The following is a 45,094-nucleotide window of genomic DNA, read 5'->3' as shown; positions in this document are numbered from 1 at the left end:
ACGCTGTACTCGCGGCGGTACCGCGCTTCGAACTCGGTCAGGGCGGTCTTCTCGTCCAGATCCCCGGCGAGGACGCTGTTGATCGACCGCGCCGCGAGCAGCCCGCTGTAGGTCGCCAGGTGCACGCCGGAAGAGAACACCGGGTCGACGAAGCAGGCGGCGTCGCCGACCAGGATCATCCCCGGCCGCCAGAACTCGGTCTGGTTGTAGGAATAGTCCTTGCGGACGCGGATCTCCCCGTACTTGCCGGTCGTCACCCGTTTGGCGTCCTTGAGGTACTCCGCGATCAACGGAGCCTCGGCGATCAAAGAACTGAGCGCCTTTTCCCGGTCGCCCTGGACCTTGTCCGCGTCCTCCCGGCGCACCACCGCGCCGACGCTGGTCAGCGTGTCGCTCAGCGGGATGTACCAGAACCAGCCGTTGTCGAACGCGACGCTCAGGATGTTGCCCGAGTACGGCTCGGACAGCCGCTTGCCGCCTTCGAAGTAGCCGAACAGCGCGAGGCTGCGGAAGAACTCGGAGTAGTTCCGCGAGCCGCCGACCTTGGAGTACAGCCGGCTCTTGTTGCCGGACGCGTCGATCACGAAGGTCGCCTTGACCTCGCGCTCGTTGCCGTCGCGGTCGGTGTACCGGACGCCGGTGACCCGCTCGCCCTCTTCGAGCACGTCGGTGACCGAGCACTCCTCCCGGACGTCGACGCCCTTGCGCTTGGCGTTGTTCAGCAGGATCTGGTCGAACTTCGCCCGCTCGACCTGGTAGGCGAACGACGACGGGCCGGTGATCCGCGGTGAGACGGAGAAGGAGAACGTCCACGGCTCCGGGCGGGCGCCCCACCGGAACGTGCCGCCGCGTTTGATCGGGAAACCGGCCGCCGCCAGTTCGTCGGTGACGCCGAGCATCTGGCACACGCCGTGGATCGTGGACGGAAGCAGCGACTCGCCGATCTGGTACCGGGGGAAGAGTTCCTTCTCCAGCAACAGCACTCGGTGGCCCTGCATGGCCACGAAGGTGGCCAAGGTCGACCCGGACGGGCCGCCACCCGCGACCACCACGTCGAATTCTTCGACCGACATTTCTCACCATTCCTCTGTCGACGTCATTGCACTACCAGGCGACCGGCAATTGGTCCGGGCAATCGATGAAGGCGTTCCGGAGCTTGATCTCCTCGTGCGGCACCGCGAGGCGCAGATCGGGGAACCGTGCCCAAAGGGCTTGATAGGCCATCCTCAGCAGCGACCTCGCCACCGCCGCGCCGATGCAGTAATGGATACCGTGCCCGAACCCGACATGAGAACCCGAAGCACGATTCGCGTCGAGGACGTTGGCGTTCGGCGTCAGCGCTTCGTCGCGGTTGGCCATCAGGATCGAGCACATCACGTACTCCCCCGCTTTGATCAGCTGACCGCCGACGACCACGTCCTTGATGGCCAGCCGCGGATTCGGCTGCTGCACGGGCGACAGATACCGCAGCAATTCGGCGACGACACGATCCGCTTCGTCCTTGCCGGCGAGCATCAAGTCCTTCTGTTCGGGATGATCCAGCAGGGCGAGCACCCCGAAGCCGATCATTCCCGCGACGGTCTCGACGCCGCCGAGGATGAGCGCGGTGAACACACCCCGCAGCTCTGCGTTCGTGACGTCGTCCCCGTGCTCGCGCACGATGGAACCGATGAACTCCTCGTCGGGATCCGCGCGCTGGCGGGCGATGAGACCGTCCAGATAGCGGTTGAACGCCGCACTGTCGTGGGCCCTCGCCTTGAATCCGCGGCTGAGCGCGACATTCTGCCGGACGCGCCGGATGAATTCGGTGCGATCGTCGCGCGGGATGCCGAGCAATTCGCACAAGGCCAATCCGCCGACCGGATCCGCGAACAATCCCTGGACGTCCGCGGGCGACCCTTCGGCCTCCATCACGTCGATGCGGTCCTCGATCAATTCCAGCATCGCGGGTTCCAGCCTGCGGATCCGCCGCGCGGTGAATTCCGGCGTCAGCATTCCGCGCAGGCGGGTGTGCTCGGGCGGGTCGTAGACCGACAACTGCCCGATGAGATCCGGCGGAATGGGTTCGTCGGCGGGTGATTCCGCCGAACTCCAGCGCGGCCGCGTCGTGAAATGCTCGTGGTCGCCGAGGATCTGCCGCACGACGTCGTATCCCATGGCCTGCCAGACGTATTCGGTCCGCAGTTGGGTGGACGCGCTTCCGACTATCCGGACCAGCGGGCCGTGCGCCCGGAGGTCGAACATGTCCTCGTGGGGATCGCAATGCGTCCTGAGCATGTAGTTCGCCGTCGGCTGCACGAGTGGCGCGACCTCATCGATATCCTGATCCATATCGAGTGGAAACTCCTTCACCGACCGCGTTTGGTGTTCCGGATTCCTCTTCGGACACTCGGGTTCCTCAATCTTCGCCCGTGCTCAGGAAATAAGTCCAGGGTGCCGCCGTGGACGAAGACCCAGCCCGCTCCGGTGGGCTCAGGATCGCCGGGCACACTCCCTGCCCGAAACAGCGTTGCGAAAGCCACTTTCGCAACCTTCAGCGTTGCGAAAGTGGCTTTCGCAACGCCACGTGGCCAAAGCGCGGGCGGTATCGGCCGGATCCGCGATCACGACCCAAGACGGGACTCGCGTGATCAGACGGCGAACATGCGTGCTTGGAGGCGGAACTCACGTGATCAGAGGCGGAACTCGCGTGTTTGGAGACGGAACTCGGGTGTGCGTCGTCCAAGCACGCGAGATCCGCCTCCAAGCACGCGAGATCGCTGTCCAAGCACGCGAGTTCCGCCTTTGATCACGCGTGATCGCCGCTCACCACTCGACCATCAGGCTCGTCAGCCCGTACGCCGGCGTCGTCAGCCGGTACGCGGTCTCACCCTCGGGGTCCGCCAGTCTCAGCTTCGGAAAGCGTTGCCACAGCGCGGAATACACGACCCGCAGTTCGAGGCGTGCGAGCGCCGCGCCCAGGCAGTGATGGACTCCGTGCCCGAACGCGACGTGCGGGACCGGATCCCGCGTGACGTCGAGACGGTCCGGGTCCGGCAGCAGGGCGGGGTCACGGTTGGCCATGGGGAGCGAGCAGGTGACCGTCTCGCCCTCCTTGATCGTCTGGCCCGCGATGGTCACGTCCTGCATGGCTGTCCGCGGTGTCGGGGCGTAAGGGACGGTCAGGTACCGGATCATCTCGTCGACAGCCCGGTCCGCCGCCTGATCCTCGCCCTGGAAAGCGGCGATCTGCTCGGGATGTCGCAGCAGTGCCAGCACGCCGAGCCCGATCATGCCGGAGATGTTGTCGTCCCCGGCCAGCATCACCTGCACGCAGAAACCGCGAAGTTCCTCGTCCGTCGCCGCGTCGCCGTGTTCGGCGACGACGGCGCCGATCAGCCCCTCGCCCGGTTCTTTGCGCTGCCTGGCGATCATGGTCAGCAGGTAGCGGGAGAACGCCTCGCCGGCGGCCGCCCGTTTCCGTTGGCTCAGCGAAGGATCGAGGTGCCGGTGGCACAGCTGGGTGAACGTGGCGCGATCATCGCGGGGCACCCCGATCAGCTCGCACAGCACGGCCCCGGGCACCTCGTCGGCGACGACCTCGATCAGATCCGCGGGTGAACCCTCGTCCTCCAGCGCGTCGAGACGCTCCTCGACGATCTGCTCGATGTACGGCCGCAGCCGCCGGATCCGGCGCAAAGTGAAGCCCGGCAACAGCTTCTGCCGCATCCGGGGGTGCTCGGGCAGGTCGTAGTCCATCAGGTTGCCGACCAGTTCCCGCGGCCGGAAGATGCCCTTCCCGCCGACCTCGTCCTGATCGTGCCAGCGCCGCCGGTTGCTGAACCGCTGGTGGTCGCCGAGGACCTGCCGGACGACGGCGTGGTTCGCGGCCAGCCAGCTGGTCTCGGCGCCCGCTCCCTCGCCGATGGTGATCTTCGTCAGCGGACCGGCGGAACGCAGGTCCTCCGCGGGGCCGAAACCGTCCCGCCGGATGTGCAGCGGCCGCGAGTCGTCACCACTCAACGGGAAGCTCCTCTACGGCGAAGGGAGCGGGCCTGCCCGGCTTGAACCGCAGCTCCTCCTCGGGGACGGCCAGCCGCAGCGTCGGGAAGCGGCGGACCAGCGCGGGCAGCGCCACCCGCAGCTGGAGCCTGGTCAGCGGCGCCCCGATGCAGTGGTGGATGCCGTGCCCGAACGCGATGTGCTCGGTGTTCTCCCTGGTGATGTCGAATCCTTCGCCCCGGGCGCGGTTCACCGCCAGCAGCGAACAGGTCAGGACGTCACCGGCGCGGATGGTGCGCCCACCGATCGACACGTCGACAAGGGCGGTCCGAGGCGAGGGAGTCTCCACGATGGACGCGTACCGGAGCACTTCCTCGGCCGCGGAGTTCGCGAGCTCCGGACGCTCGCGCAGCAGCGCCATCTGGGCGGGGTGGGTCACCAGGAGCAGCGCCGCGATCGCCAGCTGGGAGGCCAGCTGCTCGACCGCCCCGATCATGATCCCCTCGGCGAGACCCGCGAGTTCGTCGTCGGTGACGTCGTCCCCGTGGTCGCGCACGATGCCGCCGATCATCCCGTCGCCGGGTTCGACGCGGTTGCGGGCGGTCAGTTTCCGGGCGTAGTTGACGATGCCCAGTCCCGACAGGTTGCGCTGCCGGGGGATCCGGCTCTCCCGGCTTTCCCGGAACATCCGCGACAACTCGTACTGGTCGTCACGCGGGACGCCGAGGAGGTCGCAGGCGATCAGCGCGGGGATGGGCCAGGCGGCGTTGCGGACGAAGTCGACCGGCGACCCCATGTCCTCCAGATCGTCCAGGCATTCCTCGACGATCTCCTCGGCGACCGGCCGCAGGACCTCGATCCGCCGGACGGTGTTCGCCCTCGTCACGGTCCCCCGCAACCGGGTGTGGTCCGGCGGGTCGTAGGACTGGAGGATCCCCGGCAGCCAGGCCCGTTCCGACTCGTCGTCGACCGGGCGCATCGAACTGAACCGGGTGACGTCGGAAAGGATCTCCCGGATTTCGTCGTAGCCGGTGACCAGCCATTGCTTGCGGCCGTCCAGTCCCGGCTCGGTGTCGTATTCGTGCAGCGGCCCGTTCTTCTGCAGATCGCTGAGCTCCGGCACCGGATCGAGCCCGAACCGCTGATGTGGCAGCGGAACTACCATGATTCTCCTCAAAGCTTTCGCGGTGTCACCAGTCGAGCGGCAGGGCTTTCACGTCGAACGGCGGCGGCCCCAGTTTGATCTCGCGGTCCGGCTCGGCCAGCCGGAGTTTCGGGAAGCGGGTCGCCAGTGCCGGGATCGCCACCCGGAAGATCAGATCGGCCAGCGGCCTGCCGAGGCAGTGATGGATGCCGTGCCCCCACGCGACATGCGGCGTCTTCGGCCGGGTGATGTCGAACCGATCCTCCGGTGCGGGGAAGTCCCGGCGGTTCACACCGATCAAGGAGCAGGTGACGGTATCCCCTGCCTTGACGAGGGAATCGCCGATGCGAACGTCTTCGGTCGCGATGCGCGGGGTGAGTTTCTCGGAGGTGCTGAGATACCGGACCATCTCTTCGAGCCAGTCCGGGATGACGTCCGGCTTCTCCCGGAGCAGATCGAACTGCTCGGGCGCCTCGACCATCAGCCACGCGCCCGCCGCGAGGAACCGGGCCACCTGATCCCCGCCCGCGCCCATGACGAACGCGGCCAGCCCGGTCAGTTCCGAGTCGGTGATCTCGTCCCCGTGCTCGCGCACGACGACGCCGAGCATGTCGTCGCCGGGGTCGCGACGCGTGCGAGCCGTGTTCTGGCTCATGTACGTCATGTACCGGTTCCCGGCCGCCACGCGCCTGGTGCCCGACCGCTCGGCCCGGCTGGCGTGCAGGCTGCGGGACAACTCCGTCTGGTCGTCCCGGGGGATGCCGAGGAAGTCGCAGGTCGCCGTGGTCGCGATGGCCCAGCCGAAATGCGGGACGAAGTCCAGCGGGCCGCCGATGGAGTCGATGGCGTCCAGGGTGTCCTCGACGACCTGCTCGACCTGAGACCGGAACCGTTCCATCCGCCGGACGGAGAACGCGGGCGACAGCACCCGGCGCAGTCGCGTGTGCTCCGGCGGGTCGTACTGGGTGATGAAGCCGGGGAAGGTGATGCCGGACGCCGTCCCGCCGTAGAGGAGCCGGGAACTGAACTTGTCCGAGCCGAGCACGTGGCGGACCTCGTCGAAACCGGTGGCCAGCCAGGCTGTCCGGCCCTCACCGTCCTCCTCGGTGCCCAATTCGGTCATCGGGCCCTTGGCCATGAAATCCAGCAGCAGCTGAACCGGGTCGAACCGGTCCCGCCAGTGCATCTCCGTCGGCAGGACGACGTTGAGCTCCTCGAACGCTTCCACTGCACAGGTCCTTTCCCGGGGTCAGTCGGACGAGCGCGGGGCTCGTCCAACTGACCGCATCGAACGGCTGGACAGCGCCGCTCAGCTACCGACTTCCTGGATGAGGCTCTTCGGGCGGAGGTCCGTCCAGTTCTCCTCGACGTAGGCGAGGCATTCCTGCCGGGGCGCCTCGCCGTGCACGCGGGTCCAACCGGCGGGCACCTCGGCGAAGGTCGGCCACAGCGAGTGCTGGCCCTCGTCGTTGACGAGCACGAAGAAGGAGCCGTCTTCGTTGTCGAAGGGATTGCTCATCGTTGCGTCCTTTCGCGCTCCGGCCGGGGCCGGAGCTTCTCGGCGACGACGGCCCCGATCTGGGCCAGCGCCGCGGGTTGCAGCATTTCCATGTGACCGGTCGCGATCTCGTGTGGTTCGACGGTCCCGCTGGTGAGGGGCTTCCAGCTGGCGATCGCGACCTCGGTGGGCAGATGCGAGGGCCGGTTCTCCGTCGCGACGAACAGCAGGATGTCGCTGGTGAAGCTCCGGGCGGTGTGCTCCGGCCCGATCCGGCGGAGGTGCCCCATGACCTCCTCCAGGTTCGTCCGGGCGCCGGCGTCGCGGGCGACTCCGGCGGCGAGCGCCAGTTGCTGGTCCTGTTGCTTGTCGAAGGCGTCGGCCTCCTCGTCGGCTTCGGTGCCGCGCTGCGCGCGCGGCAGCCTTCCGACGTCGGTGGGGTAGGCGTCGAGGAGGGCGACCAGGCCGACTTCTTCCCCTTGCGCTTCAAGCAAAGTGGCCATCGCCTGCGAGATCCGGCCGCCGAGCGACCAGCCGAGCAGGTGGTACGGCCCGGACGGCTGCACGGTGCGGATCTGCTCGACGTAATCGGCCGCCATCTCCTCCACAGTGGACGGCAGCGGTTCGGTACGGGCCAGGCCGCGCGCCTGGAGGCCGTACACCGGCTGGTTCTGCGGAAGGCTCCGCAGCAGCGGCGCGTAGTTCCAGCTCAGCCCGCCACTCGCGTGGACGCAGAACAGCGGCGGCCGGTTTCCGCCTTCCCGCAACGGAAGCAGCACCTCGAAGTCACCCGTGCCGGTCGCCGCCGCGGCACCCGGCAGCCGCCGCTCGCCCACCACGGCCAGTGCGTCGGAGGCGTTCCAGCGGGCGAGCAGATCCGTGCGCACCATCCGCCTCCCCTCTGTACCGAACGGGCAGACGACAGTCTTCTCGGCGGGACTCGCGTCCACCACTGCCCCGGTGAGGTACAGATCGCCGACGGCGCCCGCGACGACGGGCCGCAGCTCGTCGTCGAGCACGAGCGCGCCGAGCGGGCCGCCCTCGGCCAGTTCGGCGGCCACCGCGGGCACGGCGCCTGCCCACTTCGCCGGTGCCTCGGCCGGACGGTCCCGTTCGGTGTCGTCGAGAGCGAGGTCGACTTCGCTGATGCGCAGCCGCGGGTCTTCCGCGACCTGTTCGAGGACGCGGACCAGCCGCCGTGCCAGCGATTCGGCCGTGGCCTCGTCGAAGAGATCGGTGGCGTAGTGCAGGGTGCCGTCGATGCCGTCCTGTTCGTCCTCCTCGTCGAGGCGCTCGGTGAGCTTGAACGACAGGTCGAGTTCGAACGCGTCCGGCCCGACCGGCTCGGCTTCGGTGCGCAGGGCGGGCAGTTCCGTCGCGTCCCACGCGCCGAGGTCCTCCTCGCCCACCTCCAGTGCCACCTGGAACACGGGATGGCGGGCGAGCGAACCCGGCAGGTCCAGCAGCTCGACGATCTTTTCGAACGGCAGGTCCAGGTACAGGCGCGCGGTCCGGGCCGCCTCCTGCGCCCGGGTGACGACCTCCAGGAAGGAGGGGTCGCCCGAGAGGTTCGTCCGCAGGGCGAGCGGCCGGGCGAACGGCCCGACCATCGGCTCGAGGTCGATGAGGTCGTCGTCCTTCGGCAGCGACGTGCCGATCACGACGTCGTCACTCGCGCCGGATTTGACCAGCAGGACCGCGAGCGCGGCCTGCACCACCTGGAGGACGTGCGCGCCGACCGGGGCGACCGCCTTGGTCAGCCGGGCGTGCGGCCCGGCCTCCAGCCGCACCGCGACCGTGCCGGCCCGCCGCGACGGGACGACCGGCCGGGGACGGTCGAGCGGGAGCACCGTCTCGCCGTCGATCCCGGCCAGATTGGCCTTCCAGAAGGTGATCTGCTCGTTGATGAGGCTGTCCTGCCCGCGCTCGTCGTCGAGCAGCCGCCGCTCCCAGATCGCGTAGTCCGCGAACTGCAGCGCCAGCGGCGCGCGCTCCGGGACGCGGCCCGAACGCCGCGCGCCGTACGCGGCGGCCAGGTCGCGGAAGAGCACGTCGAGCGACTCGTCGTCGGCCAGGATCCGGTGCACCTTGAGGTGCAGCACGTGCGCCTTTTCCGAGAGCTCGAAGAGGTCGCAGCGCCACGGCACTTCTTCGGTCAGGTCGAAGTGCCGCTCGCGAAGCTCCGCGAGAAGCCCGGGAAGCTCCTCCTCGGTCGCCGGGACCGGGGCCAGCTCGACCGCCAAGGCGTCGTGGATGTGCTGGTGAACGCTCTGCGCGTCACCGGGGAAGGTGGTCCGGAGGATCTCGTGCCGGGCCGCGACGTCGCCGAAAGCCTCCGCCAGCGCGGGCACGTTCAGCCTGCCGCGCAAGCGAAGCGCGACCGAGATGTGCAGTCCGGCGGCCTCGTCTCCCGGGCTGGCCAGCAGCCAGGCGCGGAGCTGACGCGCGGTCAGCGGCACGCGGTCCGGCCGCTCGACGGCTTCCAGCGGGGGACGGGACTTCGCGGCGAGCGCACGGGCGACACCGGCGGGCGTCGGCGACGAGAACAGCTGCCGGATGGGCAGATCCGCGCCGAGTTCCTCGCGGATGCGCGCGATGAGCCGCATGGCCAGCGCCGAACTGCCGCCCAGGTCGTGGAAAGCGTCGTCGACGCTCACCTGCGGGACACCGAGGATCTCGGAGAACAGCGCGCACAGGACCTTCTCGGTCTCGTTCTCCGGTGCCTTCTCCGCCGCCTGCCCCGCGAGATCCGGGGCGGGCAGGGCCCGGCGGTCCACCTTGCCGTTGGGCGTGACGGGCAGGCCGGGCAGGGCGATGACCGCGAGCGGGACCATGTACGCGGGCAGGACGAGCCCCATCTGCCGCCGGATCTCCTCCGGCCCCGCGTCCTTGCCGTCGGAGACGAAGTAGCCCACCAGGCGCTTTTCGCCCGGCTGGTCTTCCCGCGCCATGACGACCGCTTCGACCACGCCCGGCTGGGCAGCCAGCACGGCCTCCACCTCGCCCAGCTCGACCCGGTAGCCGCGGATCTTCACCTGCTCGTCGCCGCGGCCGAGGAACACGACCTCGCCGTCGCGGGTCCAGCGCGCCCGGTCCCCGGTGCGGTACATGCGCTCACCGGGGAGGAACGGGCAAGCCACGAACCGGTCGGACGTCAGGCCCGGGCTGTCGAGGTATCCGCGTGCCAGGCCGGTGCCCGCGATGTACAGCTCACCGGCCACTCCCGGCGCGACCGGGCGCAGGAAGGCGTCGAGGAGGTAGATCTTCCGGTTGGTCATCGGGTGACCGATCGGCAGTTCCCGGTCGATCACGTCACCGGGTTCGATCGGCAGCCACGTCGCGCACAGCGTGGTCTCGGTCGGCCCGTAGGTGTTCCGCACCCGCAGACCGGGCTGAGCGCGCCGCAGGTTCTCGACGGACTGCGCGGGGACGACGTCGCCGCCGGTGCCGATCTCGGTCAGGCCCGCGAAGCACTCCGGCGAGGTCTCCGCCAGGGCGCGGAAACTGCCGGCGGTGAGGTGGACGGCGGTCGCGCCGCGTGCCACCGCCTGGCGCACCCCGGCCGCGTCCAGTACGCCCGGTTCGGTGAGCAGGACCCGGCCGCCGGTGACGAGCGGGACCCACATCGCGTAGAGCGAAGGGTCGAAGACGTGCGTCGCGTGCATCAGCACGCCGTCGTCGGGACCGAGCTGCCAGCCCGCGTCGCCCGCCAGACCGGCGACGGCGCCGTGCGGGATCGCCACGCCCTTGGGCAGGCCGGTGGATCCCGAGGTGTACATGACGTACGCGAGATCGCTCGCGCTCGGCCGGAATTCCGGTGCCGTGGCGGGAAGAGCGTCGACGGCCGTCCGCGTTTCCGGGGCGTCGAGGACGATCGCGTCCTCCGGTGCGACCCCGCTGGTGGCCTGGGTGCACAGCACGGTCGAGACGCCGGAGTCGCCGAGGATGAACGCGATCCGCTCGGCCGGGTACTCCACGTCGACCGGGACGTACGCGGCGCCCGCCTTCCAGATCGCCAGGAACGCGATCAACAGTTCCGGCGACCGTTCCATGGCCACCCCGACCCGGTCGCCGCGACCGACGCCACGCTCGGCGAGGTACCGGGCCAGCCGGTTCGACGCCTGGTCGACCTCGGCGTAGGTCAGGTTCGTGCCCGCCGCGTCGGTGATCGCCACCGCGTCCGCCGCCGTGGCCACCCGCCGCGCGAACAGTTCGACCACGGACTCCCCCGGCACCGGGCCGTCGGTCGCATTGAAGGTGTCCACCACCAGGGCGCGCTCGGCCTCGCTCGCCAGCGTCAGACGGCCGACGAGGACCTCGGGTTCGGCGACGAGCCGCTCCAACACCCGCGACAGCGCGCCGACGACCGATGCGGCGGCCGCCTCGTCGAAGAGACCCTGGTCGTAGTCGAGGATCAGCGGCATCCGCTCGCCGGGACCGGTGATCAGCGTGAACGGGTAGTGCGACGAGTTCCGTCCGCGCTTCACCGGGATCAGGCTCAGGCCGCCGTCCGCCGACCGCCCGAGTCCCTTGCGGGGGAAGTTCTCGTAGATGACGAGCGTGTCGAAGACCGCGCCCGCCCCGACGACGGCCTGCACGTCCTGCAGGCCGAGGTGCTGGTGGGTCATGAGTGCCGCCTGGTCGCGCTGCAGGTCGCCGAACAGCTCGACGGCCGGTCGCGCACCGTCGAGCCGGACCCGCACCGGCAGGGTGTTGAGCAGCTGGCCGACCATCGACTCCACGCCGGCCAGATCGGCGGGCCGCCCCGAGGCTGTCGCGCCGAACACGACGTCGTCACGACCGGAGAGCTGCGAGAGCACGACGGCCCAGGCACCCTGCACGACGGTGTTCAACGTGAGGTCGTGGCCGCGCGCCAGCCGCGCGAGACCGTCCGTCAATTCCTCGGACAGCTCGACCACCGTCGTGTGGATGTCCGGCACGCGACCCGGATCGGCCGGGGCGACCGTGGTGGGCGTGTCCAGTCCGGAGAGCTCTTTCCGCCAGGCCGCCCGGGCGATTTCCTTGTCCTGCTTGCCGAGCCAGGCGAGATAGTCCCGATAGGACACAGTGGCGGGCAGGCCGGACGCGTCGCCCCCCGCGGCGTAGATAGCCGCGAGTTCGCGGTGCAGGATCGGCATCGACCAGCCGTCGACCAGGACGTGATGCAGCGTGTGCACGAGCCGGTGACGCTCCGGGCCGAGCCGGATCAGGTGCAGCTTCATCAGCGGCGCCGCGTCGATGCTCAGCCTTTCGGCCAGCTCGTCCGCGGCCAGCCTGTCCACCTCGCTGTCGAGGATGTCCTCGGGCAGTCCGGTGAGATCCGTTTCGCGCCAAGGGATCTCGGCGTCCCGCTTGATCACCTGGACCATCTGAGCGCCGCTGACGTAACGGAAACAGGCCCGCAGCGCGGCGTGGCGGTCGACAAGGGCCTGCCACGACGCCTTCAGCAGCCCGGCGTCCAGCGGTCCGTCGATGCCGTAGACGGTCTGCACGGTGTAGGTGTCGGGCCCGTCGTCGTCCAAGACGGTGTGGTAGAGCATTCCTTCCTGTAGCGGCGAAAGAGGCCAGACGTCCTCCACGCTCGAACGCGGCTTCGCGCGGGTGTCGTCAACGGTCACGATCTGCTCCTTAAAGCGTTAGTCGCCGGACAGTCCAGCCTCGAGTTGTTCCAACTGATCAAGGGAAAGCGCGACGAGCGTGCCCCCGTCCGGTTCCGGCTCCGGGGCGGTCTCGTCTTCGACAGGCAGCGGTTTGACCAGCGCCGCCAGCCGTTCCGGCGTCTTCTCGGCGAACACCTGGCCCGGGGTCAGCGCCAGCCCTTCCCGTCGGGCCATCGCGGACACCTGCATCGAGGTGATCGAGTCCCCGCCGAGTTCGAAGAAGCTGTCGTCGGCCCCCACCCGGTCCAGGCCGAGCACCTCCGCGAACAGCCCGCACACCAGGGCCTCCATCGGTGTGCTCGGCTCCCGTTTCGAAGCCATCGCGGCGAAATCGGGGGCTTGCAACGCCTTGTGGTCGAGCTTGCCGTTCGGGGTGAGCGGCATCTTGTCCAGCGTCACGAACGCGGCGGGCATCATGTACTCCGGCAGCCGTTCGGCCGCCAGTGCCCGCAGCGCGGCCGTCAGACCGTCCACATCGGACTCGGCGGGGACGACGTAGGCCACCAGACGTTTCTCACCCCGCCCGTCGGTGCGGACGGAGACCGCGACCTGACCGGCCCCCGGATGTTCCGAGAGCACGGCCTCGATCTCGGCGGGCTCGACCCGGTAGCCGCGCACCTTGACCTGCGCGTCGACCCGGCCGACGAACTTCAGCTGGCCGTCGGGGTCCCAGCGGAACAGGTCGCCGGAGCGGTACATGCGCTCGCCGGGCGCGAACGGACTGGCGACGAACCGTTCCGCCGTCAGGCCCGGACGCCCGAGGTAGCCGCGGGCGAGCCCGACGCCGGTGATGTAGAGCTCCCCCGTCACCCCGGGCGGCACCGGCTGCAGGAAAGCGTCGAGCAGGTAGTGCCGCACGTTGTGGATCGGGCCGCCGAGCGGGACGACGTCGTGCCCCGGGGACAACGGGGCGCTCATCGTCGAGCAGATGGTCGTCTCCGTCGGCCCGTAGGCCTGGATCACCCGGCGCCCCGGCGACCAGCGGTCCACCAGCGCGGCCGTCAGCGCCTCGCCGCCGGTCAGCACGGTCCGCAGGGTGTCGGGCAGGTCGTCCTCGCTCGCCAGCACACTCGGCGACACGGTCAGGTGCGTGATGCCCGCCCGGCGGATCGCGTCGCCCAGTGTCACCTTGGGCGGCATGTTCGCGGCGTCGGGCAGCACCAGGGTCGCGCCGGCCAGCAGCGCCATGTAGAGCTCGGAAACCATGGCGTCGAAACCGATCGCGGACAACTGCAGGATCCGCGAGGACGCCGTCACGGCCATCCGCTCGATATGCGCGTACCCCAGGTTGACGAGGCCGGAGTGGGTGACCTGGACGCCCTTCGGCACCCCCGTCGACCCCGACGTGTAGATCACGTACGCCGCGTCTTCCGGGGCCACCGGCGGCAGCACCACGTTCGGATCGGCGTCGGGCAGCTCGTCGAGCAGCAGCACCGTTCCCGCGAAGGCGGCGGGCACGAACGCCCGCGTCGTCTTCGTGCACACCAGCACCTCGGGTGCCGAGTTCGCGAGCATGAACTCGACGCGGTCACGCGGATAGTCCGGGTCGACCGGGACGAACGCCCCACCGGCGAACGTGACCCCGAGCAGGGTCACCGCCAGCTCGGCCGAACGCTCGACCAGCACGCCCACCCGGACCTCGCGCCGCACTCCCGCGCCGACGAGCAGCCGGGCCAGCGCCTCGACCTCGTCCACCAGCCCGCTGTAGGTCAGGCTCCGCGCCGAATCCTCGACCGCCACCGCGTCCGGCGTCCGGTCCGTCTGGGCGCGGACCAGCGACGGCAGCGTGTCCGTCACGAGTGGCGCGTCGGTCCGGTTCCATCCGTCCACGACCAGACGGCGGTGCTCCGGCCCGATCAGGCCGACCCGCCCGACCGGGACCAGCGGATCGGCGACCACCTGCTCCAGCGCCCGGACGATCGACGCGAGGAACTCCTCGGCGCGTGTCCGGTCGAACACGTCCGGCCGGTAGATGACCTCACCGTGGACGCCACCGCCTTCGGACGCGCGCAGGGACAGCGGATAGTGCCCGTTGTCGTCCGGGATCCCCGCCGGGCGCATGGCGAGGACACCGGGATCGTCCGACGGCTCTGGCGGCGGCGGGTAGTTCTCGAAGACGACGATCGTGTCGAACGCCGCGCCGGGCCCCGCGACCTGGGTGAGCTCGGTCAGCCCGAGATGCTGATGCGGCATCAGCGCGACCTGGCGTTCTTGCAGGTCCGCCAGCATGTCGGCGAACTTCTCGGCGCCGGTGAGGCGGGCCCGGACCGGCAGCATGTTCATGAACAGGCCGACCGCGGACTCGACGCCGGGGATCTCCAGGGGCCGCCCGGCCACCGTGGTGCCGAAGACGACGTCCTCACGCCCGGTCAGCCGCGCCAGCAACAGCGCCCAGACCCCTTGGAACAGCGTGTTCATCGTGACGCCGTGCCGCCGGGTGAACTCGGTCAGCCGCCCGCTCAGCTCGTCGTCGAGCGCGAACCGCACGCGGTCGGGCTCGATGGGGGTGGCGATCGACTCCGGCGGTACGACCCGGGTCGCCTCGTCGAGTCCCGCGAGCGCGGTCCGCCACGCCTCCCTCGCGGCCGCGTTGTCCTGGCGGGCGATCCACGCGAGGTACTCACGGTACGACGTCGGGACCGGCAGGGTCCGGCCGTCACCGCCGGACTCGTACGCCGCCATGACCTCGACCAGGAAGACCGGAAGCGACCAGCCGTCGGCCGAGATGTGGTGCGACGAAAGGATCAGCCGGTGCCGGCGTTCCGCGAAACGCACCAGGTGCAGGCGCAGCTGCGGAGCCTTGGTCAGGTCGAACCGGTCGGCGTGCGCCTCCGCCGCGAGGAGCTCGAACTCCGCCAGCGCCTCGGCCTCGGGCAGCTGGGACAGGTCGGTCTCCCGCCACGGCAGCGTCACCCGGCGGGCGACCGCCTGCACACCGGTGCCGGACCCGAGCTGATGGAAGCTCGCCCGCAAGGCGTCGTGCCTGTCGACCAGGGTCTGCCAGGACGAGCGGAAGCGGGCGGCGTCCAGCGGGCCGTCGAGGGTGAGGACCCGCATGCCCGCGTAGACGTCCGGGCCGCGCTCGTCGATGGAGTGGAACAGCAGGCCTTCCTGGAGCGGGGAGAACGGCCAGATGTCGAGCAGCTCCGGTACGGCGGCCTCGATCTCCTCGACTTCGTTCTGTGCCAGCGAAACGAGCGGGAAGTCGGACGGCGTGTGCCCGCCCGGGCCACCCGCGCCGACGTGCGTGGCCAGGCCGGTCAGCATGTCCAGCCACGTCTTCCCGAGTGACTCCGCCTCGGCCTCGGTGAGGATCCGCCCGGCCCACGTCACGGTCAGCGTGAGCTCGGGTCCGCCGTCGCCGTCCAGCACCGCCGCGTCGATCTCGACGACGTGCCGCAGCGGCAGGTCCTGCCCCGCCGCGCCGCCGATGGTCCCGACCATCTGCCAGGGCTCCGCGTCGCCCTCGGGCCGGGACGAGAAACGGCCGAGGTAGTTGAAGCCGATCTCCGCCTTCGGCAGCACCGACAGGGCCTTCCCCGTCTCCTCGTTGAGGTGACGCAGCATCCCGTAGCCGAGCCCGCCGTCCGGCACGGATCGCACGTTCTCCTTGACTCCCTTGAGAAGCCGTCCGGCCGCGGCGCCTCCCGCGATCGCTTCCGCCGGGTCGATCCCCGCGGTGTCCAACCGGAGCGGATGGACACCGGTGAACCAGCCGATCGTCCGCGACAGGTCGAGGTCTTCGAGGGCCTGGCGGCCGTGACCTTCGACGTCCACCACGACGGCGGTGCCGCCACGCCAACCGGCCACCGCGCCCGCCAGGGTCGCCAGCAGGACTTCGTGGACACCGCAATGGAACGCCGAGGTGGCCTTCTCCACGAGCACGCTCGCGCGTTCCCCCGGCAGGGTCCAGGTCTTGCGGCCCGACGTGGAAATGGTGTCGCGCTTCGGATCCAGCTCGCCCAGCCGCGTCTCCGCGCCGTCGAGGATCTCCGTCCAGGTCGCCAGTTCGGCGTCGCGGGCGGCCGCCTGCTCGGTCAAGGTCCGCGCCCAGCGCCGGAACGAGACGTCCACCGGGTCGAGTCCCGGTTCCCGGCCCGCCGCCACGGCTTCGGTGGCCGTCTGCAGGTCCGGCAGCAGGATCCGCCACGACACCACGTCGGCCACCAGGTGATGCGCCACCACGGCCAGCCGTCCGACGCGGCCCGGTCCCGCGTCGACCCACACCGCCCGGACCATCACCCCGCCGACGGGATCCAGGCGTGCGGCCGCCGCACCGGCGTGACGCTCCGCGACCTCGTCGAGGTCACCGGCACCCGCTTCGACCCGCTCGACCAGACCGGTCACGTCCACGGCCCCACGCTCGGACACCACCAGCCGGGGCTGCTCGCCCTCGGTCTCGACGATCCGGCTCCGCAGCAGGTCGTGCGTGTCGATCACGGCGGCCAGCCCGGCCGTCAGGGCGTCCACGGTCAGGTCACCGGGAGCGCCGACGGTCACCCACTGCGCGAGCGCGCCACCGTTCAGCGCACCGGAATCGTGTTCGATCAGTTCCCGCACCACCGGCGTCCACGGGACCTCGCCGACACCGTCCTCGGCGACGGCCGGGAGCCGTCCGCCGCGCTCGGCCACGGCCGCGATCCCCGCGGGCGTCTTCTGCTCGAAGACCTGCTTGGCACCGAAGACGAGGTCCTCGCGCCGCGCACGGGCGGCCAGCCGCATCGAAAGGATCGAGTCCCCGCCGAGTTCGAAGAAGCCGTCGTCGGCCCCGACCTCGTCCAGCCCGAGGATCTCGGCGAACAGTCCGCACAGCAGGCGCTCGGTCCCGGTGCGGGGCTCGCGGCCGGCGCGTTTGGCGGTGAACTCGGGGGCGGGCAGGGCCGCACGGTCGATCTTCCCGTTGAGCGTCAACGGGAAGGCGTCCATCACCAGCACCACCGCGGGCACCATGTACTCCGGCAGCCGCGCCGCGAGGTGCTCGCGGACCGCGCCGGAATCCAGGCCCTGCCCGTCTTCCGCGGTCACGTACGCGATCAGCCGCTTCTCGCCGGGTCGTTCTTCCCGCGCCACCACGATCGCCTGCGCGACCCGGGGGACGCAGGTCAGCGCGACCTCGATCTCCCCCGGCTCGACGCGGTAGCCGCGGATCTTCACCTGCGAATCGGCCCGGCCGCCGAACACCAGCTCACCCTGATCCGTCCAGCGCGCCAGGTCGCCCGTGCGGTACATCCGTTCCCCCGCGGTGAACGGATTCGCGACGAACCGTTCCGCGGTCAGCGCGTGCGCGCCCGCATAGCCGTGCGCCAGACCGGCCCCCGCGAGGTACAGCTCGCCGGTCACGTTCGGGGCCACCGGCTGGAGGAACGCGTCGAGCACGTAGGCCTGCCTGCCGTCCAACGGCCTGCCGATCGGCAACACGCCACCCGTCGCGACGCCCGGTTCGAGGACGAGCCAGGTGGCGCAGAGGGTGATCTCGGTGGGGCCGTAGAGCTGCCGGAACCGGACGTCCGGGCAGGCCTGGCGCATCCGCACGACGGACGCGAGCGGCACCGCGTCCCCGCCGGTCAGGATCTCGCGCAGCCCGAGGAAGGACTCCGGGGATTCCTCCGCCACGGCACGGAAAGCGCCCGCCGTCAGGTGGACGGTGGTCACGCCGCGGGCGATCGCTTCACGCAGCCTGCCCGCGTCGACCGTGCCCGGCTCCGCGACCACCACGCGGGCACCGCTGACCAGCGGCACCCAGAGCTCGACCAGCGACGCGTCGAAAGCGTGCGACGCGTGCAACAGCACGTGATTGTCCGGGCCTTGTGACCAGCCCGGGTCACTCGCCAGCGCCGCCACACTCGCGTGCGGGACGGCGACGCCCTTGGGCACCCCTGTCGATCCCGACGTGTACATCAGGTAGGCCACGTCCTGCGCCGCCACCGTGACCTCGGGCGCTTTCGCATCCCCGATCCCGGGTGCGCCGACGACCACCGGCTCGATCCCGTCCGGCACTCCGTCGCGGGTCGCTTCGGCGCAGAGCGCCACCGACACGCCGGCGTCGGTGAGCATCCGCTCGATCCGGTCCGCGGGATGGTCCACGTTCACCGGCACCTGCGCGGCTCCCGCCTTCCAGACCGCGAGCAGGGCGACCACCAGGTCCACGCCGCGTTCCAGCACGACACCGACGCGGTCACCGCGCCGCACGCCGATCCCGGCCAGGTACCCGGCGAGCCGATCCGATTCCCGGTCGAGTCCGGTGTAGGACAGGGTCCGCCCGCCCTCCTCGACCGCGACCGCCTCCGGGGAAAGGCTTGCCTGGCGGCGGAAGAGCTCCAGCACGGACGAATCGTCCGCCGGTTCGCCGGTCGCGTTCCAGCGCTCGACCACCGACGCGCGCGCCGGTTCGCTCGTCACGGTCAGGCGGCCGACGGGAAGCGACGGCTCGGCCACCACCTGCTCGATCACCCGGACGACCTGCCTGGCGATCTCGGCGGCGGTCTCCCCGGCGATCCGGTCCGGCCGGTAGGACAGGTGGATCTGAAGGCGTTCGCCGGGCATGACGCTCAGGGACAACGGGAAAGTGGTGCCGGTCCGGGTGCGGATCGAGCTGATCGAGACACCGCCGTCGTCACCGAGACCGGCGGCGTCCAGCGGGAAGTTGACGGTCATCAGGACGGTGTCGAAGACCGCGCCCGTCCCCGCCGCCTTCTGGATCTCCTGAAGCCCCATGTACTGGTGCTCCGTCAGCGCCGACTGACGCCGTTGCAGATCCTGGAGCAGGTCCAGCACCGGCACACCGCCGTCGAGCCGGACGCGGACCGGGACGGTGTTGATGAACATCCCCACCATCCGCTCGACGTCCGGCACCTCGGCCGGCCGCCCGGACACCACGGTCCCGAACACCACGTCCGTCCGGCGCGCCAGCCGGGCCAGCACCAGCGCCCACGCGCCCTGCACGATCGTGCTCAGCGTCAGGCCGTGTCCGCGGGCGAACTCCACGAGGGCCCTGGTCGGTTCCTCGGGCAGCCATTCGGAACACTCGTCCGGCAGCACCATCGTCTTGCCCGCGTCGGCGTCCACCAGGGTCGGTTCGTCCGCGCCCGCGAGTTCGGCCCGCCAAGCCGCACGGGTCGCTTCCTCGTCCTGGCGGCTCAGCCACGTCAGATAGTCCCGATAGGACGGTGCCGGCTTGGCCTGCCCGCCCGCGTAGCCGGTCGCCGTCTCGCCGAGGACGAGCGGCGTGGACCAGCCGTCGAGAAGCAGGTGGTGGGCAGTCAGCACGAGGCGGTGCCTGTCCGCGCCGAGCCGGATCAGCAGGAGCCGCAGCAAGGGAGGTTTGGTGACGTCGAAGCGTGCTGCCGAGTCCTCCGCGAGCAGGCGTTCGACCTCCGCGTTCGCGGCCGTCTCGCCGAGGTGCGACAGATCCTTTTCACGCCAAGGGATTTCGACCTCGTCGACGACGACCTGCACCGTCTCACCGGCACCGAGGTCGTGGAAGCTCGCCCGGAGCGACGCGTGCCGCTCGACCAGGTCGCTCCACGCCGCGCGCAGCCGTCCCGCGTCGAGGGGTCCGTCCAGGTCGAGGATCCGCTGGGTCTGATAGACGTCGACGCCGCCCTCTTCGAAAGCTCGTTCGAAGAGCATTCCTTCCTGCAACGGCGACAGCGACCAGATGTCCGCCAGCCCCGGCGCGGCGGCTTCCAGCTCCGACACGTCCCGCTGCGTCAGCTTCACGAGCCCGAAGTCGGACGGGGTGTGCCCGCCGGGACCGTCCGCCAGGGCCGCGAGCCCGGTCAACGTCTCCAGCCACGCCTCGCCGAGCCGCTCCACGGCGGCGGGTTCGAGATCCCGGCCGTCGATCACGAGCCGCAGGCGGGGACCTTCCGGCGTGTCCTGGACGTCCGCGCCGATCTCCAGCGCGTGGGCCTGGACCGCGTTCCGGCCGCCACCCAGCGCCCCTCCGACCGTCTGCCAGGCGCCGGTCTCGGTGCCGGCGCCCGCCCGACCGAGGTAGTTGAACCCGATCTGCGCGGACGGCAGCGCCGCCAGCCTCGCCCCGGTCTCGGGGTTGAGGTAACGGAGCAGCCCGAAGCCGAGCCCGTCGCCGGGAACGGCGCGGACCTGGTCCTTCACGGCTTTCAGCAGCTCCCCGGACGCCGGGTCGGCACCGGAGACGTCGAGGCGGACCGGATGAACGCCGGTGAACCAGCCGACGGTGCGCAACAGGTCTTCGTCGTCAGCGGCATGGCGGCCGTGGCCTTCCACGTCCACCAGGACAGCGGCGTCGTCACCGCGCCACCGCGCGACGGCCCCCGCGATGCCCGCCAGCAGGACTTCCTGGATCCCGCAATGGAACGCGCCCGGCACCCGGGCCACCAGATCGCGCGCCACGCCGCCGGACACCGTCCCCGACCACGAATGCGCTTGCCCGGTTCCCCGCTCCGGCAACGGTTCCACGCCGTCCAGCACGGCGGCCCAGTACTCGGTCTCGGCGACCGTGCTCGCGCTGAGCGCCTGCTCGGCCAGCCGCCGGGCCCACTGCCGGAACGACGTCGTCGCGGGTTCGAGCGCGGGAGTCTCGCCGGATTTCACGGCGTCGTACGCCGAGCGCAGATCGGGCAGCAGGATCGCCCACGAGACCGCGTCGACGACCAGGTGATGCGCCACCAGCACCAACCGGCCCGGCTCGGCCCCTGCGTCGAGCCAGACGGCCCGCACCATGGTCCCCGTCGAGGGATCCAGCGCGGCGGCCTCGCGTTCCGCGATCTCGTCGACGTCCCCGGCCGCCACGCGGGTCACCAAGGCGGCCGCGGATCCCTTTTCAGGCACGGTCAACCGGCCGACGGACTCCACTCGCGCCCGTAGGAGATCGTGCGTGTCCAGGACCGCGCGCAGGGCGGACACGAACGCGTCCTGATCGAAGCCCGCCGGGGTGACGACGACTCGCGCCTGCGCGAAGCCGGGTCGCAGAGCGTCTTCCCCGAGGGCGAGCATCACCGGCGTCCAAGGGACTTCGCCGATTCCCGTGTCCACTGTGGACTTCCGCGCTTCCGGGGCCAGCGCCGCGAGCCGCTCGGGAGTCCGGTGCTCGAACACGAGCCGCGGGGTGAGCGGGATCCCTTCGCGGCGGGCACGGGCGGCCACCTGCATCGACGAGATCGAGTCCCCGCCGAGCTCGAAGAAGCTGTCCTCCAGGCCGACCTCCTCCAGGCCGAGGACTTCGGCGAACACGCCGCGCAGGATCCGCTCGGCCTCGGTCGCGGGCTCCCGGCCCGCCGATTTCGAGGCGAAGTCCGGCTCCGGCAGCGCTTGACGGTCCACCTTCCCGTTGACCGTCAACGGCAGGACGTCCAGCACCAGCACCGCGGCGGGCACCATGAACTCGGGCAGCGTCTCGGAAAGCTCACCGCGCAGCCGTTCCGGGGCGAGCGTCTTTCCCGCTTCGGCGACCACGTAACCGATCAGGTGCCCGTCCCGCGGGACCACCACGGCCTGGCCGACCCCGGGGAGCTCGGCGAGCGCCACCTCGATCTCGCCGGGCTCCACCCGGTAGCCGCGGATCTTGACCTGGTCGTCGGCCCGTCCGGCGAACGCCAGCGCGCCCTGATCCGTCCAGCAGGCGAGGTCCCCGGTCCGGTACATGCGCTCGCCGGGGGCGAAGGGATCGGCGACGAATCGTTCGGCCGTCAGCACCGGACGGCCCAGATAGTCTTGCGCCACACCGGCTCCGGCGAGGTACAGCTCGCCGGCGATCCCCGGGGGCAGTGGCCGCAAGAACGCGTCGAGGACGTAGACCCGCCGCCCGGACAGGGGACGGCCGATCGGCAGCACGGAACCCGCCGGATCACCGGGTTCGAGCACCCACCACGTCGCGCACAGCGTGGCCTCCGTCGGGCCGTAGAGATGCCGCACCCGCACGTCCGGACAGGTTCGCCGGACCCGGTCCACCGCCGACGGCGGTACCGCGTCGCCACCGGTCAGCACCTCGCGCAGCCCGGCGACCGACTCCGGCGCCTCCTCGGCCAGCACCCGGAAGGCACCGGCGGTGAGGTGGGCGGCCGTGACCCCGTCGGCCACGTAGCCTGCCAGCGCCGCGCCGTCCACCACGCCCGATCCGGCGAGCCGCACCCGGGCGCCCGAGACCAGCGGCACCCACAGCTCGAACAGCGAGATGTCGAAAGCGTGCGAAGCGTGCATCAACACGGTGTCTTCGGGGCCCACGCGCCAGCCCGGCTCGCCGACCAGCGCGGCGACGTCGCCGTGCGAGACCGCGACCCCCTTCGGCGTCCCCGTGGAACCCGACGTGTACATCACGTAGGCGACGTCTGCGGCGGCGACACCGACAGAGAGTCGTGCCTGCTCCGACACCGCCTGCCGGGTCCGCGGATCGAGGACGATCGGGGCGATCCCGCCGTCCAGCACGGCCTCCCGGTACGCCTCCGCGCACACCACCGCCGCCGGTTCGGCGTCCGCCAGCATGAACTTCACGCGTTCCATCGGGTACGCGGGATCCACCGGCACGTACGCCGCGCCCGCCTTCCACACCGCGAGCAACGTCGCGATCAGGCCGGGGGATCGCTCCATCACGACGGCGACCCGGTCGCCGCGCCGGACCCCGCGGTCCCTCAGATACCCGGCGAGCCTTTCCGCGTACTCGGCCAGCTCGCCGTAGGACAACGCCGAGTCGCCGTCGTCGACCGCGATCCCGTCGCGACGGCGTTCCACCTGACCGTCGATCAGCTCCGGCGCGAGGCGGTTCGGCGCCACTTGGGTCGCCGTACCCCAGTCGTTCAGTACCGATCGCCGGTCGGCCGCGCTCGTCAGGTCGAGTTCGGCCACCGTGATCTCGCGCGCCTCGGTGAGTTGACGCAGCACCCCGGTGAACCGGTCGAGGATGGCCAGCGCGTCGTCCCGGCTGAACCGCTCGGTCACGTAGTCGAGGTTGAGCAGCATCGACTCGCCGGGGACGGCGACCAGCGTCAGTGGGTAGTGGGCGGCTTCCTTGCCTTGCGTGATGGTGATGCGGAAGGTCTCCCCGGAGTCCGCTTCGCCGAGCTCACGCGGGAAGTTCTGGACGACGAGCAAGGTGTCGAAGAGCGCGCCGGGACCGGCCGTCTTCTGGATGTCCGCCAGTCCGATGTAATGGTCGGAGATGAGCGCCGACTGCCGCTTTTGCAGCTCCGCCAACAGGCCGAGGACCGGCTTCGAGCCGTCCAGCCGCACGCGTACCGGGACGGTGTTGAGGAACAGTCCCACCATTGCCTCGACGCCGGGCAGATCCGGCGGACGCGCCGAGACCACCGCGCCGAACACGACGTCGGTCCGGCCGGACAGCTGTGCCAGTACGAATCCCCAGGCACCCTGCACCACCGTGTTGAGCGTCAATCCGTTGGCGCGGGCCAGTTCCGCCACCGATCGCGTGAGGTCTTCCGGCAGCTCGATCATGATGTTGTCGGGCAGGCTGGGCGCGCTTCCCTGTCCCGCGGGCGCGACCAGCGTCGGCTCCTCGGCGCCACGCAGCTCCGCGGACCACGCCGACAACGTCTTTTCCTTGTCCTGCCTGTCGAGCCACGCGAGATATTCCCGATAGGACCGCGCCTCGGGCAGGTCCAAGGGACCGCCGTCGGCCGCGTACAGCATCGACAGCTCGTCGAACACGATGGGCATCGACCAGCCGTCCATGATCGCGTGATGGCAGGTCACGACGAGGCGGTGGTCGTCTTCGGCGAGGCGGATCAACGTCAGCCGCAGCAACGGCGCGTTCGCGAGGTCGAATTTCGCCGTCCGATCCTCTTCGGCCAGCTCCCGCACGGCTTCCGCGGGGTCGTCGAGGTGGGAAAGGTCGGCCTCGCGCCACGGCAGTTCCACCTGCCGCGCGATGAGCTGCACCGTCTCGCCCGACTTGCGTTGCCGGAAACAGGCCCGCAGCGCGGCATGCCGGGCCAGCAGTGCCTCCCAGGCCGCGCGCAGCCTGGCGGCCTCCACCGCGCCGTCGAGCTCCAGGATCCAGTGGCCGACGTAAACGCCGGGCCCTTCGTCGTCGTAGACCGTGTGGAAGAGCAGCCCTTCCTGGAGCGGCGACAGCGGCCAGAAGTCCTCGATCCGCGACTGAGCCATCAATTTCCCCTCGATCATCTGCGGGATCCGCGAAAAGAATCATCCGCCGGGCGGGCGGGCCCGGACAATCCGTCCAACCGCATTTCGACCCTGTGGTTTTCCGCAGGTCGGCGAGGAACGGGCATGGGTTGGGATACAAGGAAAAGCGCTGTGCCTCGTGTCGCGAAAGCCACTTTCGCGACACCTGAAGTCCCGAAAGTGGCTTTCGCGACATCCGAAACCCGCGTGGCAGCGGGAGGCGGTGTTGCGAAAGCCACTTTCACAACGTTGAAGGTTGCGAAAGTGGCTTTCGCAACACCCCTGCCCCACCCGACCGCGCCGGGCCGGGTGGAGTGGTCGTGAGCGAAGGCGTGACTCGCGTGATCAGAGCCGTCACTCGCGTGATTGGAGCCGGAACTCACGTGATCAGGAACGGAACTCGCGTGATTGGAGCCGGAACTCACGTGATCAGAGGCGTGACTCGCGTGATCAGGAACGGAACTCACGTGTCAGACGGCGAACTTCGTGAACGTCATCTGATCACGCGAGTTCCGTCTTTAATCACGCGAGTTACGGCTCCAATCACGCGAGATCGCCGCCTGATCACGAATGATCGCCATCTGATCACGCGAGATCGCCGCCTGATCGCGCGAGAAGCCCCGTCAGACCTGCCGCACGTCGTCGAACTCGGCCTCGAATTCGTCGATTTCGTCCTGACCGAGATCGAGGAGTTCCGTGTCCGACGCGGGCTCGGCCGGGGCGACCGCGGGGTCACCCGGGGCGATGACCGCCGCGAGCCCGGCCGGCGTCCGGTGCTCGAACACGTCGGCCACGTCGAAGGTGATCCCGGCTCGCAGCGCACGCGCGGTCAGTTTCACCGAGTAGATCGAATCGCCGCCGATCTCGAAGAAGCTGTCGTCCACACCGACCCGGTCCAGGCCGAGCACCTCGGCGAAGAGTTCGCACAACGCCCGCTCGGGCTCCGTGCGCGGCTCCCGGTAGGTCACGCGTTCGCTGAAATCAGGGTCCGGCAAGGCTTCCCGGTCCACCTTGCCGTTCGCCGTCACCGGGAGGGCAGGCAGCACGATCACTTCCGCGGGCACCATGTACTCCGGGAGCACCTTGGCGATCCGGGTGCGCAGCCTGGTGGGATGCACCTCGCCCTCGGAAACGACGTAGCCGATCAGACGACCGTCGCGCGCCACCACCACGGCCTGGTCGACGCCCGGCTGTTCGGCCAGCACCGCCTCCACCTCGCCCGGCTCCACCCGGTGCCCGCGGATCTTGACCTGGTCGTCGGCCCGGCCGGCGAACACCAGCTCACCCTCGTCGCTCCAGTACGCCAGGTCGCCCGTCCGGTACATCCGCGCACCGGCGGCGAACGGATCGGCGACGAACCGCTCCGCCGTCAACCCCGTCTGCCCCTGGTAGCCGTGCGCCACCCCGGCGCCGGCGATGTACAGATCGCCCACGACGCCCTGCGGCAACGGACGCAGGAAGACGTCCAGCACGTACAGCCGCCGTCCCGGCAGCGGACGGCCGATCGGCAGCGTCGGCCCCACCTGATCACCGGGCTCGATCGCCTTCCACGTCGCGCACAGCGTGGTCTCCGTCGGACCGTAGGTGTGCCAGACCCGCAGCCCCGGGCACGCTTGGCGGACTCGCTCGACCTCTTCGAGCGGGACGACGTCGCCGCCCGCGGACACGTCGCGCAACCCCGCGAAGGATTCCGGCGACTCCTGGACGAGTGCCCGGAAGTGCCCGGCGGTGAAGTTCACCGCGGTGAGCCCGTCCGCGACATGGGCGGCGAGCCTGGCCGCGTCGACGACGCCCGGCTCGGTGATCATCACCCGCGCGCCCGAGGTGAGCGGCGCCCAGATGTCGTACAGCGACGCGTCGAAGGTGTGCGGGGCGTGCATCAGCACCGTCTCGCCTTCGCGCAGTTCCCAGCCCGGTTCCCCGGCCAGCGCCGCCACTCCGCCGTGCGGGATGGCCACGCCCTTCGGGGTCCCGGTCGATCCGGACGTGTACATCACGTACGCGGGATCGTCCGCGCCGACCGGGACGAGCGCGACCTCGCCGTGGTCGGTTTCCTCCATCAGGACCCGCTGGTGACCCGGCGGCACCGCGGCCGCGGTCCCAGCCCGGCACACCACCGCCGCGACCGCGGAATCGGTCAGCATGAACGCCACCCGGTCCTCCGGGTAGTCCGGATCGACAGGCACGAACACCGCTCCGGCCTTCCACACCCCGAGCCAGGCGGCGAGCACCTCGGCCGAGCGCTCCAGCAGCACGCCGACCCGGTCGCCGCGCCGCACACCACGCTCCACCAGCGCTCGCGCCACCCGGCCGGACCACCGGTCGAGTTCCGCGTACGACCACGACCGGCCCCCGGCCGTCACAGCCGGCGCGGAAGGCGCTTTTTCCACCTGCCGAAGGAAAAGCGTCACCGGTGAAGGCGCGGCGATCGCGTCGCCGACGTCGTTCCACCGCTCGACGACCAGCTCTCGTCCGGCGTCGCCCACCATGTCCAGGCTGCCGACCGGCGCCTCAGGGGCGGCGATCATTCCCTCCAGCACCCGGAAAAGCCCGTGCAGGACCTCCCGCGCGGTGTGGTGTTCGACCAGTTCCGGCAGGTACTCCACCTCGGTCCGCAGGCTCTCGCCCGGGATCACGCCCATCAGGATCGCGTACGGCGCCGACTGGTGGAACTCCTTCAGGCTCAGCTTGAGCTCGCGATCGGCGCCGCCTTTGGCCGCGGGGTCGACGTAGTTCTCGAACGAAAGGATCGTTTCGAAGCTCGCCCCCGGCAGCTTCTGGATCTCTTGCAGGCCGAGATGCTGGTGCGAGATGAGCCCGGCCTGCCGCTCCTGCAACTCCGTCAGCGTCCGCAGGACGGACTTCTCGCCGTCCAGCCGCACCCGCACCGGCACGGTGTTGATGAACAGGCCCACCACGTTCTCCACACCGGGGAGATCCGCCGGGCGCCCGGAGACCACCGCGCCGAACACCACGTCACGACGGCGCGCCAGGCGGGCGAGCACCAGCGCCCACGCGCCCTGCACCAGCGTGTTGAGCGTCAATCCGTTGCGGCGCGCGAAATCCACCAAGGCGGAGGTGAACTCCGGCGAATAGGCCAGCGCCTCCCTGGCCTGCTGCCCCGGGGACTTCCGCGCCTTTTCGGGGATGCCGAGCGCCGATCGCTCGGCACCGGCCAGCTCCTCTTTCCAGGCCGCCCGGGCGGATTCCTTGTCCTGCGCGTCGAGCCAGGCCAGGTAGTCCCGGTAGGAACGGGCGGACGGCAGCGAAGTGGCGACACCGCCCGCCGCGTAGATCTTCAGGAGTTCCGATTCGAGCAGCGCCCGCGACCAGCCGTCCATCACCAGGTGATGGCTGGTCGTGATCAGGCAGTGCTTCTCCGGGGCGAGCCGGATCAGCATGAGCCGCAGCAGCGGCGGCTTCGCCACGTCGAACTTCCTGGCGCGCTCCTGCTCCGCCAGCGCGTCGACCTCGGCCAGCGCCTCCCGCTCGTCGAGGTGGGACAGATCGCGCTCCTCCCAGGGGAGTTTCACCTCCCGGTGGATGAGCTGCACCATCTCACCGGACTTCCGCCGGACGAACCCCGCGCGCAGCGACGGGTGCCTGTCGACCAGCGCCTGCCAGGACGTCCGGAATCGTTCCGGGTCGAGGGGGCCGTCGATGATCAGCGTCTGCTGAATGCGGTAGGTGTCCGGAGCCTCGGCGTCGAGCGCGAGGTGATAAAGGATTCCCTCCTGCATCGGTGACGGCGGCCAGATTTCCGCAAGCGCCATTCCGGAGGACGGGGACGGAGTATTCACGAAGATCTAGCCTCCATTGCTTTACACCGCTATTGCCGGAGTTCGGCCGCCAATGCTTCGAATTCCTCGATCTCGTCCTGGTCCAGTTCGAGCAGGGCGAAGTCGGAAGCCGTATGTCCCCCGGCCGAAGGATCTTCCGCCTGCCGGGCCAGTCCTGACAACATGTCCAGCCATTCCTGGCCCAGCCGCGCGATCTCGGCCTCGCCGAAGACGTCGCCCGACCATTCCACCATGAGCGCCAATTCGGGACCATCCGGCAAATCCTGGACGATCGCGTTGACTTCGATCGGATGCGGCAGATTCATGTCCGGATCCATCGAACCGCCGATGTCACCGACGAGCTGCCACGCCTGCACGTCGCTTTGGTCGCCGGAGACGAACCGGCCCATGTAATTGAAGCCGATCCGCGGCGACGGGCTTTCCGCGAGAACCGGCGTCTTCCCGTCGTGGGGATACCGCAGCAAGCCGTATCCGAGGCCGTCGCCGGGTACGGCCCGCGACTGTTCCTTGACCGCCTTGAGCAGCCGTCCGGCCGCCGGGCCACCGGCGAGGACGTCCGCCAGATCGATCCCCGCCACGTCGAGGCGGATCGGATACGCGCTGGTGAACCAGCCCACCGTCCGGGACAGATCCATCCCGTCGACCGGATGACGGCCGTGGCTTTCCACCTCGACCACCACCGCGTCCCCGCCGCGCCATCGCGGCACCGCGCCCGCCAGTCCGGCCAGCAGCACGTCGTTCACCCCGCAGTGGAAGACCACCGGGGCCCGGCCCACCAGCACCGCCGTCTCGGCCTTCGGCACCGTCCACGACCGCGAGCGGATGTTCCCGGTCGACGTGGGTTCCGGCAGCGCCTCTCGCCCGAGGATCGCTTGCCACACCGGCAGTTCCGCGACCCGCGTCTGCTCCGCCAGCAGTCCGGTCCAGCGCCGGAACGACACTCCCACCGGCTCCAGCGCCGGCTCGCGGCCTTCGGACACCGCCTCGCAAGCGGCTCGCAGATCCGACGACAGGATCCGCCACGACACACCGTCCACCACCAAGTGATGCGCGACGACGACCAGGCGTCCCAGCCGATCCGGTCCGGCGTCGATCAGCACCGCCTGGACCATCACCCCCGCGAGCGGGTCGAGCCGTCCCACCGCGTCCCGCGCCGCGTTCTCCACGGCCTCGTCCACGGAACCGTCGACCCGCACGCACTTGACCATCGCGGCGACGTCGAGCGAACCGCGCTCGGCCACCACCAGACGTCCGTCTCCGACCCGCGCCCGCAGCATGTCGTGCGTGTCCACGACGGCCGTCAGCCCGGCGACCACCGTCTTCTCCGTCAGCGCCGGAGGCGTGCCCAGCACCATCCACTGCGCGAAGCCGGGCGCCGCGGCGTCCTCACCGAACATCCGCATCACCGGCGTCAGCTCGACGTCGCCGACGCCGTCGTCCGGCGCCGTCTCCTGCCGCGGCGCGGGGACTTCCGCCACCAGCTGCGCCAGCCGCTCGGGGGTGCGGTGTTCGAACACCTGCCGCGGGGTCAGCGAGATCCCGTCACGCCGCGCGCGGGCGGCCACCTGCATGGACGAGATCGAGTCCCCGCCCAGTTCGAAGAAGCTGTCCTCGACCCCGACCCGCGCCAGTCCGAGGACCTCGGCGAACATCTCGCACAACAGCCGCTCGACCTCGGTCGACGGTTCCCTGCCGACCGCCTTCGACGAGAAGTCCGGTTCGGGCAACGCCTTCCGGTCGATCTTCCCGTGCGGCGTCAGCGGCAGGACGTCCAGCGCCATCACCGCGGCGGGCACCATGTACGCGGGCATCCGCTCCGCGAGTTCCCGTCGCAGCGCCTCCGGATCGACGTCACCCGGCGACACATAGGCCACCAAGCGGCCTTCGCGGACGGTCACGGTGGCCTGAGTGACGTCGGGCCGGTTGGACAGCGCGAACTCGATCTCGCGGGGTTCGACCCGGAACCCGCGGATCTTGACCTGGTCGTCGGCCCGGCCGGCGGACACCAGTTCACCCTGATCCGTCCAGTACGCCAGGTCGCCCGTCCGGTACATCCGCTCACCGGCGACGAACGGATCGGCGACGAACCGCTCGGACGTCAGCGCCGAGCGGCCGAGATACCCGCGCGCCACCCCGATCCCGGCCAGGTACAGCTCACCGGTGACCCCCGGCGGCAGCGGGCGCAGGAACGCGTCCAGCAGATACCCGCGCACCCCGGCGATCGGCCCCCCGAACGGGATCACCGCCCCGTCCGGCGCCAGCGGCATGCTCACCGTCGCGCAGATCGTGGTCTCGGTCGGCCCGTAGGCGTTGATCATCCGGCGGTCGGCCGACAGGCGGTCCACCAGACCCGGCGGGCAGAGTTCCCCCGCCGCGGTCACCGTCTCCACCCGGTCCGGCAGCGCGTCCACGGTGGCCAGCACCGACGGCGGAGCCTTCACATGCGTGACGTCCCACCGCTCCAGCGTGTCGGTCAGCGAAGCATGCGGCGGCAGGTCCTCGTCCGGCGGCATCACCAACGTCGCCCCGGAAAGCAACGCCATCATCACCTCGGACACGATGGTGTCGAAGCCGAGCGCCGCGAACTGCAACACCCGCGAGGACGGCTTCACGGCGAGCCGTTCGATATGCGCCATCGCCAGATTGCCCAGGCCGGAGTACGTGACGACGACGCCCTTCGGCGTTCCGGTCGATCCCGACGTGTAGATCACGTACGCCGCGTCGCGCATCGCGATCCGCGGCAGGACCGCGCCCGGTGCCCGGGGCAGGTCGAGTTCGTCCAGCACCACGATCCGGTCCGCGAACTCCTCCGGCACCGCGTCGCGGGTCTTTCCCTGGCACACCACCAGCATCGGATCCGCGCTGCCGAAGATCAGCTTCACGCGCTCGGCCGGGTACAAGGGATCCACCGGGACGAAGACGCCGCCCGCCAGTGACACCCCCAGCATCCCGACCAGCCACCACGAGGACCGGCCCACCACGAGTCCGACACGGCGCTCGCGGCCGACCCCGCGTTCCCGCAGGACGGCGGCGAACCTGACCGCCCGATCCCACAGTTCCGCGTACGTGAGGTCGCCCTCGCCGTCCGCGACCGCCACCGCGTCCGGCCGCTCCGCCGCCATCCGCCCGATCAGCGACGGCAGCGGCTCGTCCGACACCAGCGCGGACTTCCAGCGGGGCAACGGGATCTCGCCCATGTCGGTGCGGCCGACGAGCCGGGACGGATCGGCGGACACCGCTTCGAGGGCACCGACGAACCACTCCAGCAGCGAGTCCGCGACGGCCCGGCCGATCTGCCCACGCCAGTAGGCGAGCTGGATCCGGAACCGTTCTCCCGGGATGACCCCGACGGTCACCGGGTAGTGGGTTCCCTCGATGGTGCCCAGATACGTGAACCGGTCGGCGAAGTCCCGCGGATAGTTCTCGAACACCAGCAGCGTGTCGAACATCGCGCCGGGCCCGGCCGTCTTCTGGATGTCCGTCAGCCCCAGGTGGTGATGCGGCATCAGGGCGACCTGACGGCGCTGCAACCCGGTCAGCATGTCCACAAGGGACTCGTCACCGTTCAGTGAGACCCGTACGGGGACCGTGTTCATCATGAGCCCCGGCATCGACTCCACCCCGGACAGTTCCGGGGGACGGCAAGCCACCGTGGTGCCGAACACGACGTCGGTCCGCCGCGCGAGCCGCGCCAGCACGATCGCCCACGCGCCCTGGACCACCGTGTTCAGCGTCAGCCCGTGGTCGCGGGCGAAGTCGGTCAACCGTGTGTGGAGCTCGGGGGAAAGATGGGTGACGCGGTAGTCGTATTCGGTCGCGTCGTCCGATTTGGCGACCAGCGCGGGCACGTCGATGTCCGACAGTTCCGCCTGCCAGGCCTCGCACGCCGCTTCCTTGTCCTGCCGCTCCAGCCAGGCAAGGTAGTCCCGGTAGGACGCGGCACCCGTCCGGTCCGGGAACCGGCCGCCGGAGGTGTACGCCTCGGCGACCTCGTTGAGGATGACCGCCACCGACCAGCCGTCGGTCAGGATGTGGTGGTTGACCACCAGCAGGCGATACCGGTCGTCGCCGACCCGGATCAGCACCAGCCGGAACAGCGGCGCCTTGGTGAGGTCGAACCTGTCCCGCTGCTCCGCGGCCGTCACGGCTTCGACGGCCGCTTCGACGTCGCTCGCGCCGGTCAGATCGACCTCGCGCCACGGCAGGTCGACGTGCCCGGCGACGGCCTGCACCGCCTTGCCCGACGAGAGCCGGTGGAAGGTCAGCCGCAGTTCGGCGTGCCGGGCGAAGACCGCTTCCCACACCGCCCGCAGCCGGACCGTGTCCAGCGGTCCGGTCAGCTCCACGATCCACTGGGTCTGGTAGATGTCGGGGCCCTGGTCGTCCAGGGTCGTTTGGAAGAGCAGGCCCGCCTGGAGCGGCGCCAGCGGCCAGACCTCCCGAGCCCCGGGAGCGGCGATCGCCAGCTCCGCCTCGTCTTCCTCGGTCAGGTCGATCAGGGGGCCGTCGGCGGTGGCGTCCGCCGGTACGGCACGCGCCACGGCGGCCAGCCGGCCAGGGGTCCGCTCCCCGAAGATCTCCGACGGCGTCACCAGCAGGCCCGCTTTGGCCGCACGCGCGGCGACGCGTACGGCGAGGATCGAATCCCCGCCCAGGTCGAAGAAACCGTCGTCGACACCGGCGCGTTCGATGCCGAGCACCTCGGCAAACAGTCCACAAAGGACACGTTCGGCCTCGGTGACGGGTTCCCGGCCGTCGGCCTTCGCGGTGAAGTCGGGGGCGGGCAAGGCCGCCCGGTCCACCTTCCCGTTGCCGGTCAGCGGAAGCGCGTCCACCGCGAGCACCGCCGCCGGGACCAGGTAGTCCGGCAGTACCGCGGCGAGCCGCTCGCGAACGAGAACGGGGTCCACCTCGGCCACCACGTACCCGATCAGGCGCCCGTCGATCGGCACCACCACGGCCTCGTGGACGTCCGGTTGCGCGGTCATCGCGGCCTCGACCTCGCCGGGTTCGACCCGGAACCCGCGGATCTTGACCTGGTCGTCGGCCCGGCCGGCGAACAGCAGTTCGCCGTCCGCGTTCCACTGGGCGAGGTCACCGGTCCGGTACATCCGCGCGCCCGGCGAGGACGGATCCGCCACGAACCGCTCGGCCGTCAGCGCCGTCCGGTCCAGGTAGCCGTCCGCCAGACCGGCGCCGGAGAGGTACAGATCGCCGACCACCTCCGGTTCCACCGGCCGCAGCGACGCGTCGAGCACCCGGGCGTGGCGGCCCGCGAGCGGACGGCCGATCGGCAGCACCGAACCCAGCTCGCCGCCCGGTTCGAGCACGTGCCAGGTCGCGCACAACGTCGTTTCCGTCGGGCCGTAGAGATGCCGGATCCGCGCGCCCGGCGCGGCTTTCCGAACACGCTCGACGGCGTGCGCGGGCACCAGGTCACCGCCGGTCAGGATCTCGTCGAGCCCCGCGAACGACTCCGGCGATTCCTCCGCCACCGCACGGAAACTGCCCGCGGTCAGATGCGCCCGCGTCACCCCGGACGCGACCGCTTCCCGCAGCCGCCGGGCGTCGACCTGCCCGGGCCCCGCGATCACCACCCTGGCGCCCGACACCAGCGGAACCCAGATCTCGCACAGGGACGCGTCGAAGGAATGCGGCGCGTGCATGAGGACCGCGTCGTCCGGGCCCATCGCCCAGCCCGGATCCCCCACCAGCTCCGCGACACTGCGATGCGGCACGGCCACGCCCTTCGGCGTACCCGTCGAGCCGGAGGTGTACATGATGTAGGCCAGGTCTTCCGGACGCGCCGTGCTCACCGGCGCCTCGCCCGGCTCGTCGGTGACGACGATCGAATCGATCCCCGACGGCGCCTTGCCGAGTGTCGCGGCCGAGCACAGCGTCAGGGACGCGCCCGAATCGGCCAGCAGGAAAGCGATCCGCGGCGTGGGATACGCGGCGTCCACCGGTACGTACGCCGCCCCCGCCTTCCAGACGGCGAGCAGCGCCACCAGCAGGTCCGCCGAACGGTCCAGCATGACCGCGACGCGACCGCCCCGGCGGACACCCTGTTCGGCCAGCCGTCCGGCCAACCGGCCCGCCAGCGCGTCGAGCTCGGCATAGGTGAGGACCCGGTCCCCGTCGACCACGGCCACCGCGCCGGGTGTCCGGGCCGCTTGACCGGTGAAAAGAGCAAGGCTCGTCTGCGCTGCGGAACTCATCGTCACCCTCCATGACCCATAAAGGTGGCCACCGGCTCAGGTTCTTCGTCGATCTCGGGCTCCGGCTCCGGCTTGGGGCCGAAGCGGTCGGGATTGGCGAACTGCGTCCGGTACAGCTCCGCGTACAGGCCGTCCTGCGCCAGCAGTTCGTCGTGCGTCCCGCGTTCCCGGACCGTTCCCCCGTCGATCACGAGGATCTGGTCAGCCTCGCGGATCGTGGACAACCGGTGGGCGATCACGATCGAGGTCCGGCTGCGCAGCGCGGTCTTGAGCGCCCGCTGGACGGCGGCCTCCGATTCGGAGTCCAGATGCGCGGTGGCTTCGTCGAGGACGACGACGGTGGGCGCCTTCAGCAGCAGCCGGGCGATGGCCAGCCGCTGCTTCTCACCGCCCGACATCCGGTAACCGCGGTCGCCGGTGACGGTGTCGAACCCGCGCGGCAGCGACTCGATGAGCTCCCAGATCTGGGCGCCCTTGCACGCCTCGATCAGTTCTTCTTCGGTGGCCGTGGGCCGCGCGTAGAGCAGGTTCTCCCGGATCGTGTCGTGGAAGAGGTACGCGTCCTGGCTGACCACGCCGATCGTTTCGCGGAGCGAATCGAAGGTGAGGTCCCGCAGATCGCTGCCGCCGACCCGGACGGTCCCGGAATTCGGGTCGTACAGGCGGGAGACGAGATGCGTGATGGTGCTCTTCCCCGCTCCGGACGGGCCGACGAGCGCGGTGAGCGTCCCGGCGGGAGCCTGGAAGCTGATGCCGCGCAGGACGTCCGCCGACAGTTCCTCGTTCTCCCGCTTGGTCCGCAGGTGTTCGAGCGACGCCAGCGAGACCTCGTTCGCGGTCGGATAGCGGAAGGTCACGTCGTCGAACTCGATGTCCGGCGCGACGTCCTTCTCGAGTTCACCCGCGCCGGGGCGTTCCTGGATCAGCGGCTTCAGGTCGAGCAGCTCGAAGATCCGGGAGAAGCTCACCACCACGGTCTGCGCGGTCTCCTGCAACCCGGACAGCTGGGTGATCGGCCCGAGCAGCCGCCCGAGCAGGGTGGCGATGGCGATCAGCGTGCCGAGCTGGAAGGCACCGTCGATGACGAGCCCGCCGCCGATCCCGTAGACGACCGCCGTCGCGATCGAGGCCATCAGCGCCATCATCGCGAAGGACATCCGGCCCCAGATCGAGATGCTCACGCCGATGTCGCGGATCTTCCCGGACCGGTCCCGGTAGTCGGCCATCTCCTCGTCCGGACGGCCGAAGAGCTTGGAGAGCATCGCGCCCTGGACGTTGAACCGCTCGTGGAGCAGCCCGCCGAGACCGGCGTTCGCCTCCATCAGCCGTCCGGTGCGCTTCTGGATCATCCGCCCCACGTAGACCCAGGGCACGACGAACAGCGGGATCAGCACCAGCGTGACGACGGCGACGAGCCACGACAGGTAGAACATCTCGGCCAGCACCAGCAGGACCGTGACCGCGCTGGTGGCCGACATCAGCAGGTGGCCGAACGACTGCTGGGCCATGATCAGTTCCGTGTGCAGCCGCCCGACCAGCACGCCGGTCTGGGTGCGGGTGAAGAACGCGACCGGCAGGCTCCGGACGTGGTCGATCGCCTGGACCCGGAGGTCGTAGGTGACCCCCTCCCCCATGCGCGCGGAGACGTAGGCCGAGAACAACGACAGCAACGCGCCGACGACGGCGAGCGCGGCGGTCAGGACGGCCATCAGGATCACGACGCCGAAGTCGTTCTTGAGGATCCCGCCGTCGATGAGCTCCTTCATCAGCAAGGGGGTCGCGATGACGACGGCCGCCTCCAGCGCGGCGATGGCGATGAAGAGCGCGACCAGGCCGAGGTGCGGGCGGAAGTAGGCGAGCACGCGGCGCACCGTCCCCGGACGGACCCTGTTCCCCCAGGGATCGGGATCGTCGTCGCTCTTGGTCGGTGCCCCGAAGTTCAACACCACGTCCATACGGTCATTCCTCCCACGCGCGAAGTCCGCGATCTCAATCGTGCTGAATCGTGTCGATGTCCACGAGGGGGTTCAAGCGAACTTCGCCGTACTCCCACTGTCCACAAGCGACACCGTTCAGGCTCCCGGTACCGAGATCCTCGCCTGACCGTCCACTCCGCGTCGCAGCAGATCCGTCAAATCGTCGAGCTCACCGGACCGCAGGGCCGTGGCCGCCGCGGCGAGGTCGGCCGCGACACGGTCGAGCACCTCGGCCACCGCCACGGCGTTCCCGGCAAGAATCCGCTGCCACAGCAAGGGACTCCCGGCGGCGATCCGGGTCACGTCACGCAGCCCCTGCCCGGCGAGGCTGATCGCGACGTCGTCGCCGCTCGCCAGGCTCGCGGCCACCGCCGAGGCCGCGACGTGCGGGGCGTGCGACACCAGCGCCACCGCCGAGTCGTGCTCGTCCGCACCGACGGTGACGGCCTTCGCTCCGCACAGCGACACCAGTTCCCTCACCAGCCTCATCGCGTCCGCGCCGGTCCCGGGACCGGGACAGAGCGCCCAGGCACGGCCGTCGAACAGCTCCGCGCGGGCGGCAGACGGGCCGGACCGCTCCCGGCCGGCGAGCGGATGCCCCGGCACGTAGGAGGTCAGGTCGCAGCCGAGCCGCTCCGCGTCGGCGATCGGGCCTGCCTTCACGCTGGCCACATCGGTGTAAACCCGCGCCACTCCTTGTTTCTGGAGTTCGGCCAGCCGCTCCCCGACGAGGTGCGGCGGCACGGCGAGCAACGCCAGATCCACTTCCTCGCCCGACCATTCCCGGCCGGCGCCGAGCTCCCGGGCCAGCGCCACGGCCTGCTCGTCGATGTCGGAGAGGCACACCTCCACGCCCTTCGCGCGCAGAGCCAGCGCCGCCGACGTGCCGACCAGTCCGGTACCCACGACAAGCGCCTTCTCGATGCTCACTCGTCCTTCTTAAGCCGCTCCCCCGGCCGTGTCGAGACGCGGGAATTGGGCACCGCCTGGAAAAACGCCGGGGCGAAGGGGACAGTCCCCTTCGCCCCGGATACCGCCGAACGCTCCTACCCGATGTCGTCCGTGATCATCGTGCGGCCAGATCGGTGGCGCGGTGCTCCAGGTGATCCGCGAATCCCGCCCAGACCCTCGCGTGTTCCCTGGCGAATCCGGCGACCACGCCGTACAGATGCGGCGGGACGCCGTGCAGGATCCGTTCCCACTCCTGTCCGTCCATGGAGTGCATGGCGAGCATGCGCAACAGGATCCTGCCGACTTCGCTCAGCCGCAGCGCGGGGTCGGCCTTGAGGCGTTCCAGTACGACGATCCGTTCCTGGTCCAGCTCGTGACCGAGATCGGGCTCCGTCAGGGTCAGCGGATGCTGTTTGGTCCGCAGTCTCCGGTTGCCGTCCGGGGTCGGGCTCTCGCCGCGCTCCAGCCTGCCCCGCACGTCCCGGACCGTTTCCGGGGAGATGCCGACCTGCTTGGCCACCTGCCGGAGCGAGAGGCCGGGGTCGTTGCGGATGAGGTCGGCCGCGAGTTTCCGCCTTTCCGAACTGTCGACGGGCCGGATCCGCCCGTCCCGCCCGATCCTGGCTTCGTTTCCGCCCTCGCCGCCGCGTCTTCGAAGATCCGCCACCGTGCCCGCGGAGATACCGGTCGCCGAGGCCACCCGCCGGTCGGACCACTGTGGATGGGTCCCGATGATCTGGACGGCCGCCCGTTTGCGATCGGCCAGCGAAAGCGGCAGGCCGTGCCGGATGTTCGCTTCCACGGCCAGGACGAAGGCATCGGATTCGGTGCCGTCGATGAACCTTGCCTGAATTTTCGTGTCGCCTCTGACTCTCGCCGCCTTGAGCCGATGCAGGCCATCGATCACCCGCATCGTCGGTCGGTGAACGAGAATGGGCGGAAGGTCCCATTCTGCCGACAGCAGTGTCTCGACGTGGTCCGGATCCTCGCCCGAAGTGCGCGGCGAGCATACGGACGACAGCCGCGACAGCTCGATTTCGACGACCGGGAGAGCGGACAGGTCAACTCTCGTCGGATCCACCTAGCCCCCACAGAATCTGTTGTTCGTCAACTTTTGGACATGGCACTGAATCCACCGTCCAACTGCTCGGACTCGGTGGTTGGACACCACGATTCCCGTCCAGCGCGGATCTCGGCCGCGCGGAGGGCGTCCTCGACGGTGAGGACTTTTGAACGCCGCCGGCGGGCCGCGTACTCGCGGCCGCCCCTCGGTCTCCCAGATGACCGCTGGCAGCGGGCACTTCGACGAACCACCGCGGCGTAAGGACATTCGTTCCTTCGCCCCGGATCGTGCTCCCTTCAAGACATTCGCTCAGCGGCTTCGGTCCGGCAAGGGCCTACACCCGGTCAGCCCGGAGAAGCCGGACCTGCCGCAGGCGAGGTCTCGGAGATTTCTTCATCGTTCTCGTCACCGGTTCGGATCAGTGGTTCACCGGCCGGAATCTATGACTTCCTCGCGGTCGCGAGACACCGTCGCACCCCCCTCAAAGCCCCAGTAAGTGCGCGCCCTGTCAACCCCAGCAAGAGTCGCGCACCGCTTCAGCATGGCACGGTCAATCGTTGTCGGCAATTGACGAACAGGGTAATTCCGCAGCCGAAGGGCCGTTCAAGATCGATATTCGAAACTTCGACTTCGGTATTGACGCGCTCGCCGAGCGTAAGTACAGAGCGGCCGCCCAAGCAGCTCACGGGCGTAACGGGTTAGCCTGTTTGCACGCATTGCTAGGCCGTTCGTGGACGTCCAATTCCCGTGCGGGATCGCCACGGCTCCCGGCCGCACTGTTCCGCCCTTCGACACTTATTCACACGAACGGTCGAGCGACGTCTCCCACTGGATGGTCGTCACCTTCGCGCGGGACACCCCGGACGGCCGAACGGGCTTCACGGGTTGGACAGCGGGCGAAACCCGGCCGCCGACGCGACGGGAGCAAAGTGAGGGGTGCCAAGGTTGACGGGTCCGCCACCTCCTTCACCCGGGAGGGGGAGCACCCCGTCGATCCCGGAGGAGGTTTCCGTGGGCACCGACAAGCCCGGCTGAGATCGACGATTCCCCCTGCGGGGTGAGCTTTTTTCGCCGCCGGACGGCTAACGTGGTCCGGAGACGGCGATGCCGCGGGGCCCACTCGGGGGCACCCGCGGCATCATCGTCACCGACCGGACGGACACCGGTCTTCTTTTCGTCGCCTAAGCGACGGGAAAGTCGAAATAGGTGTCCGGATACGGTTCGTTCTTCAGGTTGTAGTGCCACCACTCGCATTCGTACGAGCTGAAGCCGCTGTCCTCCATGATCGAACAGAGGTGCGCGCGGTTCTTCTCCTGCTCGTCCGTTATGCCCGCCGCGCCGTGATGCGAGACGACGTCCATCACGTCGTGATCGCCACCCATGTCGGCGAGCTCACCGGTGTCCAAGTGGTAGAGCGTCAGGTCCACCGTGCTGCCCCGGCTGTGGCCGGACTTGGTGGCGACGTAGCCCTGCTCGAACATCTGGGGACGGTCGATGTTCGGGTAGTGCCTTGCCTTCTTCCGGCCGTCTTCGGGCTCTTCCGCCCAGCGCATGAAGCGATCCACGGCGCGCTGTGGACGGTAGACGTCCCAGAGAAGGAGGCCGAAGCCGAGCGACTCGGCCTTGTCCCGTGCCTTCTCCAGCGCCGCGCAGAACGCGCGCGTGCCGACGACGCGGTTCACCAGGTAGCCGTCCACCGGCTTGCCGGTGAAGTTGTCCCAGGTGGCGTACTTGGCGTCCCAGCGGATTCCGGACACAACCTCGTCTACGAAGACGAAATCGTCTTTCATCCGTCGCGACCCGCCAGGGTCAGCGTCACCAGCCGGTCGATCACTTCACCGAGCGGGATACCGGCGGCCGCCATCATCCGCGGGTACCGGCTGTAGGAGGTCAGGCCCGGCAGGGTGTTGACCTCGTTGAGGACGACGCTTCCGTCTTCCTTGAGGAAGAGGTCGACCCGCGCGAGCCCGCTGCAGCCCAGGGCACGGTAGATGACCTTCGCGGTCTCCTTGACGAGCTTGCTCGACTCCTCCGGGATGTCCGCGGGAACGATGAAGCTCGAGTTCTCGGAGCCGGTCTCGGGGCTCTCTTCCTGGTGGATCTTGAAGAACCCGTGGGTCAGCGCGACCCGGTCGACCTCACCGGTCAGCAGGTCGTCGCCGCTGCCGAGGACGGAACAGCCGATCTCGCTGCCGATGACGGCTTCCTCGATGAGGATCTTGCCGTCGTACTGACGCGCCTCCGCCAGGGCGGCGGGCAGCTCTTCCTTCGAGGAGACCTTGCTGACGCCGAAGGACGAACCCGAACGGGCCGGCTTCACGAAGACGGGGTACGTGAGCTTGTCGGCGTCGATCTCGTTGTCCGCCGTGACGATGTGGAAGTTCGGCGTCGCGATGCCCGCCTCGCGGACGACGGCGTAGGTGAGGGACTTGTCGATGCACATGACCGAGCTCGGGAGGTCGCAGCCGACGTAGGGGATGCCGGAGAACTCCAGCAGGCCCTGCACCGTGCCGTCTTCGCCGAACTTGCCGTGCAGGACCGGCAGCACCACGTCGAGGGCGATCGTCTCGTACTTGCCCTCGTCCAGGACCAGCAGGCCGTGCACGCCGCGGTCCGGCGACAGGACGGCGGGGCGGGGGTTCGCGGTCTGCTCCCAGTCGGCGGAGGGGCCGTCGCACAGCATCCAGGAACCACTCAGGGTGATCCCGATGTAGTAAGGCTCGTACTTTTCGAGGTCGAGGTTCTTCGCGACCTCGGTCGCAGACTTGATGGAGATAGGATGCTCTTCGGAAAGCCCGCCGAACAGAATTCCGATTTTCAGCCTACCCATGCTACTTCCCGCTTTCGAATTGGAGACAATTGATGATGCTGTTTTCAACAGTGTCACTCAGCGCGTGGTCGGTGTAATAGGCGGTATGCGGACTGACGATCACGTTCGGCAGATTCTGCAACCGCAGGAGCGGCTTGCCGTCGATGGCCTTGTTCCGGCAGTCGGCGTAGAATATCCCTTCCTCGCCTTCGAGGACGTCCAGCGCCGCGCCACCCAGTTTCCCGCTTTCCAGGGCCGCGATGAGGGCCTCGGTCTCGATGAGCGGACCACGTCCGGTGTTGATGATGTACGCGCCGTGCTTCATCCGCTCGATGGCCTGCTGATCGAGCAGGTGATAGGTATCCGTGGTGAGCGGCACATGGAGCGACACGATATCGCTCTGCTGGAGCAATTCCTCCAGCGGAACGTAATCGGCCGCGGCGGTCAGGATGGTGTCGTAGGCCAGCACCTTGCAGCCGAACCCGCGCAGCCGCTCCAGTACCGCGACCCCGATCCGCCCTGTTCCGACCACCCCGACGGTCAGATCGCGCAGCTCTTTTCCGCGCACCTCGTTCAGCCGGTAGTCGTGCTCGTCGGTGCGGCGGATGATGGATTTGGCGTCACGGACCGCCATCAGCATCAGCATCAGCGTGAAGTCGGCCACGCTGTCGGGCGAGTAGGCGACGTTGCCGACGGTGATACCGACGCTCGCCGCGTAGTCCACATCGATGTGGTTGAAGCCGATGCTCCTGGTGGAGATGTACTCGACACCGATCTTGCTCAGCGCGAGAAGAATCGAGTTCGTGATCGGGGTTTTATGACCGATACTGATGCATCGATTTCCGACGGCCAGTTCGATATTGGTCTCGGATACCGGTTCCTCAGCGATTGTCGGCGTGATACCGAAACGCGGTGCCATCTCGCGGAACAAGGCGGCCTCGTCCTGTCCGCAACCGTAAATGGTGATTCCCCTCGCCAAGACGGCCGAGGAGGACGCGGACGCCAGCGATCCGGTGCTGGGGGCAGCTGATCGCGCTGGTTCGCTGTAGGTCATGCCGGACATTGTAGGCAGCGCGATATCCCCGGCTCGGATGGGGTTTTCGAGGCGCCGACAATATGTTACCGCTTGGTAGCGGCGTGTGCACGGCGTGTCGATCGTCCGTGGTGAGCCCCTGCTCCACGAGGCTCCCCACCTGCTCCCGGGCTCCTGTCACCGATCTTGCCCGCCCGGCCGCCGCGCCGGAACCGGCCCGTGACCGGTGCCACAAACCCTCGCCACCAGGTGATCAACGCCTCAGCCCCGGACCGGGGGATGCGACGGGGCTCACGCTATCCGGATCGCGGCCCGTCCAGAGCGAAAACAAAGGAATTGCCGCTCTTATTCACTCTGCGTATTCAATCCACGGTGCGCTCAAGCCCGATATGGGCCTTGGTGCCCGATATCCGGGCTCACCCGCGGGGCCCGGCCCTCCTGCCCCGGTACCGGGGTGACCGTCGGCTGCTCGGCGACGTCGGGCCGGTCGGGCTCGCGCTCCCGATAGCGGGACTCGACGACGTGGTCCTGACGACGACGGGCGAGCACCGCCAAGGTGAGCACGTGGGCCACCGCCATGAGCAGCAGAAAGACGCCCAGCCTGCCGACGAACGCGGCGGTCGAACCGGACCAGTCCGGCGCGACGACCGCCAGCAGCGCCAGCACCCCGATCGCGGCCAGGTGGAAGACCGTCACCATCATCCAGGCCACCGATCCGCCGCCCTCGCGGCCGTCCGGTCCGTTCAGGTAGCGGCGGGCGCCCCGGTACAGGATCTGGCCGTCGGCCACGACGAAGATCAGGCCGATGATCAGGAACCCTGGGAGCTCGTTGTCGGGCATCGTTGCCTCCTCCGTTTCCCGGGGGATACCCACGGGAGACGGGGTGACGAGCCCAATGCCTCGATCGTGTGACCACACAGCCGGGTGCGGAGGGTTCGAGACGTCGACGTCCCGGATCCTCCGCACCCGGCCGGGCCCGGCCGCGACCGGTCACCGAACGGTCAGCGAATGCCCTGCGAAATGAGCTCCCCCAGGCCTTCGACGTCGCCGAGCGCTGCTCGCAGCTCGGCGGCGTACTCTTCAGCCCCGGCCCGCAGGCCCCGTTCGATGACGCCCGCCGCGTCGAACGCCTCGACGTCCCCGCCGCTCAGCGCGGCGACGGACTCCTTGATCACGGCGCCCAGCAGCAGCTCTTCCGGCACCACGGGCGCCCCTTCCAGCGGCCAGACGAGGTCGTCGAGCACTCCCTGCCCGCAGACCTCGCGGACCAGGCCCGCCGCGGTGATTCCCGGCACCCGGACGCCCTCCGGCAGCACCGCGCGGACGCTCAAGCTGTGCGAAAGCCAGTGCAACAGCTGCGCGTTCACCTCCAGCTTGACCGGCCTCGGCGTCAACCACAGCGTGAGGTTCACGTAGTACTCGGTGAGGCGGTCGAGCACCTCGCCGCCCTTCTGGAAGCCCCACAGGTTGAGGTCGAAGTAGTGGTGCCAGGTGGCGTCGGCCACGATCCGCCCGACCCCGGCGGCCGCGCCGTCGTACACACTGGACACGCCGTAGACCTGGCCGTTGCGTTTGTCGGTGCCCTGCGCGACGATCTCGGGCTTCGGCTGCCCCAGGCGCCCCGCCGGCCACACGTCCGTCGGGAACCGCTCGGGGATGAGCAGCTGCCCCTCGTGCATGTGGTCCGGGAAGACGGTGATCGGACCGCGCCTGCCCTGGAACAACGGATGCGGCCTGCCGAACCGCTTCCGCAGGATCAGCTCCTGCGGATACGGGTCGAGGTCGTTCGGGATCGGCTGGTTGACGTCGTTGCCCCACGGGTCCGGCTGGTGGGTGTTGTGGCTGAACTCGATACTCGCGTCCGGCCGGTCGTTCCACACCCGCAGCTCACCCGCGCGCGGCACCCGGTGCCCCAGCGCCCGCCCCAGGTTCAGATAGTCGGCCAGCGACGGATCCGCTCCCGGCAGACGCGGGTTCGAGTGGTCGCCGGTGATGAGCACGCCGCCACCGGCGTCCATCCAGGACCGCAGCGCCGCGACCTCGGCGTCCACGAGTTCGTTCTCCGGCTCCCCCGGCATGTTGGACTGCAACAGGCCGAAGAACCACACCTGCTCATATCTTCCGAGCACGTCGGACGTGAGTTTCTTGGCGGCGTGCCCGCCGTCGTGCCGATTGATCAAATCGATCTCGAACTCGGCGAAGAACGGTTGGTTCGCCAAGATCACATCACGAAGAATACCCAGCGAGAAACCGCCGTTCCCGGTGAAGCCGAAAGCGTCGGTGTAGAAAAGAATCCTGATCTTGGGTTTGGCGGCCGGACTGACCTGATCCGCGACGATACTTGCGTCGAACATCGATGAATCCCCCTTGCCTGAGGCGCAGTGCCGTCCTCCCCGGCAGCGCTCTCCCTTCCACGTATACCGGAATTCCCGGCGGGCGGTGCGGCATCCGGACTCGGCTGAGAAATTCGGTGGGATCAAGCGCCGGAGCGGACGGAATCCCTTTTTTCAGGTCACGATGCTTTGGCTTCCCCGTTATCGGCCGGTCGGGTTGGGTCGGCGTGCCACTTCCTGCCGCAACGGTGCGGGGCAGGTAGTTGTGATCCGAGCGTGGAGGATTCGGGACGCTCAACTTCCGAAATCTTCCCCGTCACACACGCTCACCCAGCGGACAGACCGAGACGAACCCAAGCCTTGAGAGCGGGGGCGGGCCGGTCGCGGCCCGAGTGTCCACTTGGGACAGCTAGCGGCGATTGAGCATCCGATTCATGCCCGTATGGGCTGTTCCGCGTGGGGTCGTGAGTGATAAAGAGGGTTCTAACCCTCTTTATCACTCACGACC

General features: G+C 69.5%; 16 protein-coding genes and 1 pseudogene. All 17 read right to left on the bottom strand.

Features of this window, described 5'->3' with window-relative positions:
* Positions 1–1,073 (bottom strand): tryptophan 7-halogenase (locus tag CFP71_RS13740; protein ID WP_093934238.1); only part of this gene is annotated, 1,073 nt, incomplete at its 3' end.
* 31 nt (positions 1,074–1,104) lie between these two features.
* A complete protein-coding gene (locus CFP71_RS13735) occupies positions 1,105–2,331 on the bottom strand; it encodes a cytochrome P450 (protein ID WP_093934237.1) in 1,227 nt (408 codons plus the stop codon).
* Between the two features lie 474 nt (positions 2,332–2,805).
* Positions 2,806–4,002 carry a cytochrome P450 gene (locus CFP71_RS13730; RefSeq protein ID WP_093934236.1) on the bottom strand — a complete coding sequence of 399 codons (1,197 nt, stop codon included), beginning with the start codon at positions 4,000–4,002 and terminating at the stop codon, positions 2,806–2,808.
* Positions 3,992–5,146, bottom strand: a complete 1,155-nt coding sequence (locus tag CFP71_RS13725) for a cytochrome P450 (RefSeq protein ID WP_093934235.1) — start codon at positions 5,144–5,146, stop codon at positions 3,992–3,994. The genes CFP71_RS13730 and CFP71_RS13725 overlap by 11 nt, the downstream gene beginning before the upstream one ends.
* Positions 5,147–5,171: 25 nt before the next feature.
* Complete coding sequence (locus CFP71_RS13720) at positions 5,172–6,311, bottom strand: cytochrome P450 (protein WP_093934240.1); 1,140 nt, start codon at positions 6,309–6,311, stop codon at positions 5,172–5,174.
* A gap of 123 nt (positions 6,312–6,434) precedes the next feature.
* Entirely contained in the window at positions 6,435–6,644 is a 210-nt protein-coding gene (locus CFP71_RS13715; RefSeq protein ID WP_093934234.1) for an MbtH family protein, read from the bottom strand.
* On the bottom strand, positions 6,641–12,241 hold the full coding sequence (locus CFP71_RS13710) for a non-ribosomal peptide synthetase (protein WP_093934233.1): 5,601 nt from the start codon (positions 12,239–12,241) through the stop codon (positions 6,641–6,643). The genes CFP71_RS13715 and CFP71_RS13710 overlap by 4 nt, the downstream gene beginning before the upstream one ends.
* Before the next feature lie 18 nt (positions 12,242–12,259).
* Positions 12,260–24,385 (bottom strand): non-ribosomal peptide synthetase, encoded by a 12,126-nt coding sequence (locus tag CFP71_RS13705; RefSeq protein WP_093934239.1) that lies wholly within the window; start codon positions 24,383–24,385, stop codon positions 12,260–12,262.
* Positions 24,386–25,026: 641 nt separating this feature from the next.
* Positions 25,027–34,427, bottom strand: a pseudogene (locus CFP71_RS13695) (amino acid adenylation domain-containing protein).
* Positions 34,424–36,376, bottom strand: a complete 1,953-nt coding sequence (locus CFP71_RS13690; protein WP_093934230.1) for an ABC transporter ATP-binding protein — start codon at positions 36,374–36,376, stop codon at positions 34,424–34,426. The pseudogene CFP71_RS13695 and the gene CFP71_RS13690 overlap by 4 nt, the downstream one beginning before the upstream one ends.
* Before the next feature lie 117 nt (positions 36,377–36,493).
* Positions 36,494–37,327, bottom strand: a complete 834-nt coding sequence (locus CFP71_RS13685) for a prephenate dehydrogenase (protein ID WP_093934229.1) — start codon at positions 37,325–37,327, stop codon at positions 36,494–36,496.
* Positions 37,328–37,463: 136 nt separating this feature from the next.
* On the bottom strand, positions 37,464–38,261 hold the full coding sequence (locus tag CFP71_RS13680) for a helix-turn-helix domain-containing protein (protein ID WP_244199664.1): 798 nt from the start codon (positions 38,259–38,261) through the stop codon (positions 37,464–37,466).
* Positions 38,262–39,592: 1,331 nt separating this feature from the next.
* Positions 39,593–40,201: a D-Ala-D-Ala dipeptidase VanX gene (gene vanX / locus CFP71_RS13675; protein ID WP_093934227.1), complete on the bottom strand. Its 609-nt coding sequence runs from the start codon at positions 40,199–40,201 to the stop codon at positions 39,593–39,595.
* Complete coding sequence (vanA-Ao2, locus tag CFP71_RS13670; RefSeq protein WP_093934226.1) at positions 40,198–41,241, bottom strand: D-alanine--(R)-lactate ligase VanA-Ao2; 1,044 nt, start codon at positions 41,239–41,241, stop codon at positions 40,198–40,200. The genes vanX and vanA-Ao2 overlap by 4 nt, the downstream gene beginning before the upstream one ends.
* Before the next feature lies 1 nt (position 41,242).
* Positions 41,243–42,274, bottom strand: coding sequence for a VanH-AOV family D-lactate dehydrogenase (gene vanH / locus CFP71_RS13665; protein WP_167406116.1), 1,032 nt, complete (start codon positions 42,272–42,274; stop codon positions 41,243–41,245).
* A gap of 357 nt (positions 42,275–42,631) precedes the next feature.
* Positions 42,632–43,093, bottom strand: a complete 462-nt coding sequence (locus tag CFP71_RS13660) for a hypothetical protein (RefSeq protein ID WP_093934224.1) — start codon at positions 43,091–43,093, stop codon at positions 42,632–42,634.
* 161 nt (positions 43,094–43,254) lie between these two features.
* Positions 43,255–44,607, bottom strand: coding sequence for a hypothetical protein (locus tag CFP71_RS13655; protein ID WP_093934223.1), 1,353 nt, complete (start codon positions 44,605–44,607; stop codon positions 43,255–43,257).
* Between the last annotated feature and the right edge of the window lie 487 nt (positions 44,608–45,094).

This window comes from Amycolatopsis thailandensis (genome assembly GCF_002234405.1).
In the GTDB taxonomy this organism is placed as follows: domain Bacteria; phylum Actinomycetota; class Actinomycetes; order Mycobacteriales; family Pseudonocardiaceae; genus Amycolatopsis; species Amycolatopsis thailandensis.
Note: the sequence above shows the minus strand (reverse complement) of the source record. Positions and strands in the feature narration are given on the sequence as shown.

Bases quoted from the DNA above. Each gene is read 5' to 3' on its own strand.
- CFP71_RS13725 (WP_093934235.1), bottom strand. From the start codon at position 5,146: ATGGTAGTTCCGCTGCCACATCAGCGGTTCGGGCTCGATCCGGTGCCG.
- vanH (WP_167406116.1), bottom strand. From the start codon at position 42,274: ATGACCTACAGCGAACCAGCGCGATCAGCTGCCCCCAGCACCGGATCG.
- CFP71_RS13705 (WP_093934239.1), bottom strand. From the start codon at position 24,385: ATGGCTCAGTCGCGGATCGAGGACTTCTGGCCGCTGTCGCCGCTCCAG.
- CFP71_RS13735 (WP_093934237.1), bottom strand. From the start codon at position 2,331: ATGGATCAGGATATCGATGAGGTCGCGCCACTCGTGCAGCCGACGGCG.
- CFP71_RS13715 (WP_093934234.1), bottom strand. From the start codon at position 6,644: ATGAGCAATCCCTTCGACAACGAAGACGGCTCCTTCTTCGTGCTCGTC.
- CFP71_RS13655 (WP_093934223.1), bottom strand. From the start codon at position 44,607: ATGTTCGACGCAAGTATCGTCGCGGATCAGGTCAGTCCGGCCGCCAAA.
- CFP71_RS13690 (WP_093934230.1), bottom strand. From the start codon at position 36,376: ATGGACGTGGTGTTGAACTTCGGGGCACCGACCAAGAGCGACGACGAT.
- CFP71_RS13660 (WP_093934224.1), bottom strand. From the start codon at position 43,093: ATGCCCGACAACGAGCTCCCAGGGTTCCTGATCATCGGCCTGATCTTC.
- vanA-Ao2 (WP_093934226.1), bottom strand. From the start codon at position 41,241: ATGGGTAGGCTGAAAATCGGAATTCTGTTCGGCGGGCTTTCCGAAGAG.
- CFP71_RS13680 (WP_244199664.1), bottom strand. From the start codon at position 38,261: ATGCGGGTGATCGATGGCCTGCATCGGCTCAAGGCGGCGAGAGTCAGA.
- vanX (WP_093934227.1), bottom strand. From the start codon at position 40,201: ATGAAAGACGATTTCGTCTTCGTAGACGAGGTTGTGTCCGGAATCCGC.
- CFP71_RS13720 (WP_093934240.1), bottom strand. From the start codon at position 6,311: ATGCACTGGCGGGACCGGTTCGACCCGGTTCAGCTGCTGCTGGATTTC.